This is a genomic window from Phaeobacter italicus (assembly GCF_019801785.1).
Classification (GTDB): Bacteria; Pseudomonadota; Alphaproteobacteria; order Rhodobacterales; family Rhodobacteraceae; genus Phaeobacter; species Phaeobacter italicus.
In genome coordinates, this window is the sequence record NZ_JAHVIJ010000004.1 from 225,052 (window position 1) to 280,251 (window position 55,200).

Sequence of the window (55,200 nt, forward strand, 5' to 3'; positions counted from 1 at the left end):
GTCACCACGCGGATATCGGTCGCCATGCCCACCACGTGATAGTTCGACACCACGATCCCGTCCGCCGACAGGATCACGCCCGACCCCAGCGAGTTCTGCACCCTTGGTTGCGGCTTGGACAGGCCACGAAAGAAATCGTCAAAGAACGGATCGTTCATGAACGGCGTGCGACGTTGTTCCTGCACGATCTTGGCGTAGATGTTCACCACTGCGGGGGCTGCCTCTTTCACCAGCGGTGCAAAGCCCAGCGAGATCTCTGCCTGCGACCGCGGCACGCGGGTCTCGGCGAGCGCCTGAGTGGTGGGGATCTGAGTGGCCAGGAACAGGCCTGCTGCGGTCAGGATGGCACGAAACATGACGACTCCGTTTGTTCTTGTGAACAGGATATGCGGACCATGCCCCCCTTTTACAAGGTTGGATTTACGGGGGAAAAGCAGCGGTTCTGGCCCCTGCCCCGGAAACGAAAAACCCCCGCCCTGTTTCCAGAGCGGGGGTAGGTCCGGTCGGATGACCGAGAAGATTATTCTTCGTCAGCAGCTTCGATTTCTGCCAGACGTGCCTTATCGGCGGCGCCTTTGGCGGAAACGTCGCGGTCGACGAACTCGATGATTGCCATCGGAGCCATGTCACCGTAACGGAAGCCGGCTTTCAGGATGCGGACGTAGCCACCCTGACGGTCCTTGTAGCGCGGGCCCAGAACCTCGAACAGCTTCGCAACGTCCTTGTCTTCTTTCAGCTTGGACGCGGCCTGACGGCGAGCGTGCAGATCGCCACGCTTTGCCAGGGTGATCATCTTTTCGATGATCGGGCGCAGTTCTTTTGCTTTCGGAAGGGTCGTTTTGATTTGCTCGTGCTCGATCAGCGAGCCAGCCATGTTGGAGAACAGGGCCTTACGGTGCTCATGAGTACGGTTCAGGCGGCGATAACCACGTGCGTGACGCATTGTTTCATTCCTTGATCTTAGGTTTTGCTTTGTCAGGCAGCTGATAACTTGTCAGCCACTCACCTTGGGGCGGATGCCCATATCGTCCCCGGCAGGTCCGGGCATTTCGGGCGGCCCGAGAGCCGCCCAATCTCTTAGAAGCTGTCTTCGAACTTCTTGGCCAGATCTTCGATGTTGTCCGGCGGCCAGTCTTCGACGTCCATACCGAGGTGCAGACCCATACCCGACAGCACTTCCTTGATCTCGTTCAGGGACTTGCGGCCGAAGTTCGGGGTGCGGAGCATTTCTGCTTCGGTTTTCTGGATCAGATCGCCGATGTAGACGATGTTGTCGTTCTTCAGGCAGTTTGCCGAACGCACGGACAGTTCCAGTTCGTCCACTTTCTTCAAGAGAAGCGGGTTGAACTCGAGACCATCGTCGTCGTCCTGACGGCCAGCCGATTCCGGCTCGTCGAAGTTGACGAAGATCGACAGCTGGTCCTGGAGGATGCGCGCAGCAAAGGCCACGGCGTCTTCCGGGGTGATGGAGCCGTCGGTTTCGACCTTCATGGTCAGCTTGTCATAGTCCAGAACCTGACCTTCGCGGGTCGGCTGAACGTCATAGGAGACCTTCTTGACCGGCGAATAGATGGCGTCGATCGGGATCAGACCGATGGGCGCATCTTCGGGCTTGTTCTTGTCGGCAGAGACATAGCCTTTGCCGGTGTTGACAGTCAGTTCCATGAACAGATCCGCACCATCATCGAGGTGGCAGATCACGTGCTCGCGGTTCAGAACTTCGATGCCAGCGGATTCGGAGATGTCACCTGCGGTCACAACTGCCGGGCCTTTGGCATTGATCGAAAGGCGCTTGGGGCCTTCGACTTCCATGCGCAGCGACACACCTTTGAGGTTCAGGATGATGTCGGTGACATCTTCGCGAACGCCGGCGACGCTGGAGAATTCGTGCAGGACGTTGTCGATCTGCACAGAGGTGATGGCCGCGCCTTGCAGCGAGCTCATCAGAACGCGACGCAGCGCGTTGCCAAGGGTCAGACCAAAGCCGCGTTCCAGCGGTTCTGCCACAACGGTGGCCTGACGTGCGGGATCATTGCCCGGCTTAACATCAAGCTGGGTCGGCTTAATCAGTTCAGCCCAGTTCTTGTGGATCATGCGGTCCCTCCATTCCTGTCCGCGCCCCATGTCCGAAGGTGCAGACGCCCGAGGTTTCAAATGACGGACTGGGGCCCTGCAGAAATTGCAAAGCCCCAGCTGAATTCTTGTCGATTATACGCGACGGCGCTTCGGCGGACGGCAGCCGTTGTGCGCGATCGGGGTCACATCACGGATGGAAGTGATGTTGAAGCCGATTGCAGCCAGTGCGCGCAGTGCGGATTCACGACCCGAACCGGGGCCCTGAACTTCGACTTCCAGAGTTTTAACGCCGTGATCCTGCGCTTTTTTGCCTGCATCTTCAGCAGCCATCTGAGCAGCATAAGGGGTCGACTTACGGGAACCCTTGAAGCCCATGGTGCCTGCGGAGGACCAGGAAATCGCGTTGCCTTGCACGTCCGAGATCAGGATCTTGGTGTTGTTGAACGAGGAGTTCACATGTGCAACGCCAGAGGCGATGTTCTTACGCTCTTTGCGCTTAATGCGAGTCTTATCGCGTGCCATTGGTCAGACCCTCCCTTATTTCTTCTTACCAGCGATGGCCTTTGCGGGGCCTTTGCGGGTACGAGCGTTGGTGTGGGTACGCTGACCGCGAACGGGCAGGTTACGACGGTGACGCAGACCACGGTAGCAACCCAGATCCATCAGACGTTTGATGTTCATGGTCACTTCGCGGCGCAGGTCGCCTTCGACGGTGTAGTTGGCGTCGATGTGCTCACGGATGGCCAGAACTTCGGCATCCGACAACTCGTTGACGCGACGGGTACGGTCGATGCCTACAGCTTCGCAGATTGCTTCTGCGGAGGTGGAACCGATACCGGTGATATATGTGAGGGCGATTGGTACCCGCTTTGCAGTCGGGATGTTAACGCCGGCAATACGTGCCACGTGTCACTTTCCTTTTCGTTGCGGTTCCGTAGTGCCGGAACCTTTTTTCACAACACTTGACCTTGGCAGTGGAGCCAGTGGGTCCAGCATTTTGAGGTAATTCAGATGCGCGGTATACGCGCGCAGCTGGAATGATTCCCACAGGGGATGGGGTTCCCTATGTGGAAATGACGCTTGGGTCAACCCGTGCCCCGGTGCCGTGGCAAAGTTTCCTTGCGCCATGCCCGTCCGCCCGGCCCAGCCTGCGTTTTTTGCGGCAGTTTTGCGCAGACCCCTGATCGGGCCGCCGGGTGAAAAAACGGCCCCGAACCCAAGGGGGCGGAGCCGTCAGAAACCACTCGGTCAGATCCGGTTTCGGATCAGTCGCCCATGATCCAGGCGAGGTTTTCGCGGACCTTTTCGATGGAATCGAGACCGTTGAGACGCTGCAGGTTGCCCTTGGCGTAGTAGTAGCCGATCAGCGGCGAGGTCTTTTTGTAGTATTCCATCAGACGGGTGCGGAGGCTTTCCTCGTTGTCGTCAGCGCGGCGTTTCTGGGTGGTGCCACCGCAGTTTGCGCATTTGCCGTCTTCGGGCCAGGGTTTGGTCTGATCGTGATAGACCTCACCGCAGTCGCCGCAGGTGGAACGACCGGTGATGCGGGCGACCAGCGCCTCGTCATCAACCTGCATCTCGATCACTGCGTCGAGCTTCTGACCGGTTGCCGACAGCAGCTCGGCCAGGGCATCAGCCTGCGCCAGAGTGCGGGGGAAGCCGTCGAAGATGAAGCCGCCTTCGGCGCCTTCCTCGATCTTTTCGCGGATCAGGCCAATGACGATCTCGTCTGTGACCAGCTCACCACGGGCGATGACCTCTGCCACGCGTTTGCCCATCTCGCTGCCGGAGGCCTGCGCGTCGCGCAGCATGTCACCGGTGCTCAGCTGAACCATGTTGCGCGATTCGACCAGATAGCGGGCCTGGGTGCCTTTGCCGGCGCCGGGCGGTCCAAGAAGAATGATATTGGTCATCGGCGTGCCGGTCCCCGTCGTGTGCGTTTCTTGTTACGGCCGCGCAGCTGGCTCTTCTCGATGAGGCCTTCATACTGATGCGCGAGCAGGTGGCTCTGGGCTTGCTGGATGGTGTCCATGACCACCGACACCACGATCAGCACCGAGGTGCCACCGAAGTAGACAGGGATCGCCAGCTGACCACGCAGGATTTCGGGCAGCAGGCAGACAGCGGCCAGATAGGCAGAGCCGAGAACCAGGATGCGGTTGACCACATATTCCAGGTATTCCGCGGTTTTCTTGCCAGGGCGGATGCCGGGCACAAAGCCGTTCTGGTTCTTGAGGTTGTTGGCAACATCATCCGGTTTGAAGGAGACGTTGAAAGTGTAGAAATAGGCAAAGAACACGATCATCGCCACGAAGAACAGCAGGTAAAGCGGCTGTCCGGGGCCGAAGTTTGCCAGCAGCCACGACATGATCGGGCCGTTGGTTGCATCCGCCGAGAAGGTGGAGATGGTCACCGGCAGCAGCAGAAGCGAGGAGGCAAAGATCGCCGGGATCACGCCTGCCGGGTTCACCTTGACCGGGAGGTGGCTGGAACCACCGTCATAGACCTTCATCCCGACCTGACGGCGCGGGTACTGGATGTGGATCTTGCGCAGGGCGCGTTCCATGAAGACCACGAACATGATGATCGCAACCATCATGACGATCACGGCAATGATCACCGCAGGGCTGATCGCGCCGGAGCGGCCGGAGGCCAGGAACTGGGCGATTGCGGCAGGAACCTCGGCAATGATGCCGACGAAGATGATGAGCGAGATACCGTTGCCGATGCCACGCTGGGTGATCTGCTCGCCCAGCCACATCAGGAACATGGTGCCGCCCACCAGCGTGATCATGCAGGCCAGACGGAAGTACAGGCCCGGATCGGTCGCCAGATCACCGGATTCGAGCGACACAGCCAGACCATAGGACTGGGCCGTTGCCAGAAGAACGGTGCCGTAGCGGGTGTATTGGTTGATCTTTTTGCGACCCTGTTCGCCCTCTTTCTTGAGCTGCTCAAGCGAGGGAACCATCGAGGTCAGCAGCTGGACGATAATCGATGCCGAGATGTAAGGCATGATACCGAGGGCAAAAATACCCATCCGGCCAAGCGCGCCGCCGGTAAACATGGAAACCATGCCACCGATCCCCTGCCCTGCCTGTGCCATAAACTGGCGCAGGGCATCTGCATCGATTCCGGGAACCGGAATATATGTCCCAAGGCGGTAGACGATCAAAAGGCCAAGGGTAAACAGAATGCGATTACGCAGGTCTGTCGCCTTGCCAAGAGCCGACCAACTGGTGTTCGCCGCCATTTGTTCTGCTGCTGATACCATAAAAAAGGTCTCTTCTTGCGAAAACGCCGCCCAGGGCCGTTTTCCGGCTCGGGCGGCGTCAATGGAAAACTGAATTCTATGTAAGCGGCATCGGCGCCGCTCACAAGCTGTTACTCAGCTGCGGCAGTGTTTGCCACGGTCAGGGAGCCACCGGCCTTTGCGACTGCGTCCACGGCAGCCTTGGAGGCGCCGGTTACTGCGATGGTCGCTTTTGCGGTGAATTCACCCTTGGCCAGAACGCGAACGCCGTCCAGTTTGCGACGAACAACACCGGATGCAACCAGGGTGTCTTCGTTGATGGAGGCTGCGTCGAGCTTGCCTGCGTCGATGAACTTCTGGATCAGGCCCAGGTTCACAACTGCGTATGCCTTGCGGTTCGGCTTGTTGAAGCCACGCTTGGGCAGACGCTGGTAGAGGGGCATCTGGCCGCCTTCGTAGCCGTTGATCGAAACACCCGAACGGGATTTCTGACCTTTGATACCACGGCCACCCATTTTACCTTTGCCGGAGCCCGGACCACGGCCAACGCGGGTCCGTTTCGGTGCGGCGCCTGGGTTGTCGCGCAGTTCATGAAGTTTCATATCGCTTCTCCTTCGCCGGAACTGACCCCTGAAGCGTAAGCGGGTCAAACACGGCATTTTTGATTTTCTGATTCTGCAGTCCATAGGACCACCGGGGGCGTATAGACCCGATGCGGGGCAGGATCAAGAGTGGAGGTGTCCAGACAGCCGGGATCGCCAGCTGGGCGGCGGACATATACGCCGTTTCCCCGCCAGGGCCCCTGCCCTGCCGGTTGCTCTGCCGTCTCGTCTGGTGCTGTGTCGGTTCCGTCTGGGGCCGTTTTATAAAGGGTGGCGGCGCCGCCGGGTGGATGTGGATCGGGGGCTTGCCCCGCATGAGGATATATCTGTCATGGCCCGCGCCTGTTTTGCGTGGGTCCGGTTCCGTTTGCCGGGGTGCCAAACCCAGCGAAGATCGCGATCGCCCCCAGCATGGCACAGCGATCTGAAACGATCGTGCATAGGGCGTGCGCAGGGTAGGCAACACCCCGGCATCAGCCCCCCAAAAACGAGAAAACGCCCCTGCCCAGGGAGGAGGAGGGGCAGGAGCGTTCTCAGCAAATTGTCAGATCCGAGGGAGGAGGAACGGGTCCGACAATTCTATCTCGGTGCGATCAGGCGCCGTAGACGTGCTCGCGGGCGAGCGTGTCGATGTCACCGCGGCCGATGCCGATGTCGGCCAGGTCACGGTCGCTCAGGGCGTTCAATTCGTTGTAGGTGCGAGTGTACTCGCGGTGCAATGCGCGCTGGTCCTGCAGTTCCTGGAACAGGGTGCGGATGCGGGCAAAGAGAGAGTTACCGGCGTAGGTGGTGTTGATGACATGTGCCATTGTGATGTTCCTTTATTTGACCGGACGTATTTCCGGCGGGTGTTGATCATTGTCTGTTTCAGTGACACCCATCAGATAGCCCTGCATGTTACCGCAAACAACTGACGCATTGGACTTCCCGCTATGCAGCCTGTGCATGGGAAAAATCGCTCAAATCGGATGTGATGCTGCCGTTTTGGCAATTTGGGAGCCGCACGCATAGCAAAGGGGCAAAAGAAAAACGCCCCGGCGAACCGGGGCGTTTCTAAGTCGTGTCTCAATCGAGAAAGAGGCTTAGTCGCGCTCTTCGATGATCTCAACCAGATGCGGGATCTTGTTGACCATACCGCGTACGGAAGGGGTGTCTTCCAGTTCGCGGGTCTTGTGCATCTTGTTCAGGCCCAGGCCAACGAGAGTTGCGCGCTGGTCTGCGGGGCGGCGGATCGGGGAGCCGATCTGCTTAACAACGATGGTTTTTGCCATGTGTCCGTCTCCTTACGCTTCTGCTTCAGCAGCAGGTGCTTCATCCCGCTTGGGCAGGATGTCGGCGACTTTTTTACCACGACGCTGAGCAACCGAACGCGGCGACTGCTCTTTTTTCAGACCGTCGATGGTGGCGCGGATCATGTTGTAGGGGTTCTGCGAACCGATCGACTTCGAAACAACGTCTTTGACGCCGAGCATTTCGAAGACGGCACGCATCGGACCACCTGCGATGATACCGGTACCTTCCGGTGCGGTGCGCATGACAACTTTGCCTGCGCCGTGACGGCCGTGCATGTCGTGATGCAGAGTGCGGCCTTCTTTCAGCTGCACGCGGATCATCTGACGCTTGGCCTGCTCGGTGGCTTTACGAATGGCCTCGGGGACCTCTTTCGCTTTACCTTTACCAAAGCCGACGCGGCCTTTCTGATCGCCAACAACCACCAGAGCGGCGAAGCCAAAGCGCTTACCACCTTTTACGGTTTTGGAAACGCGGTTGATCGCGACGAGGCGATCTGCGAATTCCGGGGTTTCCTCGCGGTCGCGACGGTTACCCCGGCGGTTTTCACGTTCTGCCATAAGGCATTCCTTTCATCCTGGCGACGAGCGCCTTTATCTACTCAATCCAGGTGAGCGGGTCTAACCCGGCTCCCGGATCATCGGGGCGGCGCGGACGCCGCCCACAGTGTCTGACTTGTGCCTCCCCGAGGGCAGGCACGAAGATCATTAGATCTTCAGACCGCCTTCACGCGCTGCGTCGGCCAGAGCCTTCACTTTGCCGTGGAACAGGAAGCCGCCACGGTCGAAGTATGCTTCGGTGACGCCTGCCGCCTTTGCGCGCTCGGCAATAACCGAACCCACTTTGGTGGCTGCTTCGATGTTGTTCTTGCCGACAAAACCCAGGTCTTTTTCCAGGGTGGAGGCGGCGGCGACGGTCACGCCACGCACATCGTCGATCAGCTGAACAGAGATGTTCTTGTTCGAACGGTGCACGGACAGGCGCGGACGGCCTGCGTTGACCTTGCGAAGCTTGTTCCGGACGCGCAGCCGGCGCTTCAGAAACAGGGTACGTTTGCTGTTTGCCATTTTGCTGGTCCTTACTTCTTCTTGCCTTCCTTGCGGAAGATGAACTCGCCTTTGTAGCGGATACCCTTGCCTTTGTAGGGCTCGGGACGACGCCAGTCGCGGATTTTGGCCGCAACTTCGCCGACGAGTTGTTGGTCGTTACCTTCGACAACGATTTCGGTCTGCTTCGGTGCGGTGATGGTGACACCTTCCGGAGCAACAACGTCAACGTCGTGGCTGTAGCCCAGGTTCAGCTTCAGGGTGTTGCCCTGCATCTGAGCCCGGTAACCCACACCCTGGATCTCCAGCTCTTTCTTGAAGCCCTGGGTCACGCCGGTGACGAGGTTCTGGACCATAGTGCGGGACATGCCCCACTGCTGGCGGGCACGCTTGGATTTACCGCGCGGGTCCACTTTGACCAGGTTGTCTTCGACAGTGATGGTGACGTCGTCGGTTGCGGTGAAGCTACGGGTGCCTTTCGGACCTTTCACTTCAATGCTCTGGCCGGAGACGCTGGCGGATACACCGCTGGGCAGCTCGACCGCTTTTTTACCAATACGGGACATCGACAGACCTCCTTAGAAGACGGTGCAGAGCACTTCGCCGCCAACGTTGGCTGCGCGTGCGTTTGCGTCCGACATCACACCCTTGGGGGTGGAGACAATCGACACACCCAGGCCCTGACGGACCGACGGGATGTCATTGACGCCCATGTATACGCGACGACCGGGTTTGGAGACCCGCTTCAGTTCGCGAATGACAGGTTCGCCATCGAAGTATTTCAGGCTGATTTCGATGGCCGGGTGGCCCTTCGCATCAGTCGTTTTCTCATAGCCGCGGATGTAACCTTCGTCTGCGAGCACATCCAGAACCCAGGCACGCAGCTTGGAAGCCGGTGTCAGGACGGTGGATTTGCCGCGCATCTGAGAGTTACGGATACGGGTGAGCATATCGCCGATAGGATCGTTCATATCAGTCTCTCCCTTACCAGCTCGATTTCACCATGCCGGGGATCTGGCCATTCGAGCCCAGTTCCCGCAGAGCGATACGGCTGATCTTCAGCTTACGGTAGTAAGCGTGAGGACGGCCGGTCAGCTGGCAGCGGTTGTGCAGACGGGTTGCCGACGAGTTGCGCGGCAGTTTCGCCAGGTCGAGGCGCGCTTTGAAGCGCTCTTCCATCGGGCGAGATTCGTCGTTTGCGATCTCTTTCAGCTCGGCACGCTTTGCGGCGTATTTAGCCACCAGGCGCTCGCGCTTCTTCTCGCGTTCGATCATGCTTTTCTTAGCCATGTCTCTTCCTTCCCGCGCTTAGCTGTTGAAGGGCATGTTGAATGCTTTCAACAGCGCCTTTGCTTCCGCGTCGGTGTTCGCGGTGGTGGCAATCACGATGTCCATACCCCAGGGTTCGTCGATCTTGTCGAAGTCGATCTCGGGGAAGACCATGTGCTCTTTCAGACCCATGGCATAGTTGCCACGGCCGTCAAAAGACGTGCCCGGAACGCCGCGGAAGTCGCGGATACGGGGCATCGCGATGGTGGTCAGACGGTCGAGGAATTCATACATCCGGTCGCCGCGCAGAGTCACCTTTGCGCCCATCGGCATGCCTTCGCGAACGCGGAAGCCAGCGATGGAATTCTTTGCCACGGTGGTCAGAGCTTTCTGGCCCGCGATTGCGGTCAGGTCAGCCTGAGCAGACTTGGCTTTCTTGCTGTCTTTTACGGCAGCACGGCCGCAGCCGATGTTCAGAACGATCTTGTCCAGCTTGGGGATCATCATCTCGTTCTTGTAGCCGAACTCTTCTTTCAGGGCGCCACGAATGGTTTCCTTGTAGAGAGCTTTCAGACGCGGGGTGTAGGTTGCGTTATCAAGCATCGATCACGTCCCCCGTGGTTTTGGCGAAGCGCACTTTCTTGTCGCCTTCCATGCGGAAGCCAACGCGGGTTGCTTTGCCGTTTGCGTCCAGCAGAGCCAGGTTCGACAGCTGGATCGGCAGGGCCTTGGGCAGGCGGCCACCTTGGCTGGTCTGGGTCTGACGGGTATGACGGATCGCCATATTCACGCCTTCGACAACGGCTTTACCGGCTTTCGGGTCAACGGAGGCAATGGTGCCTTCTTTGCCCTTGTCCTTGCCGGCCAGCACGACGACCTTGTCGCCTTTGCGGAGTTTAGCAGCCATGATTACAGCACCTCCGGAGCGAGCGAGATGATCTTCATGAAGTTTTTCGCGCGCAGTTCACGAACAACCGGGCCAAAGATACGGGTACCTACCGGCTCGTTGTTGTTGTTCAGGATGACAGCTGCGTTGCGGTCAAAACGGATTGCGGTGCCGTCTTCACGACGGACCTCTTTGGCGGTGCGTACGACGACGGCCTTACGGACGTCACCTTTTTTCACGCGGCCGCGCGGGATGGCTTCCTTTACCGAGACGACGATGATGTCGCCAACGGATGCGTATTTACGCTTGGAACCACCCAGAACCTTGATGCACTGAACTCGGCGAGCGCCGGAGTTGTCAGCAACATCCAGGTTTGTTTGCATCTGGATCATGTGGTTTCTCCCGACCTATGGGGCAGCGATGCGATGCTGTGATCCCCCAGGGTTTCGACTGACTGTTAAGTCTAGTCGCCAGGAGTCTCGAATGAGACTCTTAGGCTTCCAGAACTTCCCAGCGTTTCGTTTTCGATTTCGGCGCGCATTCGATGATGCGTACAGAGTCGCCGACCTTGAAAGCGTTCTTTTCATCGTGAGCCCGGTATTTCTTGGACTTACGAATGGTTTTCTTCAGAACCGGGTGCGTGAAGCGGCGTTCAACCGAGACAGTTACGGTCTGGGCGTTTGCGTCGCTGGTCACAACGCCTTGCAGGATACGTTTGGGCATTGTGTCGCTCCTTATTCGGCTGCTGCTGCAGCTTTTTCGTTCAGGATGGTCTTCACGCGGGCAGCGTTGCGGCGTGCCGCTTTGATACCCGAAGTGTTTTCCAGCTGACCGGTTGCCTGCTGAAAGCGCAGGTTGAAGCTCTCTTTTTTCATGGATGCGAGCATGTCGCGGAGTTCATCCACGGTCTTGTCGCGCAGATCATTGGCGTTCATCGCCTTTGTTCCTTGTCCTAAGCACCAGAAGGCCCCGTGTGGGTCACCTTTGAACCTGGTGGGTTATGTCACCCGTGCAAAATGCACGGCAAAAAGAATCACCAGACCAAAATCCAAGGCGGATTTGGCCCAAGCGATGGGTCCCTATAGAGGAGATAGGAGGGGGGGGCAAGGGAAAGGTTGGCGCGCGCGGGGGTGTTGCTTGCAAGCCATCCAAAAGCTGCTACCCAGCATCCAATCACACTGCAAAGGATGCCGCAATGATCCAACCCACCGCATCGTTCAAAGAGAACCTCCAACTCATCCCTTCGATCGAGGGGCTAGACGGTATCGAGCTCTTGGATTTCTCCGGCCGCGTCACAGCCCGGATCGACAACATTCCCGGCAAACAGGGCTCGCTTGCGGTCTATCAATATCTGGCACAGACATTTGAGACACTGGATGCTGAAGCCGCCTCTCACGGGCTCGCCGTTTTTGCGGAACATACCGAAGACGCCAGAAACCGGCCCGGTGCGCATCCCAACATCGACCTGCTGCTGGAGATTATTGGCGGCGGGGCACCATTGACGGTGCGGGTTGTCACAAGGTGACCTCGTGCGGCAGGCAATCCTTGAAAAGGAATGCGAGACTGCCGCACGCCACCTGTGGTTCAGACGCGGGCGTGGTTTGGATAAACGGCTCGAAAACGCCATTCGCGGTGTTTTGACCTGAAGATCTTGGCGCGGGCTCAAAGCCCGGGTCGGCCCCGCCCCTCCCCACGGAAGGGCGCCTCCCTAGGGGCTCGCAAAGCGGCTTATGCCCCCTAAAGAAGCGGGATTTACGTCAAGCGCCAGCATCACATTCCCAGGCGCTGCACATTGTTCAGAACGGTTTCGAAATGCCAGCCGTCCGGCAGACGCGGGAGCCACAGCCGCTTGCCCCCTGCGTAGATCATCATCGCTCCGCGACGGGTTTTCAGGCGCTGAATGTCCCCGATACCGACTTCATCGCAAACACCCGATCTTTCAACCGACAGGACACGCTGTGTGGTAATCACATATGTGGACGAGCGAAAGCTCCGATGCACAAACAGCCATATCACCAGAGCCAGCGGCGCACACAGGGCGATAACCACAACTTCGGTCAAGGTTGGGAGTATACGAGCGTGAACGGCGTGGACCATCTGCTCACCATCGTTCAAAACAATCGGGCTGTGATCATACACTAAGAGGCTCCCCCCTCACCTGAGGAGTGCCACAAGCGCGCTCTCCCGTTCAGTCAGCGACCGGGGACTACGCCCGTTCGCGCTTGAATGCCCCTCCCGGATCATTTCCAGGATGGCGGTCACTCCCAGCGGTAGTTGAAGCTCACCGAGACGCGCTCGTCTTCGGCCATGTTCAGCGGGACTTCGTGGCGGATGAAGCTCTCCCAGAGCAGCACATCACCAACTGCGGGGGATTGGTAGACAAAGGTCTTCAGCTCCTGTCGACAATCCTTGGTGCGCGGGGGATGTGCCATCATCATGGCGTGACGCGGGTCTTCCAGTTTCAGGGCGCTGGTGCCGTCGGGCATCGACACATAGGTGGTGCCCGAAATCACCGAATGGGGGTGGATGTGGCTGGCGTGGGTGCCGCCTTCCGGCAGGATGTTGATCCAGAGATCTTCGAGCACCAGTTTGCGCCCGTCCAGGTCCAGTTGCAGATCCTCGGCAAAGGCCGCCACATGCAGGTCCAGCGACTTTACCAGATCGGCAAAGATCGGAAAGCGCCACGGCAGGTCCGTCAGCGATGCATAAGAGGTGTAGCCCGGATAGCCGTTCTCCTCGCACCAGTCCTGACCGGCGTCGTCATCCTGTGCGATCACAAAGCAGGAGTTTTCAAGTTCACTCGCGTCGATCTTGGGTCCATGTTCGGACAAGGCGGCGCGGTAGAGACGGGTAACGAAGAGTGATTCAATCTGTGCCATAGCTGTCCCATAGCGCATGCCCGGACAAAGTGCGAGATCCGTTGTTTCCCGGCCCGCAGGCGAAACTGGCTCTTTCCTTTGACAAGTTGACGCACGTAAGCTGCGCAAAACTCAGCAACAGGGACCGGGATATGCGTTGGATCTTCAGACTTGTGACACATGGCATTGCGCTGGTGATCGGCGTGGCATTGGGGATCTACATCCTGCCGATCCTGACCGCGCCAAAGGGGCCCGATGCCGCAACGCTGACCGCTGGCGCGGAAGGTGCGACCTATACCGGCAGCTTTACCCGTGATCTTGCAGGCAGCGATTTCCTGCATTGGGGCACCGGCAGCATCAGCCTGTCCCCCTCGCGGATCACCCATATCGGAGAGCTGGCCCCCGGCCCGGACTACAAGCTGTATCTCGCCCCCGAGTTCGTAGAGGATGAAGCCGGATTTGAAGCCATCAAGGATGCCTCTGTGCGGGTGGGGGATGTCAAGATGTTTGGCGGGCTGATCCTTGACGTGCCAGAGGGCATCAACATCGAGGCCTATACAACCGTTGTGATCTGGTGCGAGGCCTTTGGCGAGTTCATCACCGCAGCCAAATACCGCTGAGGGGCGCACGCCAAACCCCCTGCCCCGTCACCGCAGGCAGACACGCCATCCCCTGCCAACAAAACCCGCAGAACGAAAAACCCCCGCTGAGATTTCAGCGGGGGTTTCTATTTTCAGATCAGTATCTGGCTTTCGCCAATTACCAGTCTTCGCGAACCACGACGCGGGTTTTCACCGGCAGTTTCATCGCGGCCAGGCGCAGGGCCTCGCGTGCGATGTCGTCGTTCACACCGTCGATCTCGAACATCACGCGACCGGGCTTAACTTTGCATGCCCAGTAGTCCACGGAGCCCTTACCTTTACCCATACGAACTTCGACGGGCTTAGAGGTAACCGGGGTGTCCGGGAAGATGCGGATCCATACACGGCCCTGACGCTTCATGTGGCGGGTCATGGCACGACGGGCAGCCTCGATCTGACGTGCAGTCACACGCTCAGGAGTGGTTGCCTTCAGGCCATAGGTGCCGAAGTTCAGGTCCGAACCGCCTTTTGCTTCGCCAGAGATCCGGCCTTTGTGCATTTTGCGGAATTTAGTACGCTTTGGTTGAAGCATCTCATACCCTCCTTAGCGACGACCGCCTGCACCGCGAGGTGCCGGACCGTCCTGGAGTTCCTGTGCTTTACGGTCACGCGCCTGAGGATCGTGTTCCATGATCTCGCCTTTGAAGATCCAGACTTTGATCCCGATGATCCCGTAAGGGGTCGAGGCTTCGGAGTGAGCGTAATCGATGTCGGCGCGCAGGGTGTGCAGCGGCACACGACCTTCACGGTACCATTCGGTACGAGCGATTTCAGCACCACCCAGACGACCAGCGACGTTCACCCGGATACCCAGGGCGCCCATGCGCATTGCGTTCTGAACGGCACGCTTCATCGCGCGACGGAAGGACACACGGCGTTCCAGCTGCTGAGCGATGGATTCGCCAACCAGCTGAGCGTCGAGTTCAGGCTTGCGCACTTCAACGATGTTGAGGTGCAGCTCGGAGTCGGTCATGGAAGCGATCTTCTTGCGAAGAACTTCGATGTCCGCGCCTTTTTTGCCGATGATCACGCCCGGACGCGCGGTGTGAATGGTCACACGGCACTTCTTGTGGGGGCGTTCGATGATCACACGGGCGATGCCTGCCTGCTTGCACTCTTCCTTGATGAAATCACGGATGCGCAGGTCTTCCAGCAGCAGATCACCATAGTCTTTGGTGTCGGCGTACCAACGGCTGTCCCAGGTGCGGTTGACCTGAAGGCGCATGCCGACCGGATTGACTTTATGTCCCATTAGGCTTGCTCCTCAACTTGACGCACCTTGATGGTGATCTCCGAAAACGGCTTGAGGATCTTGCCAAACCGGCCACGGGCACGAGGGCGGCCACGCTTCATGGTCAGGTTTTTACCTACATAAGCCTCGGCTACGATCAGTTCATCGACGTCCAGGTTATGGTTGTTCTCGGCGTTCGCAATTGCGGACTGAAGGCATTTCTTCACGTCCTGCGCGACCCGCTTGTTGGAGAAAGTCAGGTCGGTCAGAGCCTTCTCAACTTTCTTGCCACGGATCATGCCGGCGACGAGGTTCAGTTTCTGCGGGGAGGTACGGAGCATGCGCAGTTTTGCCATTGCTTCGTTGTCTGCCACGCGGCGGGGATTTTTTGCCTTGCCCATGACTTACTTCCGCTTCGCTTTTTTGTCCGCAGCGTGACCGTAATAGGTACGAGTCGGGGAGTATTCACCGAACTTCTGACCAATCATGTCTTCTGAGACGTTGACGGGAATGTGCTTCTGACCGTTGTACACACCAAATGTCAGACCCACGAACTGGGGCAGAATGGTGGAACGACGCGACCAGATTTTGATGACTTCGTTGCGGCCCGACTCGCGCGCTGCTTCGGCTTTTTTCAGCACGTAAGCATCGACAAAGGGGCCTTTCCATACAGAGCGAGACATATGTTAACGTCCCTTCTTCTTGGCGTGGCGCGAGCGGATGATGAGCTTTTGCGACGCTTTGTTTTTGTTGCGGGTGCGCTTACCTTTGGTCGGCTTACCCCATGGGGTCACCGGGTGACGACCACCGGAGGTACGACCTTCACCACCACCGTGCGGGTGATCGATCGGGTTCATAACCACACCACGCACAGAAGGACGCTTGCCCTTGTGGCGCATACGGCCGGCTTTACCAAAGTTCTGGTTGGAGTTGTCAGGGTTGGACACGGCACCAACGGTGGCCATGCATTCCTGACGGACGAGGCGCAGTTCACCCGAGGACAGGCGGATCTGAGCGTAGCCACCATCACGACCAACGAACTGAGCATAGGTACCGGCTGCACGGGCGATCTGGCCGCCTTTGCCGGGCTTCATTTCGATGTTGTGAACGATGGTACCGATCGGCATGCCCGAGAACGGCATTGCGTTGCCCGGCTTGATGTCGGCTTTCGCGGAGGCGATTACCTTGTCACCAACTGCCAGACGCTGCGGAGCGAGGATATACGCCTGCTCGCCGTCTTCGTATTTGATCAGTGCGATGAATGCGGTCCGGTTCGGGTCGTATTCGATCCGCTCGACGGTCGCCGCAACATCGAATTTGTTGCGCTTGAAATCGACGATCCGGTAGAGACGCTTTGCGCCGCCGCCACGACGACGTGAAGTGATCCGTCCGGTGTTGTTCCGGCCGCCCGATTTGGTCAGACCCTCAGTGAGAGATTTGACCGGACGCCCTTTCCAAAGCTCCGAACGGTCGATCAGAACCAGCCCACGCTGGCCCGGCGTAGTCGGTTTATACGACTTAAGTGCCATGCTTTCTGTCTTCCGTTTAGCGTGCCAGACCTTAGGTTTTTGTCTTTGGTCCAGCTATGTTTAAGGCCCCCGTAGGTGCCAGTGATATAGGGCCCCAAAGGTCCCCGAGTTCGAACATCCCGACAAACGTAACGACCCCGGAACGAATCCGGGGTCTTCAGGATTGCTGCGGCATAGCAGAGAGTCGGAGGGGTGGCAATGGGGAAGCAGCTCAAGAGACCGCAGTTCCTTTATAGTTGTATTCGCTCACCATCCAACTACGTTGTCGACAGAAGTTTTAAGCAGGAACAATATTGAATGGCCATTTCCAACAAACTCAGGTGGATCTACGTAGCAGAGATTAGTTTGCGTTGCGAACAACGCCAACGAGGAGCACCAAGCAGCTTCCCACTTGATCATCTTTTTGAATTGCTGCTGCACCGCGAAAACCAAGGAACACAAAAGAAGCTGATCGGTCGGAATGACGAGAAAATGATGTGGTGCACCGATGTGGACCGCACGAACTCCACGATACGGTTCTTGCTTCATTTTGGAGATAAGGACGTTAGCGACCCTGCGTTTGTTAACTTTGACACCACAGACACGAGGGAAATTCCGAAGGGAGAGAATGAAGGTGTCCCTTTCTCAAGCCACATTGCTATCCGGAGCACACCTGAGGCCAACGGTAACTACATGGTTTTGGTGGAACGAACGTCTGGAATTCACCTCAAATCGCTAGAGAACTATCTGCGCTGGCTCCTAAAAGACGACAACTTTAAGATCCAGTTTGAGAACGAAGATAGGCAGCAAAGGACAGCCTACGGGGTCGTTGAACTCCTGGGGTACAAATCAAAACTAATGAGAGACGTGCTTCGCACAGGCTCCCTGCAAGACGTAGAATTTGTGAAGGAAGAAGAGTACCACATTGGAACCGACGAAAACCCCATCAGGTCTGAGCAACTTCTTTCAGCTAAATTCAAGCTTCAACGTACGGTCACGGAGCAAGAGGGAAGAAGCCTTTTCAACCGCTTAACTACTTGGGCGCAAACCAATGGTTATGAAGAAGGTGCAAAAATGTTGGTTCGCATTAAGACCGAATTCGGCCAAGTCAAACAAACAGAAGTTGATCCCGATGGTGATATTCTGACTTCCTTTTTTGTTGCCAACGAACAGGTAGCAGGCTTTGACGACCCTTTGCCTCAATTTTATGGCACGCCCAGATCTGACATGTTTCAAAAGATCGAGAGTATTTTCCAGCAGTATCAGCAACAACCTGCCGCATGATGCTTGGACATGACAAACTCTTCACTGTCATTCGCTTTCTGGGACTTAGAGAGGCGCCTCTAGACCGGCCTCTCAAGCTGTCTGAACACCTCAGCAGCAATCTCCGGTGGTATCAGTGGTTCTATCCAACCATTGCCACTGCCATCGCGACTTGGAGTGTCTGGTACTTCGGCTTGTTCAGCATTTTCGAAGGCCCAGACAACATCCTTAAGCGAGTGAACTCACTTCTATCAATGTTGATTGGATTCTACATCGCATCGCTCGCAGCAGTCGCCACATTTCAAAGCCCTCGATTAGAAGAAGAGATAGTCGGCCGAAAAATTTTGCACCGAAAAACAAGTCTCCGAAGGCGGCAATTTCTTTGCGCCATATTTGGTTATTGCTCAGGCCTTACAATTCTAATTTTCCTAGGCACTTCGCTCTCCGAGCTGCTGCGGGATGACATTAAAGCTATAGGCTGGGTAACAACGTACCCCTTGTTTTTCAAGCTTGTGGGGGCAGTCCTCTATTTCTGGGCTTGTTTCAGCCTCATGTCTTCTACGCTACTTGGCTTGAACTATTTGGTAGATCGAATGCACAGATAAAAGCGCTAGCGCCGTCCCGCGGGGTGGCGCTCTCAACGTGGCGTTTGGCAGTTTATCCCAGCCAAATCCGTACGACCTCACCGACATGCAAAAGCGCAAGACAAAGCGCTGCCCCATGGGTGCGGGTCGCGCCGGAGGCATGCTTTCGGCATGACGCTGGCGCGGTGGCCTGCCCTTCCCCGGCACAGTACCAGCGTGCCTTTGGCAAAACGGGAGGGCGCATCGCGCCCACCCTGGGTCAAGAGCTGACCTTCGCAGTATTCACCAACGAAAAAGGCCCCCGCTTTCGCAGGGGCCTTCTTAAGTCTCAGACAAACAGATCTCAGAGTCCGGTGGACACGTCGATGGTGTTGCCTTCTTCCAGGGTCACATAGGCTTTCTTCACGTCCTTGCGACGGCCGATCTGGCCGCGGAAACGCTTGACCTTACCCTTGGTGATGGTGGTGTTGACCGCTTTGACCTTCACACCAAAGAGCGCCTCAACGGCTTCTTTGATCTGCGGCTTGTTGGAGTCGATCGCCACTTCGAAGACCACTGCACCGGTTTCGGATGCCATGGTTGCTTTTTCGGTGATGATCGGCTTGCGGATCACGTCGTAGTGTTCTGCCTTCGCGCTCATTTCAGGCGAGCCTCCAGTGCTTCGACACCTGCTTTGGTGATCACCAGGGTGTCACGCTTCAGGATGTCATAGACGTTTGCGCCCATTGTCGGCAGGATATCCAGACCTTCGATGTTGCGCGCGGCGCGGGCAAAGCCCTCGTTCACGGATGCACCATCGATGACCAGTGCGCGCTTCCAACCCAGGTCCTTGACCTGTTTGGCCAGAGCGGCGGTCTTGCCTTCGGAATCGGCGTTTTCAATAACGACCAGTTCACCCGCTTTTGCCTTGGCGGACAGCGCGTGGCGCAGACCCAGCTTGCGGAATTTCTTGGTCAGATCGTGGCCATGCGAACGCGGGGTCGGACCCTTGTAGATACCACCCTTGCGGAAGATCGGCGCGTTACGGTCACCGTGACGTGCGCCACCGGTGCCTTTTTGGCGATAGATCTTCTTGGTCGAGTAGGAGGTCTCGGAGCGGGTCTTTACCTTGTGGGTACCGGCCTGCGCGTTGTTACGTTGCCAGCGCACCACACGGTGCAGGATGTCGGTGCGCGGCTCCAGGCCGAACAGCTCTGCATCCAGCTCGATGTCGCCGGCTTTGCCGCCGTCCAGTTTGATCACATCAAGTTTCATGCTTCACCACCTTCCGCGGAGACTTCTTCCGCTGCAGCCGACTTCAGAGCTGCCGGGTAGGGCAGACCTTCGGGGGCTTTCTTTTTCACGGCGTCTTTAACGGTGACCCAGCCACCTTTGGAGCCGGGAACGGCGCCTTTGATCATGATCAGGCCACGATCGGCGTCGGTCTTGACGACTTCCAGGTTCTGGGTGGTCACGCGGGCAGCACCCATGTGGCCGGCCATTTTCTTGCCTTTGAAAACCTTGCCGGGATCCTGACACTGACCGGTCGAACCGTGGGAACGGTGAGAGATCGACACACCGTGCGAGGCGCGCAGACCACCAAAGTTCCAGCGCTTCATCGCACCGGCAAAACCTTTACCGATGGAGGTGCCGGTCACGTCAACCTTCTGACCTTCCAGGAAGTGCTCTGCGGAGATTTCCGCACCCACTTCGATCAGGCCGTCAGCAGGCACGCGGAATTCAACCAGCTTGCGCTTGGGCTCAACCTTCGCTGCTGCGAAGTGGCCGCGCATGGCTTTGGAGACGCGCTTGACCTTGGCCGAACCTGCGCCGAGCTGAACAGCTGTGTAGCCGTCTTTTTCCTCGGTGCGCTGTGCGGTCACTTGCAGGCCATCCAGCTGAAGAACGGTCACAGGAACCTGCTTGCCGTCTTCCAGGAACAGCCGGGTCATGCCGACTTTCTTTGCGATAATACCAGAGCGCATATTCATTACCCTCCGATCTTAGGATTGCAGCTTGATTTCGACGTCCACGCCAGCGGCGAGGTCGAGCTTCATCAGCGCGTCCACGGTCTGGGGGGTCGGATCAACGATGTCCAGGAGCCGCTTGTGGGTGCGGATCTCGAACTGGTCACGAGATTTCTTGTCAACGTGCGGGCCACGCAGAACGGTGAATTTCTCAATCTTGTTCGGCAGGGGGATCGGGCCGCGCACCTGGGCGCCGGTCCGCTTGGCAGTGTTCACGATTTCCTGCGTGCTGGCGTCCAGTACGCGGAAGTCGAATGCCTTCAGCCGGATACGGATATTTTGGCTTTGCATAGTCGTGCCTTTTTTCTCAGGCGTTGGGGTTGAGAGGAGGGCATGCGACCACCGCGTACCCTCATCGAACCCAAAAGGCGGGAATCACCCCGCCTCTGCCCCGCAAAGCGGGATGGCGCCGTATACGCCTGTTGGGCCAGTGTGGCAAGGGGGTTTGGGAGGTAGATCTAACGCGCGCCTTTCCGGCCAAATATTGGTGAAGTCAAAACCCAATGCGAATCTTCAATGTCCTGAAGAATCGAAGGCTCGCAGGGCTCTTCCAGCGCCCAAACCGATATGTTTAACATCCCATCGATCCCGCCAACCCACCGCGATAAATTCAATGCATAGGTTGCGGCGGGCGCAGAGAATACATGCTGTTTCAAACGATTAGCAACACTCTTACTTTGGCCAACGTAAAGGGTATTTGATCTTACACTATTGTTGAACTTCGGAAGAGCATAGCCGCGCCTTCGATCTTCCTTTGCCTGAAGAAAGCTAGCAGCCAGTTCTTCAGCGAGACTTATGTTACGGACGCTCAATTCGTAGATACAGGACCTGCGACCTGCCCACTCCTTCAAGTGAGCAAACACAAGATTTTGACACTTACTCTCCTTGGTCTCTTTCACGTTCGCAAAACTTAGTTCCAAATTGAACGGTTCACTGAAACGTACACGGTCAAGAAGTTCTAATTTTTGACGAAGAAGCGCGCGCGTGTTTTGAACCGCCAACTGAGTTTTGTTTTCGGACAATGATCATCTACCCTGTTGCGAGTGCCCCATAAAAAAGGCCGCCCCGGTTGGAGCGGCCTTCTTTAGTTCGTTCACCGTGTGGCTCTCGGCAGTTTTCCTGAAGGAAAACCGCCTGTCGCCACTGTTTCCAAAATTACTCGGTGATTTTGGAAACGACGCCGGCGCCGACGGTGCGGCCGCCTTCGCGGATCGCAAAGCGCAGGCCCTGCTCCATCGCGATCGGGGCGATCAGTTCAACGTCGAACTTCAGGTTGTCGCCCGGCATAACCATCTCGGTGCCTTCCGGCAGGGTCACGGTGCCGGTCACGTCGGTGGTGCGGAAGTAGAACTGCGGACGGTAGTTCGCGAAGAACGGGGTGTGACGACCACCTTCTTCTTTGGTGAGGATGTAGGCCTCAGCTTCGAACTTGGTGTGCGGCTTCACGGAACCCGGCTTACACAGAACCTGACCACGCTCAACGCCGTCACGGTCAACACCACGCAGCAGCGCGCCGATGTTGTCGCCTGCTTCACCACGGTCCAGCAGCTTGCGGAACATTTCAACACCGGTACAGGTGGTGTTGGTGGTGTCACGGATACCAACGATTTCGATCGCGTCGCCAACGTTGATCACGCCGCGCTCAACACGACCGGTCACAACGGTACCACGGCCGGAGATCGAGAACACGTCTTCGATCGGCATCAGGAACGGCTGGTCAACAGCGCGCTCGGGGGTGTCGATGTACTCGTCAACAGCCGCCATCAGTTCCTTGATTTTCTCTTCGCCGATCTCAGGCTTGTTGCCTTCCATCGCCGCCAGAGCGGACCCTGCAACGATCGGGATATCGTCGCCCGGGTAGTCGTAGGAGGACAGCAGTTCACGGATTTCCATTTCGACGAGCTCGAGCAGCTCTTCGTCGTCAACCTGGTCAACCTTGTTCATGAACACGACCATCTTCGGGATGCCAACCTGGCGGCCCAGCAGGATGTGCTCGCGGGTCTGCGGCATCGGGCCGTCAGCTGCGTTCACAACCAGGATCGCGCCGTCCATCTGCGCCGCACCGGTGATCATGTTTTTCACATAGTCAGCGTGGCCGGGGCAGTCGACGTGTGCGTAGTGACGGTCTGCGGTTTCATATTCCACGTGTGCGGTGGAGATGGTGATGCCGCGTGCTTTTTCTTCCGGTGCGCCGTCGATCTGGTCGTAGGCTTTGAAGTCACCGAAGTACTTGGTGATCGCTGCGGTCAGCGTGGTTTTGCCGTGGTCAACGTGGCCGATGGTGCCGATGTTGACGTGCGGTTTTGTACGTTCAAACTTTTCCTTAGCCATAATGGCCTCCTTTTGTGTTGAGAAGGGCACGCGCGGAGCGCGAACCCTTCAATGTCGGTACGCTTATGCGTATTTCGCTTGGATCTCGTCGGAGATGTTCTGCGGAACCGGATCGTAGTGGTCGAACTGCATGGTGAACTGGGCACGGCCGGACGACATCGAACGCAGGGTGTTGATGTAGCCGAACATGTTTGCCAGCGGCACGAATGCGTCGATTGCGATCGCGTTACCACGGGGCTCCTGGCCGGACACCTGACCACGACGGGATGTCAGATCGCCGATGATACCGCCGGTGTATTCTTCCGGGGTGATCACTTCGACTTTCATGATCGGTTCCAAGAGCTTCGCGCCAGCTTTCTTCATGCCTTCACGCATCGCCATACGTGCGGCGATTTCAAAGGCCAGAACGCTGGAGTCAACGTCGTGGAACTTACCGTCGATCAGAGCAACCTTGAAGTCGATCACGGGGAAGCCAGCCAGAGGGCCGCTGTCCATGACGGACTGGATGCCTTTTTCAACACCGGGGATGTATTCCTTGGGAACAGCACCACCAACGATGCGGCTCTCGAAGGAGTAACCTTCGCCAGCTTCTGTCGGCGAGATGATCATCTTCACCTCAGCGAACTGACCCGAACCACCCGACTGTTTCTTGTGGGTGTAGGTGTGCTCGACTTCGTGACCAATGGTCTCGCGGTAAGCAACCTGCGGGGCGCCGATGTTTGCTTCGACTTTGAACTCGCGCTTCAGACGGTCCACCAGGATGTCCAGGTGAAGTTCGCCCATGCCCTTCATGATGGTCTGACCGGACTCGAGGTCGGTTTCGACACGGAAGGACGGGTCTTCGGCGGCCAGACGGGCCAGACCCTGGGACATTTTCTCCTGGTCGCCCTTGGTTTTGGGCTCAACCGCGATTTCGATAACCGGATCCGGGAAGGTCATGGTTTCCAGGACCACCGGCTCTTTGGCGTCGCAGAGGGTGTCACCGGTGGTGGTGTCTTTCAGACCCGCCAGCGCGATGATGTCGCCTGCAAACGCTTCTTCGATTTCTTCACGGTTGTTGGAGTGCATCATCATCATACGACCGACGCGCTCTTTTTTACCTTTGGTGGAGTTCAGGATGCTGTCGCCCTTGTTCAGCACGCCGGAGTAGATCCGGGTGAAGGTCAGGGAGCCAACAAACGGGTCGTTCATGATTTTGAACGCCAGACCAGCGAAGGGCATCTCGTCATCTGCACGACGTGCAATGTTACGCTCTTCGTTTTCGTCACCCGGCTTGAAGCCCATGTAATCAACAACGTCCAGCGGGCTGGGCAGATAGTCGATCACAGCGTTGAGCAGCGGCTGAACGCCTTTGTTCTTGAACGCAGAACCGCCCAGAACAGGAACGAAAGACAGCGACAGAGTACCCTTACGCAGCAGGCCGCGCAGAGTTGCGACGTCGGGCTCGGCGCCGTCCATCAGGTAGTTTTCCATCGCGTCGTCGTCCATTTCGACGGCCGCTTCGATCATCTTGCCGCGCCATTCGTCGGCCATGTCCTTCAGCTCGTCGCGGATCTCGGTCTGGATCCAGGACGCACCAAGGTCTTCGCCCTGCCACAGCCATTCCTTCATGGTGACCAGGTCAATCAGGCCTTCCAGTTCGGATTCTGCACCGATCGGAATACCAACCGGAACAGCGCGTGCGCCGGTGCGGTCTTCGATCATGTTGACGCAGTTGAAGAAGTCAGCGCCGATCTTGTCCATCTTGTTGACGAACACGATGCGCGGAACCTTGTAGCGGTCAGCCTGACGCCACACGGTTTCGGTCTGGGGTTCAACACCGGCGTTGGCGTCCAGAACACAGACTGCACCGTCGAGAACCGCCAGCGAACGCTCAACTTCGATGGTGAAGTCAACGTGGCCGGGGGTGTCGATGATGTTCAGACGGTGCTTCGGAGTGTCAGCGGTCTGACCATCTTCGGTGCGTTCCCAGAAAGTGGTGGTCGCAGCCGAGGTGATGGTGATGCCGCGTTCCTGCTCCTGCTCCATCCAGTCCATGGTGGCTGCACCATCGTGCACCTCACCGATGTTGTGGGATTTACCAGTGTAATACAGGATACGCTCGGAACAGGTGGTTTTACCTGCATCGATGTGCGCCATAATACCGAAGTTACGGTAATGGTTGAGTGTATAGTCGCGTGCCATAGGTCGGAGCCTCTTGGGTTACCAGCGGTAGTGCGAGAAGGCCTTGTTGGCCTCTGCCATCTTGTGGGTGTCTTCGCGCTTCTTAACCGCAGTACCGCGGGACTGTACAGCGTCCAGCAGCTCACCGGCGAGGCGTTCTTCCATGGTGTTTTCGTTGCGGGCACGTGCCGCTTTGATCAACCAACGGATTGCCAGGGCTTCGCGGCGCTCGGGGCGCACTTCGACAGGAACCTGGTAGGTGGCACCACCCACACGACGCGAACGCACTTCGACGGAAGGCTTAACGTTGTCGAGGGCTTCGTGGAACACTTCCACGGGGGCGCGCTTGATTTTTGCTTCAACGCGATCGAACGCGTTGTAGACGATACGCTCTGCGGTCGACTTTTTACCGTCGATCATCAGGTTGTTCATGAATTTGGTCAGTACGCGGTCGCCAAACTTTGCGTCGGGCAGGACTTCACGTTTCTCAGCAGCGTGACGGCGAGACATTTATCAATATCCTTCTTACTTAGGACGCTTCGCGCCGTACTTGGAGCGGCGTTGCTTACGGTCTTTGACGCCCTGGGTATCCAGAACACCACGCAGGATGTGGTAACGAACACCGGGAAGGTCTTTTACACGGCCGCCACGGATCAGAACCACGGAGTGTTCCTGAAGGTTGTGGCTTTCACCGGGGATGTAGGAGATCACTTCGAAACCGTTGGTCAGGCGAACCTTCGCAACTTTCCGCATAGCGGAGTTCGGTTTCTTCGGAGTGGTGGTGTATACACGGGTGCAGACGCCGCGCTTTTGCGGGCACTGTTCCAGGTGCATGGACTTCGAGCGTTTTACTTTCGGCTGCCGCGGCTTGCGGATCAGCTGTTGGATCGTTGGCATTCCGGTTCTTTCCCCGTCTCAACAACACATGTGTCATGCACGTCCTTGAACGTACGGCTAAACTTGTCGCACTTACGCGTCCGCAAGCGCAAAAACCGCAATCGTTCCCATTCCGAGGTGAACGACGCGGTGGGTTTACAGAGGATCCGCGCAAATAGGCGCACGAGATCTTGAGCCACTTTGATTTTGATATCGGCTTTTGGGGCGACCCCCGGTTGCCGGATAGGCGGGCGTATATGGGGAGTCGCGCCTGATGTCAACAGCGCCCCCTGTGGCAACGGCCTGACTGGTGGGTGGGTTTGGGGGCGCCTGCCCCGTTCCCACGGGGTCGGTCCGCTGCCCCGTTCCCACGGGGTCGGCCCGCTGCCATGTTGCTGCGGTTTCCGGCCCGGTGCATAGTTGCCAGCGAAACAGACAGCAGACGGCCAGCCATCAAGGTCGCGCTCAGCAGGGATTTAGGGCAATGCAGGTGATCGGTCTATGCCGTTTTTCGTATCCGGCGGTGGGCGGCTTTCAGGTCGAACACGACAGCATCGAAGAGCGCATTGCCTACCTCTACGCTGAGGAGCGGATGGAGGAGCGGTTTCATCTGATGGAGACAGTCGCCCTGCCCTGCCTGCGGGAACAGACCGATCCTGATTTCACCCTTGTGACACTGGTTGGTGACAGCCTGCCTGATCGCTACCGTAACCGGCTGGAGGCCCTGGTCGCGGACATGCCGCAAGTGCAGATTGTGGCAGCCGCGCCCGGGCGGCATCGCGATGTGATGAAACAGGTGCTGAATGACGCACGGCGCAATCCTGATGCGCCGTGCCTGCAGTTTCGCCATGACGATGATGATGCGGTTTCCGTGGATTTTGTTGAGCGGCTCCGCCAGACCGTCCGCGATTGCAGCGGGTTGATTGCGAACCATCAGACCGTCGCGATCGATTTCTGCCAAGGCTATGTCGCGCGGCTGGAGGATAACGGGATCCACGCAGCGCTGGGGCATCACCCCTATTTCGTGGCAGCGCTGGGAATGTATGTCGCACCGGGCTGTCGCCAGACGATCATGAACTTTGCCCATCACCGGCTTGCGCGCTTCATGCCCACCATCACACTACCGGATGCGCCGATGTTCGTTCGAACCCTGAATGGTCACAATGATTCCCGCCAGAAAGGCGCGAAGGAGCCGGACCTGCAGCGCCTTGACGCAGCTGGCCTTGCCGAATTTGACGCGCGTTTTGCGATCCGCCGCTGAGGGAGCGGCGTGCGGAGGCGTTACTCGAGCTCGCTGATGCGACGGGGGGCTTCGCGCATCAGGCTGAAAACTCCGGCCGCCACCACGATTGCAGCCCCCACCAAGGTGAGCGCATCAGGCCAGCTGTCGAAGACTGCCCAGCCGAGAAGCAACGCCCACAACAGGCCAGTGTAACGGAAGGGCGCAACCGCAGAGACATCCCCCACCCGCATGGCCATGACCGAAAAAAGGTAGCCCACAAAGATCATCCCCGACGCCCCAAGGAGCATTGCACCAGCGTCGTAGCTGATTGGTTGCCAGTCTTCCCCCAAACCCCAGAGCGCGCCAAAGGCCGTAACCGATAGAGCAGCCACCAGAGAGACCGTCATGGATGGCACCTCTGCCGACAGACGACGGGTGAAAAGATCGCGGGCGGTGATACAGGCCACCGCTGCGATGGCATAGCCGGTGCCGCTGTCAAATCCATTGGGGCCGGGCCGCACGATCAACAACATCCCCAGAAAGCCTGCTGCAATCGCCAGCGACCGACGCCAGCCCACGGTTTCGCCAAAGACCAGCACCGCTGCCAGCGTGACGGTCAGAGGCAGCATCTGCAGAATGGCGGTGATATTGGCGATGGGCATCACCATCAGGGCGCTGAGAAAGAAATAGGTGGTCACAGCCTCTGCCACGCTGCGCCCAATGACCAACCCCCAATCCCTGCGCGACAGGTTGAGCCGCAGGGCCCCAAGGGCACGCGCAAGGCCGAAGATGAGGACAGAGACCAGCAGTCCGCGCAATGTCAGGATCTGGGACAGAGGCAAATTCTGGCCGAGAAGTTTGATGAACCCGTCATTGAGCGTGAAGCCCGCCATGCTCCCCATCATCAGGAGCGCGCCTTTCTGGTTCGCGGTCAGCGCAGAGATCATGGCAGGACATCCTTGAGCTGTTGGGGGGTGAGGTCAAAGTGACGTTTGAGATCCGCGGCAATTTCGGCGTCGCTTTGTTTGTGGGTGATGCCCATCTGCGCGGGGCTGGATTTGTTGTCGCCGTGGATTGTGCGCACAAAACCAGGCACCGAAATGTCGGAGAATGTGTTCCAGTGCTGGGCAAATTTGCGGTGATTGAACCGGTAGGGGTTGGGCCCGTAGCCAACCGGGGCAACCAGTGCGGCACCCACTGAAAGAGGTGCCTTTTCGCAGGCATCAAAGATTTCGTCCTGCGGGCCATCAGGACCCTCTGTCCGACGGAGGTATATCCCCCGATTGTTCGCCAGTATGAAAGGCGTCTGCTCACCTTGCAGAGGGATCAACCCCATCGCCAGACGCCGGTTGCGAGCAATGTAATCCAGATCAACCGCGTCATCGTCATCCAGTCGAAACAACAGCCGATGGCTCGCGCCGTGGCTGGGGACGAGATCATACGCCCTGCGCAGGGTGCCGTAGTGGTTGCTTGCTCCAACCGGCAGCAGGGTGATGTTGTCCGCCCCTCCGACCAGATCGTGGAGCCGTTCCAGATAGGGAACGGGCATGTCTTCGGCGGTGACAACGACCAGATGAAACCCCTGATCCGTTTGTCGCCGGATCGAACGGAGACACAGCCGTTCAAACACACGCAGACGCAGCTCCATCCGTTGCGACGAAAACAGATGAGCGGCCTTTTCCTCCAGCGTTGGGAAGCGTTCGGAATAATAGGTGGAGGTCAGGACCGAAAAACGGACGACACCAACAATGCTCAGATCAATGGTCATTCAAAGCGGCCCCAAATGTGACGGCGGTCTGCGTGCTCAAACATGCTGCCCGGCAAGAGAGCACCGCCGCCCTGATTTGGGAAGAGTAGGAATGCACCGTTGCCAAACAAAAAGCCCCCCGCAACCTGCGCTGCGGGGGGCCAAATCATTCAGATCGTCCGATCAGGATCAATCGCGGCTTTCCGGGGTGTCGACCAGGTTGTCGAGACCTTCATCACCCATCATGACGTCATCTGCAGAGGGTGCGGCCAGTGCGGCTGCGGCTTCTGCTTCCTCGCGGCGAGCCTCGAGGACGACGTTGTCACGACCCTGGGCGATCTGGCGAACGCGCTGTGTCGCGCCACCGGTACCCGCCGGGATCAGGCGACCCACGATGACGTTTTCCTTCAGGCCGACCAGCTTGTCGCGTTTGCCCTGAACCGACGCTTCGGTGAGCACGCGCGTGGTCTCCTGGAAGGAGGCCGCCGAGATGAACGAGCGGGTCTGCAGCGACGCCTTGGTGATACCAAGCAGGATCGGCTCACCCTGAGCAGGACGCTTGCCACGGGCCAGCGCCTTTTCGTTGGCGGTGTCGAACTCTTGCTTGTCCACGTGCTCGCCCTTGAGCAGCGTGGTGTCGCCGGAGTCGGAGATCTCCCACTTTTGCAGCATCTGGCGAACGATCACCTCGATGTGCTTGTCGTTGATCTTCACACCCTGCAGTCGATAGACGTCCTGAACTTCGTCGATCATGTAGTTTGCGAGCGCTTCAACGCCCATGATCGACAGGATGTCGTGCGGTGCCGGGTTGCCGTCCATGATGTAGTCACCCTTCTGGACGTAGTCACCTTCCTGAACCGGAATGTGCTTGCCCTTGGGCACCATGTATTCGACGGCATCCATCGACTCGTCTGCAGGCTCGATGGTGATGCGACGCTTGTTCTTGTAGTCGCGGCCAAAGCGCACGTAACCATCGATTTCGGCGATGATCGCGTGGTCCTTGGGACGACGGGCTTCGAACAGTTCCGCAACACGCGGCAGACCACCGGTGATGTCCTTGGTCTTGGCGCCTTCACGCGGGATACGCGCAACAACGTCACCTGCCATGATCTGCTGACCATCGTCGCAGGACAGGATAGCGTCCACGGACATCGGGTAGTGAACCGGGTTGCCCTGATCGTTGCGGACCGGCTCGCCATCTGCATCCACCAGGATGATTTCCGGCTTGAGGTCTGCACCCTTCGGAGCCGCACGCCAGTCGATCACGATCTTCTGGGTCATGCCTGTGGCTTCGTCGGTTTCGTCGCGGACCGCCAGACCCGAAACCAGGTCGACGTATTTTGCGGTACCAGGCTTCTCGGCGATGATCGGCAGGGTGTAGGGATCCCATTCGAACAGCTTGTCGCCACGGGCAACGGTCTGGCCTTCCTTGACGAACAGCTTGGAGCCGTAGCCCAGCTTGTGGCTGGCGCGCTCTTCGCCGTGCTCGTCCTGAATGATCAGCTTCATGTTACGGCCAACAACCAAGGTCTCGCCATTGGCGTTCTCCAGGGTGTTCGGCATTTCGAACACGATTTTGCCCTCTTGCGAGGCTTCGAGGAAGGACTGCTGGCCACCCTGCGCAACACCGCCAATGTGGAAGGTCCGCATGGTCAGCTGTGTACCAGGTTCACCAATCGACTGTGCCGCGATGATACCGACCGCTTCGCCGGTGTTCACCTGCGTACCACGGGCCAGGTCACGGCCGTAGCACATGGCGCAGACGCCTTCTTCGCTCTCACAGGTCAGCGGCGAGCGGATACGGGTCGACTGGACGCCAGCCTCTTCCACTGTGTCTGCCATGCGTTCGTCGATCAGCTGACCCTGAGCAACCAGGATCTCCTCGGTGCCGGGGCGTTTGATGTCCTCTGCCGCAACGCGGCCCAGGATACGCTCGCCAAGGCTTGCCACAACTTCACCATCGTTGACCGCAGCCTCTGCCGTGATCGCCGCCTCGGTGCCACAGTCACGCTCGCGAACGATGCAGTCCTGTGCCACGTCAACCAGACGACGGGTCAGATAACCCGAGTTCGCGGTTTTCAGAGCGGTATCCGACAGACCCTTACGGGCGCCGTGGGTGGAGTTGAAGTATTCAAGAACGGTCAGACCTTCCTTGAAGTTCGAGATGATCGGGGTCTCGATGATGTCGCCGTTCGGCTTGGCCATCAGGCCGCGCATACCGCCCAGCTGTTTCATCTGTGTAACCGAGCCACGCGCACCGGAGTGAGCCATCATGTAAACCGAGTTCGGTTCCATAACAGCGCCGTTCTCGTCGCGCTTGTCCGCGGAGATGGTGCCCATCATCGCTTCGGTGACTTTGTCGTTACACTTCGACCATGCGTCGACAACTTTGTTGTACTTTTCGCCCTGTGTGATCAGGCCGTCCATGTACTGCTGTTCAAAGTCTTTCACCTGCTCGCGGGTCTCATCCACGATGGTCCATTTGCCATCGGGGATAACCATGTCGTCCTTGCCGAACGAAATGCCCGCCTTGAACGCTTCGCGGAAGCCCATGGTCATGATCTGGTCACAGAAGATCACGGACTCTTTCTGGCCGCAGTAACGATAGACGGTGTCGATGACCTGCTGAACTTCCTTCTTACGCAGAAGGCGGTTCACCAGTTCAAACGGTGCCTTGGCGTTCTTTGGCAGCAGGGCGCCCAGACGGACACGGCCCGGGGTGGTCTCAAAACGCTTGAGAACCTCGTTGCCTTCGTCGTCGATCTGCGGGATCCGCGCGATGATCTTGGAGTGCAGGTGCACTTCGCCGGCGTCCAGCGCGTGCTGAACTTCGTCGATGGTGCCAAAGATCTTGCCTTCACCCACCATGCCTTCGCGTTCCAGGGTCACATAGTAGAGACCCAGAATCATATCCTGCGAAGGAACGATGATCGGTGCGCCGTTTGCAGGCGACAGAACGTTGTTCGTGGACATCATCAGAACGCGCGCTTCCAGCTGGGCCTCAAGGCTCAGCGGGACGTGCACAGCCATCTGGTCGCCGTCGAAGTCAGCGTTGAACGCCGAGCAGACCAGCGGGTGCAGCTGGATGGCCTTACCCTCGATCAGCGTGGGTTCAAACGCCTGGATGCCGAGACGGTGCAGCGTAGGCGCACGGTTCAGCATGACCGGGTGTTCGCGGATCACCTCATCGAGGATATCCCAGACTTCGGGACGCTCTTTTTCGACCAGCTTCTTTGCCTGCTTCACGGTGCTGGACAGGCCCTTGGCCTCCAGACGCGAGTAGATGAACGGCTTGAACAGTTCGAGCGCCATCTTCTTGGGCAGGCCGCACTGGTGCAGCTTCAGCTCGGGGCCGGTCACGATGACCGAACGACCGGAGAAGTCGACGCGCTTACCCAAAAGGTTCTGACGGAAACGACCCTGCTTACCTTTCAGCATGTCGGACAGCGATTTCAGCGGACGCTTGTTGGCGCCGGTGATCACGCGGCCACGACGGCCGTTGTCGAACAGAGCGTCAACGGATTCCTGCAGCATCCGCTTTTCGTTGCGGACGATGATGTCAGGTGCGCGCAGTTCGATCAGACGCTTCAGACGGTTGTTCCGGTTGATGACGCGGCGATACAGGTCGTTCAGGTCGGAGGTCGCAAAGCGGCCACCATCCAGCGGAACCAGCGGGCGCAGTTCCGGCGGAATGACCGGGATCACGGTCATGATCATCCATTCCGGACGGTTGCCCGACTCCAGGAAGGATTCCACGACTTTCAGACGCTTGATGATCTTCTTGGGCTTCAGTTCGCCGGTGGCTTCGGCCAGTTCGGCGCGCAGCTGTTCAGCTTCTGCTTCCAGATCGATCGCGGCCAGCATTTCACGGATCGCTTCAGCGCCGATATTGGCGGTGAACGCGTCCATGCCGTACTGGTCCTGGGCATCCATGTACTCTTCTTCGGTCATCATCTGGCCATAGGTCAGATCGGTCAGACCCGGCTCGATGACGACGTAGTTTTCAAAGTACAGAACGCGTTCCAGATCACGCAGGGTCATGTCCAGCATGAGGCCGATGCGCGACGGCAGCGACTTCAGGAACCAGATGTGCGCGACCGGCGATGCCAGTTCGATGTGGCCCATGCGCTCGCGGCGCACTTTCTGAAGGGTAACTTCAACACCACATTTCTCGCAGACAACGCCGCGATATTTCATGCGCTTATATTTGCCGCAAAGGCATTCGTAGTCTTTGATCGGGCCAAAGATACGCGCGCAGAACAGGCCGTCACGCTCGGGCTTGAACGTACGGTAGTTGATGGTTTCCGGCTTTTTGATCTCGCCGTAGGACCAAGACAGAATCCGTTCCGGCGACGCCAGCGAGACTTTGATTTCGTCAAAGACCTTGGGCGGCGTCAGCGGGTTGAACGGGTTGTTGGTGATTTCCTGGTTCATTTTGATACCTCAAATTTCGCGGAAGGGGGGAGCGGGGTAAGGGCCGAAGCCCTTACTCCTCAACCTCCGCATCCAGGAGTTCCATATTCAGGCCGAGACCACGGACTTCCTTGACCAGAACGTTGAACGATTCCGGCACGCCCGCTTCGAAGTTGTCTTCGCCCTTGACGATGCTTTCATAGACCTTGGTCCGGCCTGCGACGTCATCCGACTTGACGGTGAGCATCTCCTGCAGGGTGTAGGCGGCGCCATAAGCTTCCAGAGCCCAGACTTCCATCTCACCAAAGCGCTGACCACCGAACTGCGCCTTACCACCCAGCGGCTGCTGGGTAACGAGGGAGTACGGACCAGTCGAACGCGCGTGGATCTTGTCGTCGACCAGGTGGTGCAGTTTCAGCAGGTACTTGATGCCAACGGTCACGGGGCGGGCAAACTGCTCGCCTGTGCGGCCGTCGAACAGGATGGACTGACCAGACTGATCGAAACCAGCACGGACCAGCGCGTCGTTCACGTCGTCTTCCTTGGCGCCGTCGAAGACCGGAGTTGCGATTGGAACGCCACGGGTGACGTTGCCTGCCGCTTCCAGCAGATCTTCTTCGGACATATCGGCGATGCCTTCATCATAGACATCGTCGCCATAGGCGTGGTGCATCGCTTCACGGACCGGTGTCAGGTCGCCGGAACGGCGGTATTCCTGCAGCGCCTCGTCCACTTTGATGCCCAGACCGCGTGCCGCCCAGCCCATGTGGGTTTCAAGGATCTGACCAACGTTCATACGCGACGGAACGCCGAGCGGGTTCAGACAGAAGTCGACGGGGGTACCATCGGCCAGGAACGGCATGTCTTCCATCGGAACAACCTTGGAAATAACACCCTTGTTCCCGTGACGACCGGCCATCTTGTCGCCCGGCTGCAGCTTGCGCTTCACCGCGATGAAGACTTTGACCATCTTCATCACACCCGGCGGCAGATCGTCGCCACGACGGACTTTTTCAACCTTGTCTTCAAAACGGGCGTCCAGAGCACGTTTCTGTGCTTCGTACTGCTCGTTCAGCGCCTCAACGACCTGTGCGTCCTGCTCGTCTTCCAGTGCGAGCATCCACCACTGACCACGGCTCAGGCTGTCCAGCAGCTCTTCGGTGATGACCGAACCTGCCTTGATGCCTTTGGGGCCTTTGACCGCGGTTTTGCCAAGCAGCATGCCGCGCAGACGTGCATAGATGTTGCGGTCAAGAATGCCGAGTTCGTCGTCCCGGTCACGGGCCAGACGTTCGACTTCCTCACGCTCGATCTGCAGCGCACGTTCGTCTTTTTCGACGCCGTGACGGTTGAAGACGCGAACCTCGACCACGGTACCATAGTCGCCCGGCTTAACGCGCAGCGAGGTGTCGCGCACGTCAGATGCCTTTTCGCCAAAGATGGCGCGCAGCAGCTTTTCTTCCGGGGTCATCGGGCTTTCGCCCTTTGGTGTGATCTTGCCAACCAGAATATCGCCCGGCTCCACGTCAGCACCGATGTACACGATGCCAGCCTCGTCGAGGTTGCGCAGCGCTTCTTCACCGACGTTCGGGATGTCGCGAGTGATTTCTTCCGGACCAAGCTTGGTGTCACGTGCGGCGACTTCGAATTCCTCGATGTGAATCGAGGTGAAGACGTCGTCACGCGCGATGCGCTCGGAGATCAGGATGGAGTCTTCGTAGTTGTAGCCGTTCCACGGCATGAACGCGACGACGACGTTTTTACCCAGAGCCAGTTCACCCATATCGGTGGACGGACCATCGGCAATCACTTCGCCCTTGCGGACCTGCTGACCTACTTTCACCAGCGGACGCTGGTTGATGCAGGTGTTCTGGTTGGAACGCTGGAACTTGCGCATGCGGTAGATGTCAACGCCCGCGTCGCCCAGCTCCAGATCTTCGGTTGCCCGGATCACGATACGCTGTGCGTCGATCTGGTCGATGATACCTGCACGCTTGGCCATGATGGCCGCGCCGGAATCCCGTGCCACGATCTCTTCGATGCCGGTACCGACCAGCGGCGCTTCTGCGCGCAGCAGCGGAACCGCCTGACGTTGCATGTTCGAACCCATGAGAGCGCGGTTCGCGTCGTCGTTTTCCAGGAACGGAATGAGCGAGGCCGCAACCGAGACCAACTGCTTCGGCGAAACGTCGATCAGGTCAACGCTTTCGTTCGGAGCAAGGGTGTAGTCGCCGGACTGACGGGTGGAAACGAGATCGTTGATGAACTTGCCGTTCTCATCGAGGGTCGCGTTCGCCTGCGCAACAGTGTGGCGCATTTCTTCGGTGGCGGACATGTAGTGAACCTCGTCGGTCACTTGCCCTTCTTTCACCACGCGGTACGGCGTTTCGATGAAACCGTATTTGTTCACACGGGCAAAGGTTGCCAGCGAGTTGATCAGACCGATGTTCGGACCTTCCGGCGTTTCAATCGGACACATACGACCGTAGTGGGTCGGGTGAACGTCGCGGACCTCAAAGCCTGCACGCTCACGGGTCAGACCGCCCGGGCCAAGCGCCGAGAGACGACGCTTGTGCGTCACTTCGGACAGCGGGTTGGTCTGGTCCATGAACTGCGACAGCTGCGAGGAGCCGAAGAATTCACGAACGGCAGCAGCCGCCGGTTTCGCGTTGATCAGGTCCTGCGGCATGACGGTGTCGATCTCGACGGACGACATACGCTCCTTGATCGCACGCTCCATGCGCAGCAGACCGACGCGGTACTGGTTTTCCATCAGTTCGCCAACGGAACGCACACGACGGTTGCCGAGGTGGTCGATGTCGTCGATGTCGCCTTTGCCGTCGCGCAGCTCAACCAGGGCCTTGATGCAGGAAACGATGTCTTCCTTGCGCAGGGTACGCTGGGTGTCTTCGGCGTCCAGTGCCAGACGCATGTTCATCTTCACGCGACCAACGGCCGACAGGTCGTAACGCTCGCTATCGAAGAACAGGGTGTCAAACAGCGCGCTGGCTGCTTCAACGGTCGGCGGCTCACCCGGGCGCATGACGCGGTAGATGTCCATGAGCGCGGTTTCGCGACCCATGTTCTTGTCCTGCGCCATGGTGTTGCGCATGTAGGGGCCGACGTTGATGTTGTCGATGTCCAGAACCGGAATGTCGGTGATGCCCGCATCCAGCAGTTCCTTGACGGTACCACCAATGATATCGCCGCCTTTGTCATACTCGAGGGTCAGCTCATCGCCAGCCTCGACGTAGATCGCGCCGTTTTCTTCGTTGATGATATCTTTTGCGACGTATTTGCCAACGATGTGTTCGAAGGGAACCAGCAGCTCAGTGATGGTGCCTTCGTCGATCATCTTCTTGACGGCGCGCGGAGTGACCTTCTTGCCGGCTTCGGCAAAGATCTCGCCGGTGGCGGCGTCAACCAGATCATAGGTCGGACGGGTGCCACGCACGCGCTCGGGGAAGAACGGTGTGACCCAGCCACGGCTCTTCTCGAGCTTGAAATTAACCGTGTTGTAGTAGGCATCCATGATGCCTTCCTGGTCCAGACCCAGCGCATAGAGCAGGGTGGTCACAGGCAGCTTACGACGACGGTCGATACGGGCAAAGACGATGTCCTTGGCGTCAAACTCGAAGTCCAGCCAGGAGCCGCGGTACGGGATGATGCGGCAGGCGAACAGCAGTTTGCCCGAGGAGTGGGTCTTGCCCTTGTCGTGGTCAAAAAACACGCCGGGGCTACGGTGCATCTGGGACACGATCACACGCTCGGTGCCGTTGACCACAAATGTGCCGTTCGGAGTCATCAGGGGCATGTCGCCCATGTAGACGTCCTGTTCCTTGATGTCCTTGACCGACTTCGCGCCGGTGTCTTCGTCGACATCAAATACGATCAGTCGCAGAGTGACCTTCAGCGGAGCCGAATAGGTCATGTCGCGCTGCATGCATTCCTCGACGTCGTACTTCGGACGCTCGAAGGAGTATTTCACGAACTCAAGGACAGAGGTCTCATTAAAGTCCTTGATCGGGAATACCGACTGGAACACGCCCATGATGCCTTCACCGTCGAGCGGCTGTTCTGCATCACCAGAGCGCAAGAAGAGGTCGTAAGAAGATTTCTGGACCTCGATGAGGTTCGGCATGTCCAGGACTTCGCGGATTTTACCGTAGTATTTGCGAAGACGTTTCTGGCCAAGGAACGATTGAGCCATGTCAGATGTCACCTTTCCAATTCTCACTGAACAAGGATGCCGCCGGGCCCCGGCACCTTGCCCATACGAGACAGCGTGTTCGGATCAATTCATGACCACCTTCCCGAATGGTGGCCTCCCGATCCTTTGAACCTCGCCTGAAAAAACGCCCCGGGATTAGGGCCCTTTCTAAGACAGGTTCGGCTGGACCCGGTTATTACCGGGCCCAGCCAAATTTCCGGGATGTTCAGGGGCTCCCCGAAGGAAACCAATGTTGTCCCGTATCGCGTAGCTTAGGCCAGCTCGACTTCTGCGCCAGCTGCTTCCAGCTTGCCCTTGATGTCTTCTGCTTCGGCTTTGTCCACGCCTTCTTTGATCTTGCCGCCAGCTTCGACCAGCTCTTTGGCTTCTTTCAGGCCAAGACCAGTGATGCCGCGAACTTCTTTGATCACGTTGATTTTGGATGCGCCAGCGTTTTTCAGAACGACGTCAAACTCGGTCTTTTCTTCTTCTGCTGCGCCACCGGCGTCGCCGCCAGCTGCCATGACAACTGCGCCGCCAGCTGCGGGCTCGATGCCATATTCGTCTTTCAGGATGGTTTTCAGTTCTTGTGCTTCCAGCAGGGTCAGACCCACGATGCTTTCTGCGAGTGCTTTCAGATCAGCCATTGTATCAGCTCTTTCCGTTTACAGTGTGTGTGTTCCAACGTGCGGGCGGATGCCCGACGCCAGTCATTCAGTGCCAACCGCTTACGCAGCTTCCGCCTTCTCTTCGATGGTCGAAAGGATGCTTGCGATGTTGCTTGCAGGTGCGCCAATTGCGCCGGCGATGTTGGAAGCAGGTGCGCCAAGCATGCCTGCGATGGTAGCAATAAGCTCCTCGCGGGACGGCATTTTCGACACGGCTTCAACGCCTGCGCGGTCCAGAGCGTTCTCGCCCATTGCACCGCCAAGGATTTCGAACTTTTTGTTCTCCTTGGCGAAGTCCTCGGCCACCTTGGCTGCTGCCACGGGGTCCTCGGAATAGGTCAGAACGGTCATCCCTGTCAGCAGGTCAGACATGCTTTCACACGGCTTACCCTCGAGGGCGATTTTGGCGAGCCTGTTCTTGGCAACACGCACGGCACTACCAGCTGCGCTTGCGCGCGCTCGCAGGTCCTGCATCTCTGCAACTGTCAGACCGGTGTAGTGGGCTACGACCACCACGCCAGAGCTTTCGAAGATCTGGCCGAGTTCGTCGACCACTCTCTCTTTCTGGGCTCTATCCACAGTTCTCTCCAAGTTTAGGGACACTTGCGTATCCCGGCTCATTGATATGCCCGGCATTGCTGCCCAGCGTTCAAGTCCGTTTTACGGGGTGAGCCAAAATCACCCGAGGGTTTGAATTCCCTCGATCGTTTGGTCTTTCCCGTCTCAGGAGGGAAATTAAGACCCGATCGACAGGCCACCCACCATCTTGGACGAAATGAAATAAAGCGCACGACGAATCGCGCGCTTCACTTCGAGGTCGTAGTTAGTCCTATTTCAGCAGTTTTCCAAGGGCAAAAAGGGGCCGACCTGTCAACCATCCGCAAGGTCAAGCGAAAACTGCCGCAAAACCGGCGCATCAAGATCAATCGACAGCGAAAGCGCCACCCCTGCGGCCTCCATCCGGGCCCAGACATCAGGGGTCACGTGATGCAGACGCCGATGCAGATCCAGAAGCCTGTCCTCTGCATCCTCGCACAGGAGCGCCTCGCTGACTTTCTCGGACAAGGGGCCACTGAAACCGCGCGACTGAAGCCGCCAATCCACCTTGCTGCGCCAGGCTGCGAAGTCCAGCCCGATGAAATGGAGCAGATAGGCGCCAGTACCCGCGTCGACCACTTTCTCCGGTAGCCGTTCGCCGGCTGCGTTCTGGGGCCAGTGCTGGCGCAATCTCACATCCGCCAACCCGGCCCGGGTCAGAGATTTGCCTTGCGGATGCCCCACCAACCCCAGTCGGCGCGGACCAAATAGGCCAGCGTCAGCACCATAGACACCGCGCCGGGTCGGGCGACGTTCCATCGGCAGCCGGAATCGGGTGACGGTGCCCCCCTGCCCCGGCCATGCAACAGCCTCCGCCGTCAGGATCCGAACAGCGCTGTCCGTTTCCGTAACATCAGCCAGGAGCGGGTCAAGCCCATTGGGGCCGGGAAAGAGAAACTCATCCGCGTCCACATTCAGAAACCAGCCATCAGAGACCTGCCGGTAAACCCAGGTCAGTGCAGCGTTCTGTCGTTTGGTAAAGCGGGTGCCCTGCGTCAGACCCAGTTCTGCCCAGAAATCGGGCGTGCAGGGGATACAGGTAATCTTGGGATGGTCCCTCAGGACCCCGATCGCAGGGTCCTGAGGATTGTCAAAGAGGAGAAAGAGCCGATCCGCCCCCAGTTCGAGATGCCAGGCCGCAAACCGCAAGGTCGTCGCCAGGCTTTCGTTCAGGATGGCGCCAAGGCGCCAGATCGGCTCTGTCGCCACTGTCGATCCTTACTCGGAGACAGCGGTTTCCACGTTAACGGTCACGCCCGGGCCCATGGTGGAGGACAGAGCGATTTTCTTCATGTAAGCGCCTTTGGCACCCGACGGCTTTGCCTTGGCAACCGCAGAGATGAACGCTTTCACGTTTTCGATCAGCTTGGCTTCGTCGAAGGACGCTTTGCCAACGCCTGCGTGCACAACGCCGCCTTTTTCAGCTTTGAACTGAACTTCGCCGCCTTTGGCTGCTTCCACGGCTGCTTTCACGTCCATGGTCACGGTGCCAACCTTGGGGTTCGGCATCAGGTTGCGCGGGCCAAGCACTTTGCCCAGACGACCGACGATCGGCATCATGTCCGGGGTTGCGATGCAGCGATCAAAGTCGATGTTGCCACCCTGGATGGATTCCATCAGGTCTTCTGCACCAACGATATCTGCGCCAGCCTCTTTCGCTTCGTCAGCCTTGGGGCCACGTGCGAAAACGGCAACACGCATGTCTTTGCCGGTGCCGTTGGGCAGACCAACAACGCCGCGAACCATCTGGTCTGCGTGACGGGTGTCAACGCCCAGGTTCAGAGCGATTTCGACGGTCTCGTCAAACTTGGCGTTGGCATTTGCCTTGATCAGGGCAACAGCTTCTTCCACGGACAGGTTTTCTTTGCCTGCGAAAGCTTCGCGCGCGGCGCGGGTACGTTTACCGAGCTTTGCCATATTACTTCACCTCGATGCCCATGGAGCGGGCAGAGCCCAGGATGATCTGCATTGCCGCGTCGATATCGTTCGCGTTCAGATCTTTCATTTTCGCTTCGGCGATTTCCTTCACCTGAGCAACGGTCACGGTGCCCACGGTTTCACGCGACGGGTTGTTCGCGCCGGATTTCACCTTGGCAGCTTTTTTCAGGTAGTAAGACGCAGGCGGCGTCTTGATGTCCATGGTGAAGGACTTGTCCTGGTAGTAGCTGATCACGGTCGGGCACGGCGCGCCGGGCTCCATTTCCTGCGTCTTGGCGTTGAACGCCTTGCAGAATTCCATGATGTTGATGCCGCGCTGACCCAGTGCCGGACCAACCGGCGGGGACGGGTTTGCCTTACCGGCGGGCACTTGCAGCTTCATTGTGCCAACAAGCTTCTTAGCCATTTGGTGTTCCTTTCAACGAGGACGAAACGCGTTCCGCCCGGAGTATGTTGCGTGGTCAGATTTCAGGGTCGCGACCCGTCGATCTCCCACGAGAGAATCTCGCCCGAAGACGATAGGGGCGGCATTTACAGGGGAATGCGGGGGTTGGCAAGTGGGCGGAGAGGTCACAGTCCGATTGCGACTCGAACCGATTGCAGAATGCAATGTTATCATATAACAAACCTCCGACTCGCGACCCCACCAACTCTGCCGGGGCTACATATTAGAGGAACCCACATATGCCGGGAAATCTGGGCCGGACCAGTCTCAAGCGCTCGCGCAACAGACGCAATCCCATGCAGGATTACGATAACCTTCCCGCAGATTTGCGCAGATGGGTTTCCTCAGCCGCCCTACCCTGGAGTGTGCCGTCAGTTCAGCGAACCTTCAAATCCGCCCTCGCCCGCGCCGGCGATCGAAAACTGGCGCTGAATGAGCTGGACCGGATTGAGCAGAAACTAACCGCAAAGGACATACGAACGATCTGGGGACGCGATCACCCCAATGCATCGCGGTGAGAACCAGCTTGCCTGCAACACGCGGATTGGACGTTCAGGCAGCTACAGGGACAAACAAAAACGCCGCGTTGAACCCAACGCGGCGTTTTGAATTCTGACGGTGGAGAGCAATCAGCCCTGCTTGGTCACCTGAGTGAAGTCCAGTTCCACCGGGGTTTCGCGACCGAAGATGGAGACGGTAACCTTGAGCTTCTGGTTTTCGTCATCGACGCCTTCGACCATGCCATCAAAGTCTTCGAACGGACCGTCGTTGACTTTGACCTTCTCACCAACCTCAAAGGAGATGAGGGTGCGCGGGGCTTCTTCGCCTTCCTGAACACGACCCAGGATGCCCTGCACCTCTGCGTCGCGCATCGGCATCGGGCGGCCCTGCGGGCCGAGGAAGCCAGTCACACGGTTGATCGAGGAAATCAGGTGATATCCGCGGTCGGACATTTCCATGTGCACCAGAACGTAACCCGGCATGAAGCGACGCTCGGTCGAGACCTTTTTGCCGCGACGAATCTCGATCACCTCTTCGGTGGGGACCAGCACTTCGTCGATCTCGTCCTCAAGGCCGTGTTCTGCGACCGAGGTGCGGATCTGCTCTGCGATTTTCTTTTCGAAGTTCGAAAGAACGCTGACCGAATACCACCGTTTCGCCATGAACCTGATCGTCCTTGTGTCTCTTGGGCCGGAAACTCACGGCCACTGCTGAAATCAATTGCAGCCCAAGCTGCGCCTAACGAAAAGCGGCGCGCGACACGAATCGCCACACGCCATCGTCAGAGTTACGGCTGACCTACCGCCCCAGTCGGCCAAGATCAAGAGGCCAGCCAAGATTTGCGGATGCCAAGCCGACGGTTAGATGAACGCCATCCTATCCGCCGTACGACAAGAAAGGCCGGTCTCCCGGCCAATCAATCAAACTGTGCGGTAGGCCGAAATCAGCCGAACATGCCCAGGATACCCTCAAGCCCGAAACGGATCAGGATATCGACGATCGCAAAGAACACGGCAGTCAGCGCCGCCATGACAAACACCATCACGGTGGTCAGCAGCACCTCACGACGGGTCGGCCAAACGACCTTGGAGACTTCTGCGCGGACCTGCTGGATGAACTGGACGGGGTTTGTAGTGGCCATGAGGCGGTTTCTCTCTGCTAGCAATCAGTCTGCGATGTAACCGGAGACTATGGCAATTTCAAGCCCCGCCCCCCGCGGCGCCGCTCTGCCCCGGCATCAGGCCGCGCATCCAACCATCTGACCGCACGTCAAGTTTCGCAGGTCTGATCAATTCTATCTTAATTTTCGAGGGTCATAAACGTTGGCCATGGGGCGCGGGCTCTTCCAGCGCAACGCCGCGACCCCCTATTCGAGCGCGATTATGAGATAGGATTCCATGACCCTCGCACCTACAGATCGACAGGCGAACGACCCGACCAATTCCGGCATCCTGGCCGCTGATCCGCAACGCGATGCGCACACGGCTCCGCCACTGACGATGAAATTGTCTGGCCAGCTCCCCGGCCGCAGCCGCAGCCTGCCACCGCAGGCCGCAAAGGCGCTGGACCCCGATCTGCAGGAGCAGCTGACCGCGCTGTATCAACATGGCCAATACCAGCAGGCCGCGGCACGATGCGCCGAATTGCTGAACACCCACCGCAAATCCGCCTTTCTGTGGGAGCTGCTTGGCCGCTGCCATCTGGCGCAAAACGCGTTGGACGAGGCGGCGACCTGCCTGAACAAAGCCTGCGAACTGCAGCCCACATCCGCAACCACCTTTGCCGCGATGGGCGATGTCTACAAACGCCAGAACCGCGGACAGGATGCACTGGCGCTGTACAAAAAGGCACTCTCGCTTGATCCGGCCTGCCTGCCCGCGCTCAACAACATGGGCAACACCCTGTTGGAACAAGACAAGATTATCGAGGCAGATGAATGCTTTGCCAAGGCGATTGAGCAGGCGCCAGACAACGCGCAGCTTCTGTACAATCGTGCCAACATCCAGCGCCAGCTTGGAAATGTCGACGTTGCCTGCAAGCTGTATGAACAGGCCGCACGCTATGCGCCAAACTTTCTTGAAGCCCGTTATAATCTGGCCCAGATGGCCGGTCAGGCAGGGCGACAGGCCGAGGCGATCCATCATCTGGAGCAGATCCTCGTGGCCCGCCCCGCAGACGACCGCGCGCGGGCGCGCAAGCTGCGGCTGATGGCCGAACTATGTGACTGGCGTTGGATTGACGAATATCAGGCACACCGCCGCAATCTGGGCCTGCGGGGATCCGCCTGCGCGCCGCAGGCGCTGATCGGCCTTGAGGACAACCCAGACCTGCTGCGGATCCGGATGCAGGCCCATGCCCATGCGGCACCGCCTGCTGAACCGGTTCACCTTGCTGCCGCGACAGACAGCCGCCCTGTTCAGCTGCGCATCGGATATTTCGTGAGCTCAGCCCGAGACCGCGACGCGCTGGACCGCCTCGACACGCTGCTGGCCCAGCACGACACCAGCCGTTTTGCGCTATATGCCTATGTGGCAGGCCCCGCACGCGAAGGCTGCGCCCATGTCCACCACCGCGATCTGCGCGGCCTTGCGGCCAGCACCATCCGCACCCAGGCGCAGGCTGACAAGCTGGACATCGCGATTGATCTGACCAGCTTTACCGAAGAGGTAGAGACCCAGGTCTTTGGCGCCCGAATCGCACCTGTGCAGATCGCCCTGCCCGGCTTTCCCGGCACGATGGGGACACTGGCCTATGACTATCTGCTGACCGATGCCGTCACCTGCCCACCCGGCAGCGAGCGTTACTTTGAAGAGCATCTGATCCGGATGCCGCACAGCTACCATGGCAGCATCGAGGCGCCGGATCTTTCTGGTCATCAATTCAGCCGTCGCGATTGTGGCCTGCCTGATGATGGCTTTGTGTTCTGCACATTGGCCCCCAGCCACGCCATCACCCCGCGCGAGTATGACATCTGGATGCGCCTTCTGACCAAAGTGGACGACAGCGTTCTGTGGATGCCCGCCTACCCCACCAAGGCACAGGTGGCCCTGCGCAAAGAGGCCGAAGCGCGTGGTGTCTCTCCCGAGCGGCTGATCTTTGGCCCGGCCTGTGATGGCAGCGAACGCATGGCGCGGGCAAAGGTCGCGGACCTGTTCCTGGATACCTTTACATTGAACGCAGGGCCAACAGCCCGCGAGGCGCTGATTGCAGGGCTGCCGGTTCTGTCGATGGCAGGTCGCCAGTTTGCGGCACGGACCACGGCCAGCCTCCTCACTGCGGCGGGGCTTGGTGAATTGCTCACCACCAGCGAAAAGACGTATGAGGCGCGCGCATTGGAGCTCGCCGAGGATCGTGACCAGCTGATGACGCTGCGCAGCAAACTGCGGCTGATGCAGGCCAAGGCGCCGCTGTTCGACAACAGCCGCTATGCCCGCGATCTGGAACGAGGTTTTGAAATGGCCTTTGCCCGCTGCCTTGAAGGCCTGCCACCGCAGCATATGACAGTTCCGGCCAATACCGCGCCAGATCCCGTGATCCCTGCAGAGTTCGCGCCGGTTCGTGCAGCATCCGGCCCGATCCACGCCGCCTGATAACAGCCATTCGACAACCGTCAGACGCCCCGGTCACGGCTGGGGCGTTGGCACATGACACGCCACACAGATCACCCGACCGCAGGCCACCCATTGCGCGGAAGATCTCGATGTATCAGAAAATGGCAGGGGCAGCAGGGTTCGAACCCGCGACCTACGGTTTTGGAGACCGTCGCTCTACCAACTGAGCTATACCCCTACGGTGCGGCAGTTCCTAAGGCAGAGCTGCGCCACTGGCAAGAGGGAAATCGCAGAAGACGCAGGGTTTTCCGCCAAACAGCTGCTCTGCTCTCGGCTCTGGCTGGCCCCGGTGGCTCTGGTTCAGTATGACAGGGCCAACAGACCTGTCCTGGGAAAGGAAAATCCCCGTGAGCCTGCGCAAAAAGATCGCTGACAGCCCGAAAGTAAACCGTGCCGTTGAGGCGCTCCTGGCAGGCTATGTGCGATTCGCCTTCCGAACCTCACGTTGGACACGCACAGGGTTTGAGGAAATGGACGCCTGCGTGCGTCGGGGCGAGCCGGTGATTTTCGTGCTCTGGCACCAACGGCTGATCATGGCACCTTATCTGTTCGACACGTCCCTGGGCCGCATCTGCGCGCTGACCTCCGCCGCCCGCGCCGGACGACTGGCGGGCCAGATCCTGGTGCGCCTAGGGTTTGAGACCATCCCGATGTCGAGCCACAAGCGCCATGTGGCCTTGTCGCGCGAAGTCCTACGCCGCACAAAGGAGGGATGCTCGATCGGGATCGCGGCTGATGGCCCGCGCGGCCCGGCCCGCATCTCATCCGGCGTGCCAATCACCTGGGCGCGGATGACAGGCTGCCGCGTGTTCACCGTCGCCTTTGCAGAACGTCGCGTGCTGCGCCTGCCCACCTGGGACAAACAGATGCTGCCGCTGCCGTTTTCGCGCGGGGTGCTGATGTGCCGGGAATGGACGGACGAGGTGCCAAAAAAGCCAAGCGACGAGGATTTCGAACTCCTGCGCCAGAGCATTGAAACCTCGCTGGACGATATCACGGATACAGCCGACCGCGCCGTCGGGCAGCCCCTGCGCACGTAAGGCAAAGACAAAGGAGCGCTTTGCCTGGACGGGTTTCTGCCCTGACCTGCAGGCACTGCAAAGAAAAAGGGCGCCCATCGGGCGCCCTTTCTCATCTGATCATTCGCTAGAGCGAATTATTCAGTGATCTTCGACACAACGCCGGCGCCGACGGTGCGGCCGCCTTCGCGGATCGCAAAGCGCAGGCCCTGCTCCATCGCGATCGGGGCGATCAGTTCAACGTCGAACTTCAGGTTGTCGCCCGGCATAACCATCTCGGTGCCTTCCGGCAGGGTCACGGTGCCGGTCACGTCGGTGGTGCGGAAGTAGAACTGCGGACGGTAGTTCGCGAAGAACGGGGTGTGACGACCACCTTCTTCTTTGGTGAGGATGTAGGCCTCAGCTTCGAACTTGGTGTGCGGCTTCACGGAACCCGGCTTACACAGAACCTGACCACGCTCAACGCCGTCACGGTCAACACCACGCAGCAGCGCGCCGATGTTGTCGCCTGCTTCACCACGGTCCAGCAGCTTGCGGAACATTTCAACACCGGTACAGGTGGTGTTGGTGGTGTCACGGATACCAACGATCTCGATCGCGTCGCCAACGTTGATCACGCCGCGCTCAACACGACCGGTCACAACGGTACCACGGCCGGAGATCGAGAACACGTCTTCGATCGGCATCAGGAACGGCTGGTCAACAGCGCGCTCGGGGGTGTCGATGTACTCGTCAACAGCCGCCATCAGTTCCTTGATTTTCTCTTCGCCGATCTCAGGCTTGTTGCCTTCCATCGCCGCCAGAGCGGAACCTGCAACGATCGGGATATCGTCGCCCGGGTAGTCGTAGGAGGACAGCAGTTCACGGATTTCCATTTCGACGAGCTCGAGCAGCTCTTCGTCGTCAACCTGGTCAACCTTGTTCATGAACACGACCATCTTCGGGATGCCAACCTGGCGGCCCAGCAGGATGTGCTCGCGGGTCTGCGGCATCGGGCCGTCAGCTGCGTTCACAACCAGGATCGCGCCGTCCATCTGCGCCGCACCGGTGATCATGTTTTTCACATAGTCAGCGTGGCCGGGGCAGTCGACGTGTGCGTAGTGACGGTCTGCGGTTTCATATTCCACGTGTGCGGTGGAGATGGTGATGCCGCGTGCTTTTTCTTCCGGTGCGCCGTCGATCTGGTCGTAGGCTTTGAAGTCACCGAAGTACTTGGTGATCGCTGCGGTCAGCGTGGTTTTGCCGTGGTCAACGTGGCCGATGGTGCCAATGTTGACGTGCGGTTTTGTACGCTCAAACTTTTCCTTAGCCATTCTGTAGGCGCCCTTTTGAACTGGGGGTCGAAACGTGACCCGGTTTTCCTCTGCGCGCGCGGCTTATTTGGTTTGTGGACGAAAATCAACCCGTTCCTGTGCGTCGGCCCATGATTGATCGGCAACTGCGTGCCATTTGCCAAGAGTTGCGCGTAGATCGCACAAACCAGCGCATGAAACGCAGAAAACCCCGCCTGTGTCCGGCGAGGTTTCTTCAGGAACTGGAGAGAGGCGATGGGCTAGCCCGCAACCTCGTTGGTGGCGTCGGCAGCAGGGGCCGCCCCTGTATCAGGCGCCTCTGCAGTGGTTGACTTGGCATCGAACCAGCCATTTTCCTTGTGCTGTTCGACCATCCAGTCTTCGATCTGACCGATAGCATTGCGCGCCAGTCCCAGGATCTGCTCTTCGCGGGTGCGCGCATGTCCCGACCCCACCAGGAAGCTGTCCGCAGTGGTTGTTTCAAAGACGGTGAATTTCTTCACCTCCTGGTTCAGCTTGGAGCCTGCGGCGTCATCCCAGACCGTCACATTGATGGCCAGAACCGATTTCGGGCTCAGCACCAGAGGAACGCCGCCCGGAGCGACAAAGTAGCCTTCGACACTGATACCGAAATGATAGAGCTGATCGCCGTCATATTGGCTGAAGCGGGCGTCCACCTCGTTCTTCAGCGCGTCGATCCATTCCTCCTGCGACACCTCACGCGAGCCGGGCACCATCTGCACCTTGGACGCGATCACGATATTATGGCCCAGCTTGAAGGCGCCCAGATCCTCGAGAGGTTCATCCGGAGCAGCCGCTGTGCAGGCAGCAAGAGTGACCAGGGCGGCCAGAAGGGCAAAAATGCGGATCATGACAGTCTCATTGTGAAAAACATCTGCTCCCAGATAGCCGCCCGGCCCGGCAGCGGTAAAGACATACCGTCCAAGGCCGGGGACCGGGTGGCGCTGAGGTCACAGGTCACAGGGCGCAATGAGCGCCCTATTTGAATTTATAGTTCCGCGGGAAACCATGCGGAGGCCGTTTGCCGACGCTTGCACGCTTGCCAAGCCATTCGGTCAGGTCTCCCTCGTGGCGGGTCTTGCCACCGCCCATTTCCCACTTGAGCCCCTCATCCCAGTTGAATGTGGTGATGTCGCTCAGCCCACCGTCCAGTTCCAGCGCGCCCTGTTTGCCGCGGGCCATATTGTATTTCTGCAGGCGAACCCCCTTGCCACGGCTCAGCTCGGGCATTTCTTCAACAGAGAAGACCAGGAACTTGCCGTTTTCAGAGACCACCGCAACGTGGTCGCCCTCTACCGGGATGCAGATCTTGGCCTTGTCGTCATCCTTGACGTTCAGAACCTGCTTGCCGCTGCGGGTCTGGGCCACGATGTCTTTTTCCGCACAGATAAAGCCATTGCCCGCATCCGAGGCAACCAACAGCCTGCCATCGGGGTTGTGGATGAGGATATCAACGATTTCGACTTCGTTCGGCAGATCGACCATCAGGCGCAGGGGCTCGCCCATGCCACGCCCGCCGGGCAGGTTGGCCGCAGAGACGGTGTAAAAACGGCCGTTTGAGCCAAACACCAGCAGACGATCGGTGGTTTCCGCATGGAAGATGAAGCGCGGGCCATCCCCATCTTTGAACTTCAGCTCGCGGTTCAGGTCGATGTGGCCGGTCATTGCGCGGATCCAGCCCATCTGCGAACACACCACGGTGATCGGCTCTCGGTCGATCATTGCCTCCAGCGGCACGTCTTCCACTTCGCCTGCTTCGGCAAAACGGGTGCGACGGGCGCCACCAGCATAATCCTTGCCGAACTGCTTCTTGGTGTCCTTGAGCTGTTCGGTGATCCGGGACCACTGCAGCTCTTCGGATCCCAGCAGCTCAACCAGGCCCGCGCGTTCCTCACGCAGCGCGTCGCGTTCGCGGGTCAGCTCGATCTCTTCCAGACGGCGCAGACTGCGCAGGCGCATATTCAGAATCGCTTCGGCCTGGACCTCTGTCAGCTCTCCCACACCCTCGTCCGGCGAGACATATTCCGCCTCGCTGTAGGCACGCGGGTGATCGCGATCCCAGTCCTCGCGCATCAACGCTGCCTTGGGGTCGTCATCATAGCGGATGATATCGATCACACGGTCCAGATTGAGGAAGGCAATGATGAAGCCTTCCAGAACCTCCAGACGGTGGTCGATCTTGTCCATCCGGTGCTGCGACCGACGTTGCAGGACGTCACGACGATGGTCGAGGAAGGCACGCAGCACTTCCTTCATCGAGCAGACCTTTGGGGTCACACCATCGATCAGCACGTTCATATTGAGGCTGAACCGCACTTCGAGATCCGAGTTGCGGAACATCATGTTCATCAGAACCTCAGGGTCCACATTCTTGGACTTGGGTTCCAGGATGATGCGGATGTCGTCAGCCGATTCGTCACGCACATCAGCAAGGATCGGCACCTTTTTGGTCTGGATCAGCTCTGCGATCTTTTCGATCAGCTTGGATTTCTGAACCTGGTAAGGGATCTCGGTGACGACAATCTGCCACTGGCCGCGGCCCAGGTCCTCGACTTCGTGCTGGCACCGCAGACGGAAAGAACCGCGGCCGGTGCTGTAGGCCTTGGCGATGTTTTCCTTGGGCTCGACGATGATGCCACCGGTCGGAAAATCCGGCCCCGGAACATAGTTCAGCAGCGTATCATCGCGTGCATCCGGCGTGCGGATCAGATGGATACAGGCGTCGATCAATTCAGCGATGTTATGCGGCGGGATGTTGGTCGCCATCCCGACGGCGATGCCCGATGCACCATTGGCCAGAATATTTGGGAAAGTCGCCGGCAGAACCGCGGGTTCTGTCAGACGGCCATCATAGTTGTCACGGAAATCAACCGCGTTTTCATTCAGCCCTTCCAGCATCGCCTCGGCGATGAAGGTCATCCGCGCTTCGGTATAGCGCGAGGCCGCCGGGTTATCGCCGTCGATATTGCCAAAGTTGCCCTGACCATCGACCAGCGGGTAGCGGACGTTAAAGTCCTGGGCGAGGCGCGCCATGGCATCATAGATCGCCGCATCGCCGTGGGGGTGGAAATCCCCCATCGTGTCGCCGGAAATCTTGGCCGATTTGAGAAAGCCGCCGGACGAACTCAGCCGCAGGCGATTCATCGCATAGAGAATTCGACGGTGCACCGGTTTCAAACCATCGCGCGCATCGGGCAGCGCCCGGTGCATGATGGTGCTGAGCGCATAGGTCAGATACCGCTCGCCAATGGCGCGGCGCAGCGGCTCCAGCACTTCTCCAGATGCGGGGGAATCGGGGGTGTCTTGATCATCTACCAGGTCGGTCATGCATTTGTGATACTGCCCCCTCTGGCCTTGGTAAAGCAGGGCTGACCGAAAATGCGCAGTTACCCCCAGCATTCGCACGCACCAAGGGCCCAGCCATGCCCTCTCACCCGTTGGGGGAGAAACCGCCGGGAACTCCCCTACCGAAATTACGCCAAATAGCGTACAGTAATTTGGCCGGAACATTCTGGGGTGCAGATGCGTATTACCTGCACACGGCCATTGGCCATCTGTCTTGAATTTGTTGTGTTTTATCCGGCTATCCTGGGGGGGATGTAAAATGTCACGTTTCGTCGTCGCATCGTTTTTGTTTCTTGGTTGGGGTTTTTACGAGGCCAGCGGCGGCGCTGATTTTGAACCACCCAAAGGACCATCCGCTGCATTGGATGTTGCGGATGCCATGTTTGGCCAGGACGATACTCCGTCGCGGGCCACTCCGGTCACAGCAGAATCATTGGTAAGCAAGGTCGCGCTGCGGGTGGATTCCGCAACCTCGGCGACCAAAACCGAACGCCCACTCGCAGATCCGAGCCTGCGCAAGCGCGTCGCGATGGAGCAGATCGCAGCGGTCGGGAACAGTTTCACCGATTCTGACACGGCTTTCTCGGTTGGTGCAGCGTCGCAAGCGGATGACCAGCAGGCCACCGTGCAGCTTGCATCGCTTTCCAACGGCCTTTCGGGGCTGTCTGATGCAACCCCGGAGGCCGAACTGATCACCGCTGCCGCAGTGGTCGATGAGATCGAAGACCCAAAGGCAGACATTCGCTCTGTCACCGCGACGCGGGTGAACATGCGTTCCGGTCCCGGCACGGTCTATCCCGTTCTTGACCAGCTGACCAACGGCGCAGAGGTTCAGGTGATTGAAGACATCGGCACCGGTTGGCTGCACCTGCGCACTGTTGAAGGGGGAAAAGTTGGCTGGATTGCCGCTTCCCTGATCAGCAAGAAAGGCTCATAAAGCGCGGTTAGGGCTTACCTGACGCGCGAGGGCATCATGCAAAAAACGATCCTGATTACAGGCTGTTCCTCCGGGATCGGCCTGGATGCTGCGCACGGAATGCGCGCGAAAGGCTGGACCGTATTTGCAAGCTGCCGCAAACAGGCCGACTGCGACCGTCTGCGGGCCCAAGGGTTTATCAGCCCACGAATGGACTATACCGACCCCGACAGCCTGCAAAATGGGCTCGCGGAGGTGCTGGCGCACACCGGTGGCACGCTGGATGTGCTGTTCAACAACGGGGCGCATGGGCTGCCCGGCGCAGTAGAAGATGTGTCGACCGACGGGCTGCGGGCCATTTTCGAATCAAACGTATTTGGCTGGCACGAGCTGACACGCCTTGTGATCCCCGTCATGCGCGCCCAAGGACACGGTCGCATTGTGCAGAATTCCTCTATTCTCGGGTTCGTCGCCTTTCCGTGGCGCGGCGCATATGTGGCAACCAAACATGCCATCGAAGGCCTGAGCGACACATTGCGCATCGAATTGCGGGACAGCGGAATCAAGGTCATTCTGATCGAACCGGGCCCTGTGACATCCAAGATTCGCGAAAAGGCGATCCCCCATTTCGAGAGATACGTGGATTGGGAAAATTCGGCCCTGCGTGATCGCTACGAATCGAACCTGCTAAAGCGCCTGTACGAGAGCAAAGGGCCGGACACCTTTGAACTGCCCGCCTCCGCCGTGACAGCAAAGCTCCTTCATGCCTGCGAAAGCCCACGTCCGCGTCCGCGCTACTATGTCACCGTACCGACCCACATCGGCGGTGTGCTAAAACGCATTCTGACAACGCGCGCGATTGACCGCATCCTTGCGCGCCTTAGATAGCTTACTCGCAGCGCGGCCTGCCATGGGGGCATTCGCCTGCTGCACCGACAGACAAGGAACATGAGAAGATGAGTGATCCGCTCCACATTCTGGCGATCCTCGCGATTGCGGCCACCGTTATCGTGCTCGCCATCGGCATTGGCGGCTTTGGCGCAGGCGGGGCTTTCAATGCGAAATACGGAAACAAGATGATGCGCCTGCGTATTCTGTTTCAGTTCATCGCGGTCGTGCTGTTTCTGGGGTATCTCTATCTTCGTAACCAGGGAGGCCAGTAAGACGTGGTCGTACTGAACAAGATCTACACCCGGACCGGCGACAAGGGGGATACCGCGCTAGGCAATGGTGAGCGGGTCGCCAAGCATTCTGCGCGCGTCAATGCCTACGGCACATCTGACGAACTGAATGCCTTTGTTGGTGTCGCGCGGCTGGAAGCCCAAGGCGACATGGACGACGCCCTTGCCCGCATCCAGAATGACCTGTTCGATCTTGGCGCGGATCTGTGCCGGCCCGACATGGACAAGGATGCAACCGCCGAATATCCGCCCCTGCGGATGGCGTCCTCACAGGTCGAGCGGCTGGAAGCAGAAATCGACACGATGAACGCCAACCTGGCGCCCCTTCGCAGTTTCGTGCTGCCCGGCGGCTCTGCCCTGTCGGCGCATCTGCATGTCTGTCGCACAGTGGCCCGGCGCGCCGAACGCCTGGCAACGGAATTGGCCACACTCGAAGACATCAACCCCGCTGCGGTCACGTATCTCAACCGTTTGTCGGACTGGTTTTTTGTTGCTTCGCGTGCGGCCAACGACGATGGCGCCCGCGATGTCCTGTGGGTGCCCGGCGCAAATCGCTGAGACCAACGTTTCTGCATGGCTTGATTGACGCGGCACAACGCCGCGTCAACGATTCCCGGAGGATGCAGTTGCAGCATCCCGCCCGGCATTGTTTCCCCAGCGACAGCTGAACATGAGAGCGGAAACATTCCTGCAAAAGTGATCCGACATTTGTTCAGACGCGACGTCGGTGGACGGTAACGTGACGATTTTGCCCTGTTGCGGGTCATTCTTAGCCGTTATCAACATCGCGAGAGCATGGAGGAGAGTCGCCCCGGCGGCTTACCGTTTGTCTAAGGAGAGAACGCAAAATGAAGGTGCTTGTGCCCGTCAAACGCGTGATTGACTACAACGTGAAGGTCCGCGTGAAAGCGGACGGCAGCGGTGTCGATCTCGCCAACGTAAAGATGTCGATGAACCCCTTCGACGAAATCGCCGTCGAAGAGGCCATCCGTCTCAAAGAAGCCGGCAAAGCAGATGAGATCGTTGTTGTCTCCATCGGCGTGAAGCAGGCGCAGGAAACTCTGCGGACCGCTCTGGCCATGGGCGCAGACCGCGCGATCCTGGTTGTTGCAGCCGACGACGTTCACACCGACATCGAGCCGCTGGCCGTTGCGAAAATCCTGGCCAAAGTGGTCGAGGAAGAGCAGCCCGGTCTGGTTCTGGCCGGCAAACAGGCGATCGACAACGACATGAACGCAACCGGTCAGATGCTGTCGGCGCTCTTGGGTTGGTCCCAGGGCACCTTTGCCTCTGAGCTGGACATCGACGGCGACAACGCTGTTGTGACCCGCGAAGTGGACGGCGGTCTGCAGACCATCAAAGTGAAGATGCCTGCCATCGTCACCGTGGACCTGCGCCTGAACGAGCCGCGCTATGCGTCGCTGCCGAACATCATGAAGGCCAAGAAAAAGCCGCTGGACGAGAAAACCGCTGACGACTACGGCGTCGACGTCTCCCCGCGTCTGGAAATCATTTCCACCACCGAACCTGCTGCCCGTGCCGCTGGTATCATCGTGGGCTCTGTGGACGAGCTGGTTGGGAAACTCAAAGAAGCGGGGGCTGTATAATGGCTGTTCTTCTCCTTGCCGAAGTGACCGATGGCGCCCTGGCGCTGGACGCAACCGCAAAAGCCGTAACCGCGGCTGCGAAACTGGGCGACGTGACTGTCCTTGCCGCTGGTGCATCCGCAGCAGCCGCTGGCGAAGAAGCCGCCAAGATCGCTGGCGTTGCCAAGGTTCTGGTCGCAGAAGATGCGTCCCTGGGTCACCGCCTGGCAGAGCCGACCGCTGCGCTGATCGCGTCGCTTGCCTCTGACTACGAGCACATCGTTGCACCGGCGACCACCGATGCAAAAAACGTTCTGCCCCGCGTTGCGGCGCTGTTGGACGTGATGGTGATTTCGGACGTGTCCGGCGTTGTCGATGGCAACACCTTCGAGCGCCCGATCTACGCAGGCAACGCGGTTCAGACCGTGAAGTCGAACGACGCGAAAAAGGTCATCTCCTTCCGGACCTCCACCTTTGACGCGGCTGGCGACGGCGGCTCTGCATCTGTGGAAACTATCTCTGCTGCTGAAAACCCCGGCCTGTCCGAGTGGGTTGAGGACAAGGTTGCCGCGAGCGATCGTCCTGAGCTGACCTCTGCTGGTGTG

63 protein-coding genes and 1 tRNA gene (2 of these 64 cut by a window edge) are annotated in these 55,200 nt (G+C 58.6%); 13 read left to right on the forward strand and 51 right to left on the reverse strand.

Annotation, left to right across the window (positions count from 1 at the left end):
* The 20 genes from KUV39_RS11295 to rpmC all read right to left on the reverse strand — a co-directional run.
* Nucleotides 1-356 carry the start of a trypsin-like peptidase domain-containing protein gene (locus KUV39_RS11295; protein WP_222459811.1) on the reverse strand. Its footprint begins 1,042 nt before the window's first position, so the window shows 356 of its 1,398 coding nt (coding positions 1-356); the start codon lies at nt 354-356; its stop codon lies off the left edge, out of view.
* A gap of 164 nt (nt 357-520) precedes the next feature.
* A complete protein-coding gene (gene rplQ, locus KUV39_RS11300; protein ID WP_008562519.1) occupies nt 521-943 on the reverse strand; it encodes a 50S ribosomal protein L17 in 423 nt (140 codons plus the stop codon).
* 134 nt (nt 944-1,077) lie between these two features.
* Nucleotides 1,078-2,094, reverse strand: a complete 1,017-nt coding sequence (locus KUV39_RS11305) for a DNA-directed RNA polymerase subunit alpha (protein WP_008562550.1) — start codon at nt 2,092-2,094, stop codon at nt 1,078-1,080.
* Nucleotides 2,095-2,208: 114 nt separating this feature from the next.
* A complete protein-coding gene (gene rpsK / locus KUV39_RS11310) occupies nt 2,209-2,598 on the reverse strand; it encodes a 30S ribosomal protein S11 (protein WP_008560534.1) in 390 nt (129 codons plus the stop codon).
* A gap of 15 nt (nt 2,599-2,613) precedes the next feature.
* Entirely contained in the window at nt 2,614-2,982 is a 369-nt protein-coding gene (gene rpsM / locus KUV39_RS11315; protein ID WP_008559263.1) for a 30S ribosomal protein S13, read from the reverse strand.
* Nucleotides 2,983-3,341: 359 nt separating this feature from the next.
* A complete protein-coding gene (locus KUV39_RS11320; RefSeq protein ID WP_008561414.1) occupies nt 3,342-3,989 on the reverse strand; it encodes an adenylate kinase in 648 nt (215 codons plus the stop codon).
* Nucleotides 3,986-5,350, reverse strand: a complete 1,365-nt coding sequence (gene secY, locus KUV39_RS11325; protein WP_046212218.1) for a preprotein translocase subunit SecY — start codon at nt 5,348-5,350, stop codon at nt 3,986-3,988. Before secY ends, KUV39_RS11320 begins: the two co-directional genes overlap by 4 nt.
* 110 nt (nt 5,351-5,460) lie before the next feature.
* Nucleotides 5,461-5,931 (reverse strand): 50S ribosomal protein L15, encoded by a 471-nt coding sequence (rplO, locus tag KUV39_RS11330; protein ID WP_008561531.1) that lies wholly within the window; start codon nt 5,929-5,931, stop codon nt 5,461-5,463.
* Nucleotides 5,932-6,524: 593 nt separating this feature from the next.
* Nucleotides 6,525-6,740 (reverse strand): DUF1127 domain-containing protein, encoded by a 216-nt coding sequence (locus KUV39_RS11335; protein ID WP_008560511.1) that lies wholly within the window; start codon nt 6,738-6,740, stop codon nt 6,525-6,527.
* 273 nt (nt 6,741-7,013) lie between these two features.
* Nucleotides 7,014-7,202 (reverse strand): 50S ribosomal protein L30, encoded by a 189-nt coding sequence (rpmD, locus tag KUV39_RS11340; protein ID WP_008559881.1) that lies wholly within the window; start codon nt 7,200-7,202, stop codon nt 7,014-7,016.
* Between the two features lie 12 nt (nt 7,203-7,214).
* Nucleotides 7,215-7,781: a 30S ribosomal protein S5 gene (gene rpsE / locus KUV39_RS11345; RefSeq protein WP_008563071.1), complete on the reverse strand. Its 567-nt coding sequence runs from the start codon at nt 7,779-7,781 to the stop codon at nt 7,215-7,217.
* A gap of 147 nt (nt 7,782-7,928) precedes the next feature.
* On the reverse strand, nt 7,929-8,288 hold the full coding sequence (gene rplR, locus KUV39_RS11350; protein ID WP_008560648.1) for a 50S ribosomal protein L18: 360 nt from the start codon (nt 8,286-8,288) through the stop codon (nt 7,929-7,931).
* A gap of 11 nt (nt 8,289-8,299) precedes the next feature.
* The gene (rplF, locus tag KUV39_RS11355) at nt 8,300-8,833 is read right to left on the reverse strand and encodes a 50S ribosomal protein L6 (RefSeq protein WP_008562148.1); all 534 of its coding nucleotides are present in this window, start codon (nt 8,831-8,833) and stop codon (nt 8,300-8,302) included.
* Nucleotides 8,834-8,845: 12 nt separating this feature from the next.
* The gene (rpsH, locus tag KUV39_RS11360; RefSeq protein ID WP_008561906.1) at nt 8,846-9,238 is read right to left on the reverse strand and encodes a 30S ribosomal protein S8; all 393 of its coding nucleotides are present in this window, start codon (nt 9,236-9,238) and stop codon (nt 8,846-8,848) included.
* Between the two features lie 13 nt (nt 9,239-9,251).
* Nucleotides 9,252-9,557, reverse strand: coding sequence for a 30S ribosomal protein S14 (gene rpsN, locus KUV39_RS11365; protein ID WP_008561382.1), 306 nt, complete (start codon nt 9,555-9,557; stop codon nt 9,252-9,254).
* Nucleotides 9,558-9,575: 18 nt separating this feature from the next.
* The gene (gene rplE / locus KUV39_RS11370) at nt 9,576-10,139 is read right to left on the reverse strand and encodes a 50S ribosomal protein L5 (protein ID WP_008560900.1); all 564 of its coding nucleotides are present in this window, start codon (nt 10,137-10,139) and stop codon (nt 9,576-9,578) included.
* Nucleotides 10,132-10,443 carry a 50S ribosomal protein L24 gene (rplX, locus tag KUV39_RS11375; protein WP_008560005.1) on the reverse strand — a complete coding sequence of 104 codons (312 nt, stop codon included), beginning with the start codon at nt 10,441-10,443 and terminating at the stop codon, nt 10,132-10,134. The genes rplE and rplX overlap by 8 nt, the downstream gene beginning before the upstream one ends.
* A 2-nt stretch (nt 10,444-10,445) precedes the next feature.
* Nucleotides 10,446-10,814, reverse strand: a complete 369-nt coding sequence (rplN, locus tag KUV39_RS11380; protein ID WP_005621870.1) for a 50S ribosomal protein L14 — start codon at nt 10,812-10,814, stop codon at nt 10,446-10,448.
* 100 nt (nt 10,815-10,914) lie between these two features.
* Nucleotides 10,915-11,145, reverse strand: coding sequence for a 30S ribosomal protein S17 (gene rpsQ, locus KUV39_RS11385; protein ID WP_005621877.1), 231 nt, complete (start codon nt 11,143-11,145; stop codon nt 10,915-10,917).
* An 11-nt stretch (nt 11,146-11,156) separates the two neighbouring features.
* Nucleotides 11,157-11,357, reverse strand: coding sequence for a 50S ribosomal protein L29 (gene rpmC, locus KUV39_RS11390; RefSeq protein WP_008560132.1), 201 nt, complete (start codon nt 11,355-11,357; stop codon nt 11,157-11,159).
* Nucleotides 11,358-11,617: 260 nt separating this feature from the next.
* Between rpmC and KUV39_RS11395 the strand changes: the two genes are divergently transcribed.
* A complete protein-coding gene (locus KUV39_RS11395) occupies nt 11,618-11,947 on the forward strand; it encodes a DUF2322 family protein (protein ID WP_222459812.1) in 330 nt (109 codons plus the stop codon).
* 245 nt (nt 11,948-12,192) lie between these two features.
* Here KUV39_RS11395 and KUV39_RS11400 read toward each other — a convergent pair whose 3' ends face one another.
* Together KUV39_RS11400 and KUV39_RS11405 are read right to left on the reverse strand one after the other, a co-directional pair.
* Nucleotides 12,193-12,561: a hypothetical protein gene (locus tag KUV39_RS11400; protein WP_222459813.1), complete on the reverse strand. Its 369-nt coding sequence runs from the start codon at nt 12,559-12,561 to the stop codon at nt 12,193-12,195.
* A gap of 119 nt (nt 12,562-12,680) precedes the next feature.
* Nucleotides 12,681-13,301 (reverse strand): TIGR02466 family protein, encoded by a 621-nt coding sequence (locus tag KUV39_RS11405; RefSeq protein ID WP_046212222.1) that lies wholly within the window; start codon nt 13,299-13,301, stop codon nt 12,681-12,683.
* A gap of 131 nt (nt 13,302-13,432) precedes the next feature.
* Between KUV39_RS11405 and KUV39_RS11410 the strand changes: the two genes are divergently transcribed.
* Nucleotides 13,433-13,900 (forward strand): DM13 domain-containing protein, encoded by a 468-nt coding sequence (locus tag KUV39_RS11410; RefSeq protein ID WP_008559050.1) that lies wholly within the window; start codon nt 13,433-13,435, stop codon nt 13,898-13,900.
* Between the two features lie 139 nt (nt 13,901-14,039).
* Here the strand turns inward: KUV39_RS11410 and rplP are convergent, their stop codons facing one another.
* Genes rplP through rplB form a run of 5 tightly spaced genes read right to left on the reverse strand, consistent with a single transcriptional unit; the run spans nt 14,040 to nt 16,681 of the window.
* Nucleotides 14,040-14,453 (reverse strand): 50S ribosomal protein L16, encoded by a 414-nt coding sequence (gene rplP / locus KUV39_RS11415; protein WP_008559969.1) that lies wholly within the window; start codon nt 14,451-14,453, stop codon nt 14,040-14,042.
* Between the two features lie 12 nt (nt 14,454-14,465).
* Nucleotides 14,466-15,173, reverse strand: coding sequence for a 30S ribosomal protein S3 (gene rpsC, locus KUV39_RS11420; protein ID WP_008560126.1), 708 nt, complete (start codon nt 15,171-15,173; stop codon nt 14,466-14,468).
* Nucleotides 15,173-15,553 carry a 50S ribosomal protein L22 gene (rplV, locus tag KUV39_RS11425; RefSeq protein ID WP_008560423.1) on the reverse strand — a complete coding sequence of 127 codons (381 nt, stop codon included), beginning with the start codon at nt 15,551-15,553 and terminating at the stop codon, nt 15,173-15,175. Before rplV ends, rpsC begins: the two co-directional genes overlap by 1 nt.
* 3 nt (nt 15,554-15,556) lie before the next feature.
* Nucleotides 15,557-15,835, reverse strand: a complete 279-nt coding sequence (gene rpsS / locus KUV39_RS11430; protein ID WP_005980699.1) for a 30S ribosomal protein S19 — start codon at nt 15,833-15,835, stop codon at nt 15,557-15,559.
* A gap of 3 nt (nt 15,836-15,838) precedes the next feature.
* Complete coding sequence (gene rplB / locus KUV39_RS11435) at nt 15,839-16,681, reverse strand: 50S ribosomal protein L2 (RefSeq protein WP_008561157.1); 843 nt, start codon at nt 16,679-16,681, stop codon at nt 15,839-15,841.
* 297 nt (nt 16,682-16,978) lie between these two features.
* On the opposite strand from rplB, the gene KUV39_RS11440 reads away from it, so the two are divergent.
* The gene (locus tag KUV39_RS11440) at nt 16,979-17,944 is read left to right on the forward strand and encodes a hypothetical protein (protein ID WP_222459814.1); all 966 of its coding nucleotides are present in this window, start codon (nt 16,979-16,981) and stop codon (nt 17,942-17,944) included.
* A 906-nt stretch (nt 17,945-18,850) separates the two neighbouring features.
* Here KUV39_RS11440 and KUV39_RS11445 read toward each other — a convergent pair.
* The 9 genes from KUV39_RS11445 to rpsL all read right to left on the reverse strand — a co-directional run bounded on the left by KUV39_RS11445 (nt 18,851) and on the right by rpsL (nt 25,904).
* Nucleotides 18,851-19,147, reverse strand: a complete 297-nt coding sequence (locus KUV39_RS11445) for a 50S ribosomal protein L23 (RefSeq protein WP_024095825.1) — start codon at nt 19,145-19,147, stop codon at nt 18,851-18,853.
* Nucleotides 19,144-19,761, reverse strand: a complete 618-nt coding sequence (gene rplD, locus KUV39_RS11450; RefSeq protein ID WP_046212350.1) for a 50S ribosomal protein L4 — start codon at nt 19,759-19,761, stop codon at nt 19,144-19,146. The genes KUV39_RS11445 and rplD overlap by 4 nt, the downstream gene beginning before the upstream one ends.
* Nucleotides 19,758-20,471 (reverse strand): 50S ribosomal protein L3, encoded by a 714-nt coding sequence (gene rplC / locus KUV39_RS11455; RefSeq protein WP_024095823.1) that lies wholly within the window; start codon nt 20,469-20,471, stop codon nt 19,758-19,760. The genes rplD and rplC overlap by 4 nt, the downstream gene beginning before the upstream one ends.
* 18 nt (nt 20,472-20,489) lie before the next feature.
* The gene (gene rpsJ / locus KUV39_RS11460; protein ID WP_008563081.1) at nt 20,490-20,804 is read right to left on the reverse strand and encodes a 30S ribosomal protein S10; all 315 of its coding nucleotides are present in this window, start codon (nt 20,802-20,804) and stop codon (nt 20,490-20,492) included.
* A 167-nt stretch (nt 20,805-20,971) separates the two neighbouring features.
* A complete protein-coding gene (locus KUV39_RS11465; RefSeq protein ID WP_222459815.1) occupies nt 20,972-21,535 on the reverse strand; it encodes a GIY-YIG nuclease family protein in 564 nt (187 codons plus the stop codon).
* Nucleotides 21,536-21,668: 133 nt separating this feature from the next.
* Nucleotides 21,669-22,844, reverse strand: coding sequence for an elongation factor Tu (gene tuf / locus KUV39_RS11470; RefSeq protein ID WP_008560197.1), 1,176 nt, complete (start codon nt 22,842-22,844; stop codon nt 21,669-21,671).
* Nucleotides 22,845-22,907: 63 nt separating this feature from the next.
* Nucleotides 22,908-25,028, reverse strand: a complete 2,121-nt coding sequence (gene fusA, locus KUV39_RS11475; protein WP_050673268.1) for an elongation factor G — start codon at nt 25,026-25,028, stop codon at nt 22,908-22,910.
* Nucleotides 25,029-25,046: 18 nt separating this feature from the next.
* Nucleotides 25,047-25,517 carry a 30S ribosomal protein S7 gene (rpsG, locus tag KUV39_RS11480; protein WP_008563277.1) on the reverse strand — a complete coding sequence of 157 codons (471 nt, stop codon included), beginning with the start codon at nt 25,515-25,517 and terminating at the stop codon, nt 25,047-25,049.
* A gap of 15 nt (nt 25,518-25,532) precedes the next feature.
* Nucleotides 25,533-25,904 (reverse strand): 30S ribosomal protein S12, encoded by a 372-nt coding sequence (rpsL, locus tag KUV39_RS11485; protein WP_005621086.1) that lies wholly within the window; start codon nt 25,902-25,904, stop codon nt 25,533-25,535.
* A gap of 463 nt (nt 25,905-26,367) precedes the next feature.
* Here rpsL and KUV39_RS11490 point away from each other — a divergent pair, with 463 nt between their 5' ends.
* Complete coding sequence (locus tag KUV39_RS11490) at nt 26,368-27,144, forward strand: putative rhamnosyl transferase (RefSeq protein WP_008560125.1); 777 nt, start codon at nt 26,368-26,370, stop codon at nt 27,142-27,144.
* Between the two features lie 20 nt (nt 27,145-27,164).
* Here the strand turns inward: KUV39_RS11490 and KUV39_RS11495 are convergent, their stop codons facing one another.
* The 9 genes from KUV39_RS11495 to rplK all read right to left on the reverse strand — a co-directional run bounded on the left by KUV39_RS11495 (nt 27,165) and on the right by rplK (nt 41,084).
* Nucleotides 27,165-28,052 carry a DMT family transporter gene (locus tag KUV39_RS11495; RefSeq protein ID WP_222459816.1) on the reverse strand — a complete coding sequence of 296 codons (888 nt, stop codon included), beginning with the start codon at nt 28,050-28,052 and terminating at the stop codon, nt 27,165-27,167.
* The gene (locus tag KUV39_RS11500; protein ID WP_222459817.1) at nt 28,049-28,873 is read right to left on the reverse strand and encodes a glycosyltransferase; all 825 of its coding nucleotides are present in this window, start codon (nt 28,871-28,873) and stop codon (nt 28,049-28,051) included. The genes KUV39_RS11495 and KUV39_RS11500 overlap by 4 nt, the downstream gene beginning before the upstream one ends.
* Nucleotides 28,874-29,041: 168 nt before the next feature.
* Nucleotides 29,042-33,286, reverse strand: coding sequence for a DNA-directed RNA polymerase subunit beta' (rpoC, locus tag KUV39_RS11505; RefSeq protein ID WP_046212290.1), 4,245 nt, complete (start codon nt 33,284-33,286; stop codon nt 29,042-29,044).
* 52 nt (nt 33,287-33,338) lie between these two features.
* A complete protein-coding gene (gene rpoB, locus KUV39_RS11510; protein WP_037302652.1) occupies nt 33,339-37,475 on the reverse strand; it encodes a DNA-directed RNA polymerase subunit beta in 4,137 nt (1,378 codons plus the stop codon).
* 272 nt (nt 37,476-37,747) lie between these two features.
* The gene (gene rplL / locus KUV39_RS11515) at nt 37,748-38,122 is read right to left on the reverse strand and encodes a 50S ribosomal protein L7/L12 (protein ID WP_008559766.1); all 375 of its coding nucleotides are present in this window, start codon (nt 38,120-38,122) and stop codon (nt 37,748-37,750) included.
* 81 nt (nt 38,123-38,203) lie between these two features.
* The gene (gene rplJ / locus KUV39_RS11520) at nt 38,204-38,722 is read right to left on the reverse strand and encodes a 50S ribosomal protein L10 (protein WP_037302651.1); all 519 of its coding nucleotides are present in this window, start codon (nt 38,720-38,722) and stop codon (nt 38,204-38,206) included.
* A gap of 291 nt (nt 38,723-39,013) precedes the next feature.
* Entirely contained in the window at nt 39,014-39,949 is a 936-nt protein-coding gene (locus KUV39_RS11525; protein ID WP_222459818.1) for a glycosyltransferase family 2 protein, read from the reverse strand.
* 9 nt (nt 39,950-39,958) lie between these two features.
* Nucleotides 39,959-40,657, reverse strand: coding sequence for a 50S ribosomal protein L1 (gene rplA, locus KUV39_RS11530; RefSeq protein WP_008559557.1), 699 nt, complete (start codon nt 40,655-40,657; stop codon nt 39,959-39,961).
* 1 nt (nt 40,658) lies between these two features.
* Nucleotides 40,659-41,084, reverse strand: coding sequence for a 50S ribosomal protein L11 (gene rplK, locus KUV39_RS11535; RefSeq protein WP_008558913.1), 426 nt, complete (start codon nt 41,082-41,084; stop codon nt 40,659-40,661).
* A gap of 278 nt (nt 41,085-41,362) precedes the next feature.
* On the opposite strand from rplK, the gene KUV39_RS11540 reads away from it, so the two are divergent.
* Nucleotides 41,363-41,641 (forward strand): DUF6525 family protein, encoded by a 279-nt coding sequence (locus KUV39_RS11540; protein WP_222459819.1) that lies wholly within the window; start codon nt 41,363-41,365, stop codon nt 41,639-41,641.
* A gap of 111 nt (nt 41,642-41,752) precedes the next feature.
* Here KUV39_RS11540 and nusG read toward each other — a convergent pair whose 3' ends face one another.
* Nucleotides 41,753-42,286, reverse strand: coding sequence for a transcription termination/antitermination protein NusG (gene nusG, locus KUV39_RS11545; protein WP_008562981.1), 534 nt, complete (start codon nt 42,284-42,286; stop codon nt 41,753-41,755).
* 281 nt (nt 42,287-42,567) lie between these two features.
* Nucleotides 42,568-42,765 (reverse strand): preprotein translocase subunit SecE, encoded by a 198-nt coding sequence (gene secE, locus KUV39_RS11550; protein ID WP_008560174.1) that lies wholly within the window; start codon nt 42,763-42,765, stop codon nt 42,568-42,570.
* A 256-nt stretch (nt 42,766-43,021) separates the two neighbouring features.
* On the opposite strand from secE, the gene KUV39_RS11555 reads away from it, so the two are divergent.
* Nucleotides 43,022-45,214, forward strand: coding sequence for an O-linked N-acetylglucosamine transferase, SPINDLY family protein (locus KUV39_RS11555; RefSeq protein ID WP_222459820.1), 2,193 nt, complete (start codon nt 43,022-43,024; stop codon nt 45,212-45,214).
* Nucleotides 45,215-45,337: 123 nt separating this feature from the next.
* Here KUV39_RS11555 and KUV39_RS11560 read toward each other — a convergent pair.
* A tRNA-Trp gene (locus KUV39_RS11560) sits at nt 45,338-45,413 on the reverse strand.
* 169 nt (nt 45,414-45,582) lie between these two features.
* Here KUV39_RS11560 and KUV39_RS11565 point away from each other — a divergent pair.
* The gene (locus tag KUV39_RS11565) at nt 45,583-46,275 is read left to right on the forward strand and encodes a lysophospholipid acyltransferase family protein (protein WP_008561500.1); all 693 of its coding nucleotides are present in this window, start codon (nt 45,583-45,585) and stop codon (nt 46,273-46,275) included.
* Nucleotides 46,276-46,391: 116 nt separating this feature from the next.
* Here KUV39_RS11565 and tuf (KUV39_RS11570) read toward each other — a convergent pair whose 3' ends face one another.
* The 3 genes from tuf (KUV39_RS11570) to KUV39_RS11580 form a co-directional block, all read right to left on the reverse strand.
* A complete protein-coding gene (gene tuf, locus KUV39_RS11570) occupies nt 46,392-47,567 on the reverse strand; it encodes an elongation factor Tu (protein WP_008560197.1) in 1,176 nt (391 codons plus the stop codon).
* Nucleotides 47,568-47,806: 239 nt separating this feature from the next.
* Nucleotides 47,807-48,418: a hypothetical protein gene (locus KUV39_RS11575; RefSeq protein ID WP_222459821.1), complete on the reverse strand. Its 612-nt coding sequence runs from the start codon at nt 48,416-48,418 to the stop codon at nt 47,807-47,809.
* A gap of 127 nt (nt 48,419-48,545) precedes the next feature.
* Entirely contained in the window at nt 48,546-50,894 is a 2,349-nt protein-coding gene (locus KUV39_RS11580; protein ID WP_222459822.1) for a DNA topoisomerase IV subunit A, read from the reverse strand.
* Between the two features lie 277 nt (nt 50,895-51,171).
* On the opposite strand from KUV39_RS11580, the gene KUV39_RS11585 reads away from it, so the two are divergent.
* The 6 genes from KUV39_RS11585 to KUV39_RS11610 all read left to right on the forward strand — a co-directional run.
* Complete coding sequence (locus tag KUV39_RS11585; protein WP_008560573.1) at nt 51,172-51,849, forward strand: SH3 domain-containing protein; 678 nt, start codon at nt 51,172-51,174, stop codon at nt 51,847-51,849.
* Between the two features lie 36 nt (nt 51,850-51,885).
* On the forward strand, nt 51,886-52,716 hold the full coding sequence (locus KUV39_RS11590; protein ID WP_222459823.1) for an SDR family NAD(P)-dependent oxidoreductase: 831 nt from the start codon (nt 51,886-51,888) through the stop codon (nt 52,714-52,716).
* Nucleotides 52,717-52,784: 68 nt separating this feature from the next.
* A complete protein-coding gene (locus tag KUV39_RS11595) occupies nt 52,785-52,991 on the forward strand; it encodes a twin transmembrane helix small protein (protein ID WP_008561088.1) in 207 nt (68 codons plus the stop codon).
* Between the two features lie 3 nt (nt 52,992-52,994).
* Nucleotides 52,995-53,567: a cob(I)yrinic acid a,c-diamide adenosyltransferase gene (locus KUV39_RS11600; protein ID WP_050674098.1), complete on the forward strand. Its 573-nt coding sequence runs from the start codon at nt 52,995-52,997 to the stop codon at nt 53,565-53,567.
* A 290-nt stretch (nt 53,568-53,857) separates the two neighbouring features.
* Nucleotides 53,858-54,616, forward strand: coding sequence for an electron transfer flavoprotein subunit beta/FixA family protein (locus tag KUV39_RS11605; RefSeq protein ID WP_008562758.1), 759 nt, complete (start codon nt 53,858-53,860; stop codon nt 54,614-54,616).
* A protein-coding gene (locus tag KUV39_RS11610; RefSeq protein ID WP_008559149.1) for an electron transfer flavoprotein subunit alpha/FixB family protein crosses the window boundary here: on the forward strand, nt 54,616-55,200 show its 5' portion. The gene runs 342 nt beyond the window's last position; the window shows 585 of its 927 coding nt (coding positions 1-585); it begins with the start codon at nt 54,616-54,618; its stop codon lies off the right edge, out of view. Before KUV39_RS11605 ends, KUV39_RS11610 begins: the two co-directional genes overlap by 1 nt.

Bases quoted from the DNA above. Each gene is read 5' to 3' on its own strand.
- KUV39_RS11445 (WP_024095825.1), bottom strand. From the start codon at position 19,147: ATGAGCGCGAAGGCAGAACACTACGACGTGATCCGCAAGCCGATCATC.
- KUV39_RS11320 (WP_008561414.1), bottom strand. From the start codon at position 3,989: ATGACCAATATCATTCTTCTTGGACCGCCCGGCGCCGGCAAAGGCACC.
- secY (WP_046212218.1), bottom strand. From the start codon at position 5,350: ATGGTATCAGCAGCAGAACAAATGGCGGCGAACACCAGTTGGTCGGCT.
- KUV39_RS11605 (WP_008562758.1), top strand. From the start codon at position 53,858: ATGAAGGTGCTTGTGCCCGTCAAACGCGTGATTGACTACAACGTGAAG.
- fusA (WP_050673268.1), bottom strand. From the start codon at position 25,028: ATGGCACGCGACTATACACTCAACCATTACCGTAACTTCGGTATTATG.
- KUV39_RS11590 (WP_222459823.1), top strand. From the start codon at position 51,886: ATGCAAAAAACGATCCTGATTACAGGCTGTTCCTCCGGGATCGGCCTG.
- rpmD (WP_008559881.1), bottom strand. From the start codon at position 7,202: ATGGCAAAAACCATCGTTGTTAAGCAGATCGGCTCCCCGATCCGCCGC.
- KUV39_RS11580 (WP_222459822.1), bottom strand. From the start codon at position 50,894: ATGACCGACCTGGTAGATGATCAAGACACCCCCGATTCCCCCGCATCT.
- rpsC (WP_008560126.1), bottom strand. From the start codon at position 15,173: ATGGGACATAAAGTCAATCCGGTCGGCATGCGCCTTCAGGTCAACCGC.
- rpsJ (WP_008563081.1), bottom strand. From the start codon at position 20,804: ATGCAAAGCCAAAATATCCGTATCCGGCTGAAGGCATTCGACTTCCGC.
- rplC (WP_024095823.1), bottom strand. From the start codon at position 20,471: ATGCGCTCTGGTATTATCGCAAAGAAAGTCGGCATGACCCGGCTGTTC.
- nusG (WP_008562981.1), bottom strand. From the start codon at position 42,286: ATGGCGAAACGGTGGTATTCGGTCAGCGTTCTTTCGAACTTCGAAAAG.
- KUV39_RS11575 (WP_222459821.1), bottom strand. From the start codon at position 48,418: ATGATCCGCATTTTTGCCCTTCTGGCCGCCCTGGTCACTCTTGCTGCC.
- tuf (WP_008560197.1), bottom strand. From the start codon at position 22,844: ATGGCTAAGGAAAAGTTTGAACGTACAAAACCGCACGTCAACATCGGC.
- KUV39_RS11500 (WP_222459817.1), bottom strand. From the start codon at position 28,873: ATGACCATTGATCTGAGCATTGTTGGTGTCGTCCGTTTTTCGGTCCTG.
- KUV39_RS11540 (WP_222459819.1), top strand. From the start codon at position 41,363: ATGCCGGGAAATCTGGGCCGGACCAGTCTCAAGCGCTCGCGCAACAGA.
- rplD (WP_046212350.1), bottom strand. From the start codon at position 19,761: ATGAAACTTGATGTGATCAAACTGGACGGCGGCAAAGCCGGCGACATC.
- rpsN (WP_008561382.1), bottom strand. From the start codon at position 9,557: ATGGCTAAGAAAAGCATGATCGAACGCGAGAAGAAGCGCGAGCGCCTG.
- KUV39_RS11440 (WP_222459814.1), top strand. From the start codon at position 16,979: ATGGCCATTTCCAACAAACTCAGGTGGATCTACGTAGCAGAGATTAGT.
- KUV39_RS11595 (WP_008561088.1), top strand. From the start codon at position 52,785: ATGAGTGATCCGCTCCACATTCTGGCGATCCTCGCGATTGCGGCCACC.
- KUV39_RS11585 (WP_008560573.1), top strand. From the start codon at position 51,172: ATGTCACGTTTCGTCGTCGCATCGTTTTTGTTTCTTGGTTGGGGTTTT.
- rpoC (WP_046212290.1), bottom strand. From the start codon at position 33,286: ATGAACCAGGAAATCACCAACAACCCGTTCAACCCGCTGACGCCGCCC.
- KUV39_RS11410 (WP_008559050.1), top strand. From the start codon at position 13,433: ATGCGTTGGATCTTCAGACTTGTGACACATGGCATTGCGCTGGTGATC.
- secE (WP_008560174.1), bottom strand. From the start codon at position 42,765: ATGGCCACTACAAACCCCGTCCAGTTCATCCAGCAGGTCCGCGCAGAA.
- rpsE (WP_008563071.1), bottom strand. From the start codon at position 7,781: ATGGCAGAACGTGAAAACCGCCGGGGTAACCGTCGCGACCGCGAGGAA.
- rpsQ (WP_005621877.1), bottom strand. From the start codon at position 11,145: ATGCCCAAACGTATCCTGCAAGGCGTTGTGACCAGCGACGCAAACGCC.
- rpsG (WP_008563277.1), bottom strand. From the start codon at position 25,517: ATGTCTCGCCGTCACGCTGCTGAGAAACGTGAAGTCCTGCCCGACGCA.
- rplP (WP_008559969.1), bottom strand. From the start codon at position 14,453: ATGCTTCAACCAAAGCGTACTAAATTCCGCAAAATGCACAAAGGCCGG.
- rplO (WP_008561531.1), bottom strand. From the start codon at position 5,931: ATGAAACTTCATGAACTGCGCGACAACCCAGGCGCCGCACCGAAACGG.
- rplA (WP_008559557.1), bottom strand. From the start codon at position 40,657: ATGGCAAAGCTCGGTAAACGTACCCGCGCCGCGCGCGAAGCTTTCGCA.
- rpoB (WP_037302652.1), bottom strand. From the start codon at position 37,475: ATGGCTCAATCGTTCCTTGGCCAGAAACGTCTTCGCAAATACTACGGT.
- rplL (WP_008559766.1), bottom strand. From the start codon at position 38,122: ATGGCTGATCTGAAAGCACTCGCAGAAAGCATCGTGGGTCTGACCCTG.
- tuf (WP_008560197.1), bottom strand. From the start codon at position 47,567: ATGGCTAAGGAAAAGTTTGAGCGTACAAAACCGCACGTCAACATTGGC.
- rplQ (WP_008562519.1), bottom strand. From the start codon at position 943: ATGCGTCACGCACGTGGTTATCGCCGCCTGAACCGTACTCATGAGCAC.
- rplK (WP_008558913.1), bottom strand. From the start codon at position 41,084: ATGGCTAAGAAGCTTGTTGGCACAATGAAGCTGCAAGTGCCCGCCGGT.
- rplE (WP_008560900.1), bottom strand. From the start codon at position 10,139: ATGCTTGATAACGCAACCTACACCCCGCGTCTGAAAGCTCTCTACAAG.
- KUV39_RS11495 (WP_222459816.1), bottom strand. From the start codon at position 28,052: ATGATCTCTGCGCTGACCGCGAACCAGAAAGGCGCGCTCCTGATGATG.
- KUV39_RS11405 (WP_046212222.1), bottom strand. From the start codon at position 13,301: ATGGCACAGATTGAATCACTCTTCGTTACCCGTCTCTACCGCGCCGCC.
- rplV (WP_008560423.1), bottom strand. From the start codon at position 15,553: ATGGGCAAGGCAAAAAATCCCCGCCGCGTGGCAGACAACGAAGCAATG.
- rpmC (WP_008560132.1), bottom strand. From the start codon at position 11,357: ATGAACGCCAATGATCTGCGCGACAAGACCGTGGATGAACTCCGCGAC.
- KUV39_RS11335 (WP_008560511.1), bottom strand. From the start codon at position 6,740: ATGGCACATGTCATCAACACCACCTACGCCGGTAACTCTCTCTTTGCC.
- rpsL (WP_005621086.1), bottom strand. From the start codon at position 25,904: ATGCCAACGATCCAACAGCTGATCCGCAAGCCGCGGCAGCCGAAAGTA.
- rplF (WP_008562148.1), bottom strand. From the start codon at position 8,833: ATGTCCCGTATTGGTAAAAAAGCGGTCGAGCTGCCCAGCGGTGTATCC.
- rplN (WP_005621870.1), bottom strand. From the start codon at position 10,814: ATGATCCAGATGCAAACAAACCTGGATGTTGCTGACAACTCCGGCGCT.
- KUV39_RS11490 (WP_008560125.1), top strand. From the start codon at position 26,368: ATGCAGGTGATCGGTCTATGCCGTTTTTCGTATCCGGCGGTGGGCGGC.
- rpsH (WP_008561906.1), bottom strand. From the start codon at position 9,238: ATGAACGATCCTATCGGCGATATGCTCACCCGTATCCGTAACTCTCAG.
- rplR (WP_008560648.1), bottom strand. From the start codon at position 8,288: ATGGCAAACAGCAAACGTACCCTGTTTCTGAAGCGCCGGCTGCGCGTC.
- KUV39_RS11395 (WP_222459812.1), top strand. From the start codon at position 11,618: ATGATCCAACCCACCGCATCGTTCAAAGAGAACCTCCAACTCATCCCT.
- rpsS (WP_005980699.1), bottom strand. From the start codon at position 15,835: ATGTCTCGCTCTGTATGGAAAGGCCCCTTTGTCGATGCTTACGTGCTG.
- rplB (WP_008561157.1), bottom strand. From the start codon at position 16,681: ATGGCACTTAAGTCGTATAAACCGACTACGCCGGGCCAGCGTGGGCTG.
- KUV39_RS11555 (WP_222459820.1), top strand. From the start codon at position 43,022: ATGACCCTCGCACCTACAGATCGACAGGCGAACGACCCGACCAATTCC.
- rplX (WP_008560005.1), bottom strand. From the start codon at position 10,443: ATGGCTGCTAAACTCCGCAAAGGCGACAAGGTCGTCGTGCTGGCCGGC.
- rpsK (WP_008560534.1), bottom strand. From the start codon at position 2,598: ATGGCACGCGATAAGACTCGCATTAAGCGCAAAGAGCGTAAGAACATC.
- KUV39_RS11305 (WP_008562550.1), bottom strand. From the start codon at position 2,094: ATGATCCACAAGAACTGGGCTGAACTGATTAAGCCGACCCAGCTTGAT.